Origin of the sequence: Pseudomonas sp. EA_65y_Pfl1_P113 (assembly GCF_963970525.1) — a bacterium.
Lineage (GTDB): Bacteria > Pseudomonadota > Gammaproteobacteria > Pseudomonadales > Pseudomonadaceae > Aquipseudomonas > Aquipseudomonas tritici.
On sequence record NZ_CAXAQM010000020.1, the window covers coordinates 56,445 to 106,998 of the forward strand.

Here is a 50,554-nt window from a genome sequence, read left to right on the forward strand (position 1 = left end):
GCGAATGCGTCGAACCAGTACGGCGGCGTGTTTATCGGCAGCGGTACCACCCTGGCTGACGTGCGCCGGGTGTACAACGAATACCTGGACACGGCGTACCAGAACAGCACCTCGCTCAACAGCGATGCCAAGGCTTACCTGGATCAAGTGAGCGCCGTGGACAAGACGTTGTCGGACAAGACTACGGGCATGTCGTCCGTGCTCAGTTCGTTCTTTGCCGCTGTTCAGACCGCCTCGGCTAACCCGAGTGATACCTCGGCTCGCCAGATACTGCTGACCAGCGCCCAGACATTGAGCAACCGCTTCAACTCGATCTCCAGCCAATTGAGCCAGCAGAAAGAAACCATTAACAGCCAGCTGACCTCCTTGACCGATCAGGTCAACCAGCTGACCTCGTCGATTGCTTCGCTCAACAAACAGATTACTCAGGTGCAGGGGTCTTCGAACACCACCCCGGCCAACCTGCTGGACGCGCGCGCCGAAGCCGTACGTTCGCTCAATGAGTTGATCGGCGTGAACGCCAGCGAGAAGAACGGTGTGTTCAGCGTCAGTACCGGTACCGGCCAGTCCCTGGTGCTGGGCGATCGGTCCAACACCCTTTCTGCCGTACCGAGCAAGAGCGACACCAGCCAGTACACGATTCAGATGAATGCGGCTGGCGGGACGACGATGGACCTGGGCAACGTGATCAGTGGTGGCAGCATCGGTGGCTTGCTGCGCTATCGCAGCGATGTGTTGATGCCGGCCATCAATGACCTGGGTCGCATTGCTATCGTCACTGCCGATACGATCAACAGTCAACTGGGCCAGGGTATCGACCTGAACGGCGAATTCGGCTCGTCGATGTTCAAAGACATCAACAGCGCTGCGTCTGTCGCGCTGCGTAGCCTTTCCGCTCAAGGTAATCAGGGCGTTGGTAGCCTGGGTGTTACGATCAAGGACACCAGCAAGCTGACCAACTTCGATTACAAGGTCACCTTCAGCGACCCTGTCGATCTCAACAAAGTCACCGTCGAGCGCTCTGATGGCAAAGCCATGGGCACGTTTGATATCACGGCTACACCGCCCTCGGTGATCGATGGTTTCACCTTGGAACTCAAGAACGGACCGATGCAGGCGGGTGACAGCTTTAAAGTCAGCCCGACCGCCAGTGGCGCCCAGAATATCGGTACTGTCCTCAACGACCCGAGCAAGATTGCGTTTGCCGCGCCGCTGAACGGGGAGGCCAGCAAAACCAACCAGGGTACCGGTAGCTTCACACCGCCGACCCTGACCCTGCCCCTGGATATCCAGGGTGGCGCGACTACCGCGCAACTGCGCGTTGGCATTGAAAATTCGATGCCAGTGAAGATGGTGTTCGGCAAGCCGGCGGCTGATGGCACTCAGAGCTATACCCTTAACGACGCCAAGGGCGATCCTATCGGCTCGGGGACCATCATTCCGGGGCAGGCCAATAAAATCACCGTCAACGTGCCGATGCGTGATGCCAGCGGTGCCCTGGTAGTGCCGGCCAAGAGCTTTGGCTTTGACACCACGGTTGCGGGCTCGCCGACCGAGGGGGACAGCACCACCTTTTCGTTTAACGCCACGGGCGTATCCGACAACCGCAATGCCCAGCAACTGCTGAATCTGCAAACCAAGGCCACCGTGGGCGTGGCGACAGATGGCACCGGCGGCACGAGCCTGGTCGGGGCCAACAGTAAGTTGGTGTCTACTGTAGGCGCCAAGGCCGCTGCGGCCACCACTGACACCACGGCCACCAATGCGTTGCTGGCGGCTAACAAAAATGCGCGCAACTCCGTGTCCCAGGTCAACCTGGACGAAGAGGCGGGCGACATGATCAAGTTCCAGCAGTACTACACAGCGTCGTCGCAGATCATCAAGGCTGCGCAAGAAACCTTCAGCACGCTGATTAATAGTCTTTAAGGGAGTCTGGGACGATGCGCATTTCTACACAGCAGTATTTCGACACCAGTGCGAGCAAGTATCAGAACAATTATTCCAGCGTGGTTAAGGCCCAGGAACAGGCGAGTTCCGGCGTGCGTGTACAGACCGCTGGGGATGATCCGGTGGCCGCGCAGCGTTTGCTGATGTTGCAGCAGCAGAAAGATATGCTGGCGCAGTCCAGCGGCAATATCAGCTCCCTGAAAAGTTCGCTGACCAACGAGCAGAGCATCCTGGATGCGCTCGACAAGGCGATGCAGGCTGGCAAGCAGCTGGCCCTGCGGGCTGGCGGTGTGACCAGCGATGCTGATCGCAAGTCAATCTCGGTCGAAGTGGGGGCCCTGGAAGAGCAGGTGCTGGGTTTGCTCAATAGCAAGGATGCGGCAGGCAACTACTTGTTCTCCGGCTCCAAGACCCAAACCCCCCCGTATTCGCGCAACAGCGATGGCACCTACAGCTACCAGGGTGACGAAAACGAACTGAGCCTGCAGGTTTCCGAGACGCTCACGGTGCGCACTGGCGATACCGGCAAAACCATTCTGGGAGGGGCGGCCAACAGCAGTCGCACCCAGTCCACCTACATTGCACCTGCGACCGCGCCGCTGCCGCCAGCGATTTCTCCGCCTTTGGTCGATGATAAAAAGGTTGCGATTTCGGCCGGCCTGGTGACTTCGGGTATCGACTACACCAAGCAATTTGCCGACGGCCAACCTTACAAGCTGACCTTCACCAGTAGTACCCAGTACAAGGTGACGGACAAGGACAACAATGACATTACCTCAGAGATTGCGGGTAATGGCACGTTCGATTCCACCAAAGAGGGCAGCGCCAGTGTCAATCTGCGCGGGGTCAAGTTCGATATCACCGTCGACATGACTGACCTCGCCACCGGGCCGAATGCCGATGCGCTCGTTCAGGGGCGTGAGTTCAACCTGGCTGCCAAGCCGGATGCGTTCAATGTCTCGCGTACCGCGAGCAATCAGTCGACCGCACAACTGACCAACGGCAACGTCAGCAGCGCGGCGGACTATTCCAGCACCTTTCCCGGCAATAGCGGGGTGCTGATCAAGTTCAGTGATACCGACCCGACGGCCTTCAAGGTATTTGCCCAGCCGTATACCGCCGACAGCAAAGAGATCGATTCGGGCGTTATCGACACAGCCACGACGCCGAATACCATCACTGCGGCCGGTGTGACCTTTGGGTTGAGCGGTACGCCGCAGATCGGCGACCAGTTTGCCGTCGGTGCGAGCACCCAGAAAACCCAGAACGCCCTCGACACCCTAAGCCAGCTGCGCCAAGCCCTGGAAAAGCCGGCCGATGGCATCCCGGGCGCGCGCGTCAAGCTTCAGGATGCGTTGAACGCCGCAGTCAGTAACCTGAACAACTCGACCACCCAGCTGGGCAATGTGATCGGCTCCATTGGTGCGCGCGAAAACGCGCTCGATGTGCAATCCGACGCAAACGCCAGTATCGGCCTGGCCAATACCACCACCATGAGTGCACTGGCCAATATCGACATGGGCGAAGCCGCGATTAACCTGACCCTGCAGCAGACCATGCTGGAAGCCTCGCAACTGGCGTTTGTAAAAGTCTCGCAGTTGAGCCTCTTCAACAAGATGTAAGTGGCGTGACGTCAAGCGGCCCGCTCTGGAAACAGGGCGGGCCGTTGTCGTTTATGGGGTTTAATTGTTTGAAGGTTTTGCACAAAGCACACAAAATTGAGTGACCTGTGAGTCATAAAGCGCATCTTCACTGTATCGTGTGAAAAGGATAAGTCGTCACAGGGTCCTTGCGAGGCGGCTTTCAGCGAAATTTTTATGGGGTTATCCCCTTTATTGTCAGCACTCCGGGCGCAGTCCCAGGGGTGTTCTCCAGCTATTTAGTATTGGGAAGCCACAATGATTGGCATAAAAAGCATCGCCAGTTACGTGCCGGCAGACGGGATCGATAACTACGCCCAGGGTGCCAAATTCGCCAAGGATGAAGAGTTCATCATTGGCAAGATCGGTTCGGCGTTTTTGCCGCGCAAGGATGCCGCGCAGGAAACGTCTGACCTGTGTGTCGAAGCGGTCAACGCTTTGTTTGCCAACAACCCGGATTTGAAGCGCGAGTCCATCGACGCACTGATCGTCGTGACCCAGAACGGTGATGAAGAGGGCTTGCCCCACACCGCCGCCATCGTCCAGGACAAACTCGGCCTGCCGACTCACGTTGCGGCGTTCGATATTTCCCTGGGCTGCTCGGGCTACGTCTACGGCATCTATGCGATGAAGGGCTTCATGGAAGCCGCCGGCCTGAAAAACGGCCTGCTGGTCACCGCCGACCCGTACTCGAAGATCGTCGACCCGGAAGACCGCAACACCACCATGCTGTTCGGCGACGCCGCCACCGCCACCTGGATGGGTGAAGACGCACCGTGGCTGCTGGGCAAGGCCAAGTTCGGCACCGACGGTTCCGGCGCACCGCACCTTAAGGTCAGCGACGGCGTGTTCTTTATGAATGGCCGCCAGGTGTTCAACTTCGCGCTGCTTAAAGTGCCGGCGCATTTGCACGAGCTGCTCAACGAGTCGGACCTCAAGGCTGACGAGATTGATGCCTTCTGCATTCACCAGGGCAGTGCGGCCATTGTCGACGCCGTGGCGCGTCGATTTGAAGACGCTCCGGTGGACAAGTTCATCAAGGACATGGTCGAAACCGGCAACACCGTTTCATCGAGCATTCCATTGCTGCTGGAAAAACACGTGATGGACGCCACCTGGAAGCGCGTGGCAATCAGTGGTTTTGGTGTGGGCCTGTCGTGGGGTTCGGCGATTCTCTATCGCCCTTGATGCTTTAATCGCCTCAATAAAAAAACGCCGATGATCGAAAGATCATCGGCGTTTTTTATTTGGCGCCAGAAAACCTAATGAAATCGGGGTTTCGAGCCTGCGTAAACCCTTGAATTACAAGGGGTGGCACGACGCCAGTAAATAATTTCAAAAAAATCCTCAAGCATCCGGCTACCACGACGATAACTATTACGTAGGTTCTCAGGCCACACCCGGCGGTTGCCAGGGCCGGAAGCCGCAGTATCCATCCAACGAGGATTTCGTCATGGCTTTAACAGTAAACACCAACATTGCTTCGATCACTACTCAGGGTAACCTGAACAAAGCTGGCGGCGCCCTGGCCACTTCCATGCAGCGCCTGTCTTCCGGCCTGCGTATCAACAGCGCTAAAGACGACGCTGCCGGCCTGCAGATCGCTAACCGCCTGACCAGCCAAATCAATGGCCTGGGCCAAGCAGTCAAGAACGTGAACGACGGTATCTCGATCGCTCAGACCGCTGAAGGCGCGATGCAGGCTTCGACCGACATCCTGCAAAAAATGCGTACCCTGGCTCTGTCCTCGGCAACTGGTTCCCTCAGCCCTGACGACCGTAAGTCGAACAACGACGAATACCAGGCTCTGACTTCGGAACTGACCCGAATTTCCGCCACCACCACTTTCGGCGGCCAGAAGTTGCTGGACGGTTCGTACGGTACCAAGGCCATTCAGGTTGGCGCAAACGCTAACGAAACCATCAACCTGAGCTTGGAAAACGTTTCGGCCAGCACTATTGGTTCGCAACAGATCAAAAGTAAGGCAATCGTGCCAAGTGCCGGTGGCTTGGTTGGCGGTGACATCACTGTTACCGGCAATGGTCAAACCAAGACGGTTACTTACGGCCCAGCCGCTTCGGCAAAAGACATTGCTGCAGGTCTGAACGGTTCGATTGGTGGCCTGAGTGCTAGCGCGAGCACTGAAGTTCAGCTGGAAGTGGGCGCTTCAACACCGTCTAACTTCTCACTGGCTGTGGGTAACAGCGGGGCTGTCAAGTTCGTAGGCGTCACCGATCTGGCTGGTCTGGCTGACCAACTGAAGTCTAACTCCGCCAAGCTGGGCATCAGCGTTAACTACGATGAAACTAACAAAACCCTGTCGGTTAAGTCTGATACCGGTGATAACCTGTCGTTCTCAGCCGCTGATGGCAACGCACAGACCAACATTTTGGTTGGCGCGAAAGATGGCGCCGGTGCCTTCGCCACCCCTGCTGCGCTGACTACTGCCACGCTCGTTGTTAACGGTCAAGTCTCCCTCGATTCGGCGAAAGGCTACTCGTTGAGCGATGCCGCTGCTGGTGTTTCGGACTTGTTCTCCGGCGCTACCGTTTCGTCGACCAAAACCAAAATCGCTGATACCGACGTCACCAACGCTACCAACGCTCAAAACGCCCTGGCGGTAATCGACAAAGCCATCGGCACCATCGACGGCGTTCGTTCGGGCCTGGGTGCTACCCAGAACCGTCTGACTACCACTGCAGACAACCTGCAGAACATTCAGAAGAACTCCACCGCTGCACGCTCCACCGTTCAGGACGTCGACTTCGCTTCCGAAACCGCCGAACTGACCAAGCAACAAACCCTGCAATCGGCTTCCACCGCGATCCTGTCGCAGGCTAACCAACTGCCATCCGCTGTACTGAAGCTGCTTCAGTAATCCCAGCGCTTGGTCACTAACGGAAGGGCGCGTCTACGTGCCCTTCCGTTTTTCGGTTTAGAGGAGATTGGACATGGACATGAGTGTAAAGCTGAGCCCGTCTTATCCGCTGGTTGCACCTCAAAGCGCACCTGCTCAGGTGGCAGCCGACAAAAGCATCAGTAAAGTCCAGGAAGCACCGACCATAGGCAAAGAGCCTGAGCGTGCGGACCTGGAAAAAGCGGTCACCGATATTCGAGAATTCGTTCAGGCTGCCCAGCGCAGCCTGGATTTTTCCATTGATGACTCCACCCACCGTGTGGTGGTCAAAGTCATCAATACCGACAATGGCGAAGTCATTCGCCAGATTCCGTCGGAAACGGCGCTGAAGCTGGCACAGAACCTTTCCAGCGCAAGCCACCTGTTGTTTGACGACAAGGTCTGAGCTGGCATGAAACTTGTTGCTGTCCTGTCTTGAAGCGTAATAAGTCAAGATAACGGCAGCCACCGAACAGGAGATAGATGATGGCGGGTTCAACGGTAAGTGGTATCGGTTCGAACATCGATACGCAAGCGATCGTGAAGTCTTTGGTCGATGCCGAAAAGGTGCCCAAGCAGTCGCAGATCAATACCGCGTCCCAGAAAGCGACCACCACGCTGTCTTCGATCGGCAAGATTCAGGCTGCGTTGGATGCGTTTCGTGGTGCACTGGACACGATGTCCAAGGACAGCAGCTTTACCGGTTTGACGGGTTCGTCCTCGGATGAGAAGACGGCGACCATGACGGCCAGTAATACGGCCTCAAACGGCAGTTTCCGGTTGATCGTCGACCAACTGGCCCAGGCGTCGAAGTTGTCGAGCAAGAACTTCGCCGGTGGTACATCGTCTGTTGTTAACGCTACGGATAAGCCGACTACCTTGACCATCACTCAGTCAGGTAAGCCTTACGATGTCAGCGTTCCGGCCGGTGCGACCTTGCAACAGGTGCGGGATTCGATCAATACCCAGTTTGGTACTTCGGGGCTGAGCGCGAACATCCAGACCGACTCCAATGGTTCGCGGTTGATCCTGACCTCTACCACCATGGGGACCGGTTCAGATCTCACTCTTTCTGGCACCTCGGGGCTAGATGTAGGGGCCACCGTTGTCGAGTATCCCAAGGATGCGCAGTACAGCATCGATGGTGTTGCGTCTGTGTCCAAGACCAACAATATCGAGGGTGCTCTCAGTGGTGTAAACATCAAGTTGGTGGCGCCTTCCACCTTCAAGACGAATTCGGATGTCGAAAAAAACGCTACGCTCATCACCGTCAGTACAAACAATACGGCGCTCAAGTCTGGGGTCAAGGGTTTCCTCGATACCTACAATGCCTTGATCACCGCCATGAACGCCGAGACCAGGGTCACGACGAATCTGGATGGCAGCACCACAGCTGCGGCGCTGACGGGTGACTCGACCATGCGCTCGTTGCAGAGCGCAATCCGCAATGAGTTCAACGCGTTGTCGGGCACCGGTACCTTCAAGTCCTTGGCCCAATTCGGCGTAGTTACAAGTTCGGGTACGGGGCTGCTGACGATCGATGACAAGCGTTGGGATGCTGCCGTCAAAACCAACTCGGCCGATATCAACAGCATGTTCACCGGCAAAGACGGCATGCTGGCGCGCATGAAAAACGCCACGGAGGATTTTGCCAAAGCGAGCACAGGTGTGCTGGCGACGCGTTCTTCTTCGCTGACTGATAGCCTCAAGGATTTGACCAAGCAGCAGAACACGCTCGATGAGCGCATGGCCCTGCTCACCAGCAGCCTCTCCGCCAAATACAACGCCATGGACACCCTGGTCGCCCAATTGCGCCAGCAAAGCACCAGCGTCATGACCACGCTCAATGCATTGAACAACCCAAAAACCAATAATTGATCCCTTCAGTGGATACGGGCCAGACACTTGTCTGGCCTTTTTTTATCATTGACGACTGGCCTAAAGCTTTTTGCGGCCCAGTCGACATATTGGTTACTGAATTCCTTTTCGCTGTCGCCTGTCACGAGGTAGAAACATGAATCCCATGAGAGCCCTTCGCCAATACCAGAAGGTCAATTCCCATGCTCAGATCTCCGAAGCCAGCCCGCATCGCCTGGTGCAGATGCTGATGGAAGGCGGCCTTGACCGCATGGCCCAAGCCAAAGGTGCGCTGGCGCGTGGTGACATCGCGGCCAAGGGTCTGATGCTCGGCAAGGCGATTGATATCGTGATCGGCCTGCGTGACGGCCTGGATGCGCAAAAAAGTGATAACCCGGCTTACGTCCAGCAGTTGGAAAGTTTGTATGCATATATGACCAACCGACTGATGGAAGCGAACCTGCATAACGACGCCGACATGATCGACGAAGTGGCGCGTTTGCTGATCACCGTAAAAGAAGGCTGGGACGCTATTGCGGCGCCACAGGCAGCAGCAGAATAAGGCCACCGGCCTTGAGGTACACGTTATGAGCCAAGCACTGCAACGCATTGATGAAACCCGTGAGGCGCTGATGGGCGCGCTGGCGGACCGTAACTGGGACGCCATCGGCGAACTGGACCTGGGCTGCCGTCACGTGATCGATGAGGTGCTCAGTGAAGCGCCAGTGGACGAGGATGCGTTGCGTGAGAAGCTTGAGAGCCTGTTGGCGGTTTACCAGCAATTGCTTGAGGTGACGACTGGCGAGCGCCAGGCGATTTTCGAAGAGATGTCGCAGATCAACCAAGCGAAAAATGCGTCGAAGGTCTACCATCTGTTCGGGTGAATGCGCTTAGTTAATCCGGGCGGCGCGTCATATATTTGACTGTGCCAGCATTTTTGACTTAACTAGTGCTGTTTTCAGATTTCAGACGTCTATAGAGTAAGAAGTCCTACAGCCGTCTTGATTGCCCTCACACCGGGCAGGAAGTTTTACTAGGGAAGTTGCTATTGCATGTGGCGTGAAACCAAAATTCTGCTGATCGATGACGATAGCGTCCGCCGCCGCGACCTGGCGGTGATTTTAAATTTTCTCGGTGAAGAAAATTTGCCCTGCGGCAGCCATGACTGGCAGCAGGTGGTCAGCTCATTGTCGTCGAGCCGTGAAGTCATATGCGTGCTGATCGGGACGGTAAACGCTCCTGGCGCTGTTTTGGGCTTGTTAAAGACACTGTCCACCTGGGATGAGTTCCTGCCTGTGTTGCTAATAGGCGATATTTCTTCTGTCGATCTGCCAGAAGACCAACGCCGCCGCGTGCTTTCCACCCTGGAAATGCCGCCCAGCTACAGCAAACTGCTGGATTCCCTACACCGTGCCCAGGTCTATCGCGAGATGTACGATCAGGCGCGCGAGCGCGGTCGCCATCGCGAACCCAACCTGTTCCGCAGCCTGGTCGGCACCAGCCGTGCCATCCAGCATGTGCGCCAGATGATGCAGCAAGTGGCCGACACCGACGCCAGCGTACTGATTCTCGGCGAGTCGGGCACCGGCAAGGAAGTGGTCGCGCGCAACCTGCACTATCACTCCAAGCGCCGCGACGGGCCTTTTGTGCCGGTCAACTGCGGGGCGATCCCGGCAGAGTTGCTCGAAAGCGAACTGTTCGGCCACGAGAAGGGCGCCTTTACCGGGGCGATCACTAGCCGTGCCGGGCGTTTCGAGCTGGCCAACGGCGGCACCTTGTTCCTTGATGAAATCGGCGATATGCCGCTGCCGATGCAGGTCAAGCTGCTGCGCGTGTTGCAGGAGCGCACCTTCGAGCGTGTGGGCAGCAACAAGACCCAGAGCGTCGACGTGCGCATCATCGCGGCCACCCACAAGAACCTCGAAAGCATGATCGAGGTCGGCAGCTTCCGCGAAGACCTGTACTACCGGCTCAACGTCTTCCCGATCGAGATGGCCCCGCTGCGTGAGCGCGTGGAAGACATCCCGCTGCTGATGAACGAACTGATCTCGCGCATGGAGCACGAAAAGCGCGGCTCGATCCGGTTCAACTCCGCTGCAATCATGTCCCTGTGCCGCCACGGCTGGCCGGGTAACGTGCGCGAGCTGGCCAACTTGGTGGAGCGCATGGCGATCATGCACCCCTACGGCGTGATCGGTGTGGTCGAGTTGCCGAAGAAATTCCGCTACGTCGACGACGAAGACGAGCAACTGGTCGACAGCCTGCGTAGTGACTTGGAAGAGCGCGTAGCCATCAACGGCCATACCCCGGACTTCGGTTCCACCGCCATGTTGCCGCCTGAAGGTCTGGACCTGAAGGACTACCTCGGCAACCTGGAACAAGGCTTGATTCAACAAGCCCTGGACGACGCCAACGGCATCGTCGCCCGTGCCGCCGAGCGCCTGCGCATCCGTCGAACCACCCTGGTGGAGAAAATGCGTAAGTACGGTATGAGCCGCAAAGAAGGTGATGAACAGGCAGATGATTGACGCCTGTTTTTCAAGCCGCTGATTTTGGGTGTCCGGCCTCGCCAATACTGTTCCGTTTTTGACGGCGTCTGTTGCCGTCATACTGCGTTGCAGCTCCTCCCCATAGCCAGCTATGAGTCGTCGCTGCGCCTTGTCTGACGGCAACAGCCACTCGTCAAAACGAAACTGTATTGGCGAGGCCGGGCACCTTGGTTTTTTTTCGGCACAAGTATTGCAAAAGCCCTCGCAACGTTCCGTTTAACTGACGGTCAGCCAAGCGAGAGAGCATGATGCCCCACGCCGCCCAACTATCTTCGGCCCCTGTTACCCAGGGGTTGATCCCGCCTGTAGAACCGCTGTCCCGTCAGGGGCTTGAGCACGCGTTCTCGCAGTTCAACCAGATGTCGAGCCAGCTGACCGATTCCTACAGCCTGCTCGAAGCCCGGGTGTCCGAGCTAAAAGGCGAGCTGGCCGTGGTCAGTGCCCAGCGCATGGAAGAGCTGGCCGAGAAAGAACGCCTGGCCAACCGCCTGCAAAACTTGCTGTCGCTGTTGCCAGGTGGCGTGATCGTCATCGATGAAGACGGCCGCGTGCGCGAAGCCAACCCGGCCGCCTGCGACATGCTTGGCCTGCCGCTGGAAGGTGAATTGTGGCGCCACGTCATCACCCGCTGCTTTGCGCCGCGTGAAGACGATGGCCACGAAATCTCCCTCAAAGACGGCCGTCGCCTGTCCATTGCTACCCGATCTCTTGACGCGGAGCCGGGCCAACTCGTGCTGCTCAACGACCTGACCGAAACCCGTCACCTGCAAGATCAGCTGGCGCGCCACGAGCGTTTGTCCTCGCTGGGGCGCATGGTCGCGTCTCTGGCGCACCAGATCCGCACGCCGCTGTCGGCAGCGTTGATCTACGCCAGTCATTTGACTGATGAGCAATTGCCCGCTGCCACCCATCAGCGCTTTGCAGGGCGCCTTAAAGAGCGTCTGCATGAGTTGGAGCATCAGGTGCGTGACATGCTGGTGTTTGCCCGCGGTGAATTGCCGCTGACCGATCGCATTACGCCGGCCGAGTTGATGCAGGCTCTGCAAGCGGCGGCCGCCACCCATATTCAAGACGTCCAGGTGCGCTGGCAATGCGACAGCCACCTCGGTGAGCTGCTGTGCAACCGCGACACGCTTGTAGGTTCGCTGCTTAACCTGATCGAAAACGCCACCCAGGCCAGCGGTCCAGGTGCGCGGTTCAAGGTGCACCTGTACAGCCGTGGGCAAACCCTGCGCCTGTGCATCAGTGACAGCGGTAGCGGCATCGAGCCCGCCGTTTTGCAGCGTTTGGGCGAACCCTTTTTCACCACCAAGACCAACGGTACGGGCCTGGGCCTGACCGTGGTCAAGGCAGTGGCGCGTGCTCATCAGGGGGAATTGCAGCTGCATTCCCGTCTGGGGCGTGGCACTTGTGCATTGATGACCTTGCCGCTGTTTTCATGCGCGGCAAGCGCGGAGTAGAGAGGATATGGCTATCAAGGTTCTGTTGGTGGAAGACGATCGCGCCCTGCGTGAAGCATTGGCTGACACGCTGCTGCTGGCGGGTCACGACTACCGAGCGGTCGGTTCTGCCGAGGACGCCTTGGAGGCGGTGGAGCAGGAGTCCTTCAGCCTGGTGGTCAGTGATGTGAACATGCCCGGTATGGACGGCCACCAGTTGCTCGGCCTGCTGCGTGCACGTCAACCGCAGTTGCCGGTGTTGCTGATGACCGCCCATGGCGCCGTGGAGCGCGCGGTCGACGCGATGCGCCAGGGCGCGGCGGATTACCTGGTCAAGCCATTCGAGCCTAAAGCACTGATCGAATTGGTCGCTCGGCATGCCCTCGGCGTGGTCTCGGCCAGCGAAGGCGAGGGCCCGATTGCCTTCGAGCCGGCCAGTGCTCAGTTGCTGGAACTGGCGGCCCGCGTGGCGCGCAGTGATTCCACTGTGTTGATCTCCGGCGAGTCCGGCACCGGCAAAGAAGTGCTGGCACGTTACATCCATCAGCAATCGACCCGCGCCAAGCAACCGTTTATCGCGATCAACTGCGCGGCAATTCCCGACAACATGCTCGAAGCCACGTTGTTCGGTCACGAAAAAGGCTCGTTCACCGGCGCCATCGCGGCCCAGGCTGGCAAGTTCGAACAGGCCGACGGCGGCACCATCCTGCTCGATGAGATTTCGGAAATGCCTCTGGGCCTGCAAGCCAAGTTGCTGCGGGTCCTGCAGGAACGTGAAGTAGAGCGTGTCGGCGCACGCAAGCCGATCCAGCTGGATATCCGCGTGGTCGCTACCACCAACCGCGACCTGGCGGGCGAAGTGGCGGCGGGGCGCTTCCGTGAAGACCTGTTCTACCGTCTGTCGGTATTTCCCCTGGCCTGGCGCCCGTTGCGCGAGCGCCCGGCGGACATCATCCCGCTGGCCGAACGCCTGCTGAACAACCACGTCAAAAAAATGAAGCACGCTCAGGCACGCCTGTCCGCTGAGGCCCAGGCTTGCCTGATCAGCTATCCGTGGCCGGGCAACGTGCGGGAATTGGACAATGCCATCCAGCGCGCGCTGATTCTGCAGCAGGGCGGGCTGATCCAGCCCCAGGATTTCTGTTTGGCCATGGGCAGCGGTGTGGCGCCGCTCCCGACCTTGGCGCCCGCGCCCGTGGTGGCTGAAATCGAAACTGCCGGTGCCCTGGGCGACGACCTGCGTCGCCGCGAATTCCAGATGATCATCGACACCCTGCGTTCTGAACGCGGCCGCCGCAAAGAGGCCGCCGAACGCCTGGGCATCAGCCCGCGCACCCTGCGTTACAAGCTGGCGCAGATGCGCGACGCCGGCATGGACGTGGACGCGTACCTATTCGCCACCTGATCTGTATCGAGGCCGACAAGCTTTGTCGCCTTTTCTTACGACTTGATACAGAGCTGGCACCCTTGTTGCTACTTCCCCTAGTAATTGCGGCGTAGCGTCAAAAAACTGCGGGTTGTCGGAGAGAGAAGTTCATGAGCCAAGGTATTGAGTTCAATCGGTTGATGTTGGATATGCGCTCCATGCAAATGGACGCCATGGCTCAACCGAAATCCGTCGCGCCAGCGCCGGAATTGGGCCAAAGCAGTTTCGCCGACATGCTGGGTTCGGCGATTAACAAAGTCAGTAGCACCCAGCAAGCCTCCAGCCAGTTGGCCAATGCGTTCGAGATCGGCAAAAGCGGCGTGGACCTCACCGACGTGATGGTCGCTTCGCAAAAGGCCAGCGTTTCGTTCCAGGCGCTGACCCAAGTGCGTAACAAGCTGGTTCAGGCTTACCAAGACATCATGCAGATGCCGGTTTAAGGACGAGATTTAAGTCATGGCAGAAGCAGTCGTGGACAACGCACCCGCCAAGGCAGACGGCAAGCCGCCCCTGTTTGGCCTGTCGTTCCTGGAAAACCTCTCTGAAATGACCATGCTGCGTCAGGTGGGCCTGATGGTCGGCCTGGCTGCCAGCGTGGCAATTGGTTTTGCCGTGGTGCTGTGGTCGCAGCAACCTGATTACCGGCCGCTGTATGGCAGCCTGGCGGGCATGGATTCCAAGCAGATCATGGAAACCCTGGCCGCCGCCGACATCGCCTACACCGTTGAGCCCAACTCCGGGGCGCTGCTGGTCAAGGCCGACGATGTGGCCCGTGCGCGCATGAAGCTCGCGGCGGCCGGCGTGACCCCGTCCGACAGCAATATCGGTTTTGAAATCCTCGACAAGGACCAGGGCCTGGGGACCAGCCAGTTCATGGAAGCCACTCGCTACCGTCGTGGCCTGGAAGGCGAACTGGCGCGCACCATCTCCAGCCTGAATAACGTCAAGGGTGCACGCGTGCACCTGGCCATTCCGAAGAGCTCGGTGTTTGTGCGCGATGAGCGCAAACCCAGTGCTTCGGTATTGGTTGAGCTGTTTTCTGGCCGCTCCCTTGAGCCTGGCCAGGTCCTGGCGATCATTAACCTGGTAGCCACCAGTGTTCCTGAGCTGAACAAGTCGCAGATCACCGTCGTTGACCAGAAGGGCAACCTGCTGTCCGACATGGCCGAAAACTCCGCGCTGACCCAGGCCGGCAAGCAGTTCGACTACAGCCGTCGCATGGAAAGCATGCTCACCCAGCGTGTGCACAACATCCTGCAACCGGTGCTGGGCAATGATCGCTACAAGGCTGAAGTGTCCGCCGACATCGACTTCAGCGCCGTCGAGTCGACCTCCGAGCAGTTCAACCCGGACCAACCGGCGTTGCGCAGCGAGCAGTCGACCAGTGAACAACGCACCGCCGCCAATGGCCCGCCGCAAGGCGTGCCGGGTGCCCTGAGCAACCAGCCACCGGCCCCGGCCTCGGCCCCGCAAACCACGGGTGGCGCTGCCGCTACTGCGGGTGCGATTCAGCCTGGCCAGCCATTGCTGGATGCCAACGGCCAGCAGATCATGGACCCGGCCACCGGCCAGCCGATGCTCGCACCGTACCCGGCGGACAAGCGTAACCAGTCCACCAAGAACTTCGAGCTTGACCGTTCCATCAGCCACACCAAGCAACAACAGGGTCGCGTCAATCGCCTGTCGGTGTCGGTGGTGGTCGATGATCAAGTCAAGGTCAACGCTGCTGACGGTGCGGTAACCCGCACCCCATGGAGCGCCGACGAATTGGCGCGCTTCACTCGCCTGGTTCAGGACGCGGTCGGTTTCGACGCCAGCCGTGGTGACAGCGTCAGCGTCATCAATATGCCGTTCTCCGCCGAACGTGGCGAAGTCATCGCCGAGGCCGCGTTCTACACACAGCCGTGGTTCTGGGACATCGTCAAGCAAGTGCTGGGTGTGTTGTTTATCCTGGTACTGGTGTTTGGCGTGCTGCGCCCGGTGCTCAACAACATCACCGGCAACGGCAAGAAACAACTGGCTCCCTTCGGTGGCAGCGATGTCGAGTTGGGTGGCATGGGCGGCCTGGACGGCGAACTGGCCAACGACCGCGTCAGCCTGGGCGGCCCGCAAAGCATTCTGTTGCCAAGCCCGAGCGAAGGCTATGACGCTCAGTTGAACGCAATCAAGAGTCTGGTAGCAGAAGACCCGGGCCGTGTGGCCCAAGTCGTGAAAGAGTGGATTAACGCAGATGAGTGATCGAGCCGCTGTTGCCAAGCTCACCAAGGTCGATAAAGCCGCAGTCTTGCTGCTGTCCCTCGGTGAAACCGACGCCGCCCAAGTGCTGCGCCACATGGGCCCCAAAGAGGTTCAACGGGTCGGCGTGGCCATGGCGCAAATGCGCAATGTGCACCGCGAGCAAGTCGAGCAGGTGATGAGCGAGTTCGTCGAGATCGTCGGCGACCAGACCAGCCTGGGCGTCGGCTCCGACAGTTACATCCGCAAGATGCTCACTTCGGCCCTGGGCGAAGACAAAGCCAACGGCCTGATCGACCGCATCCTGCTGGGTGGCAACACCAGCGGCCTCGACAGCCTGAAATGGATGGAGCCGCGCGCCGTTGCCGACGTGATCCGCTTCGAGCACCCGCAGATCCAGGCGATCGTAGTGGCGTACCTCGACCCCGACCAGGCCGGTGAAGTCCTCGGCCACTTCGACCATAAAGTGCGCCTGGACATCATCCTGCGCGTGTCGTCGCTGAACACCGTGCAGCCGGCGGCCCTGAAAGAACTCAACACGATTCTCGAGAAGCAGTTCTCGGGCAACTCGAATGCCTCGCGTACCACCCTGGGTGGTATCAAGCGCGCGGCCGACATCATGAACTTCCTCGACAGCTCGGTCGAAGGCCAGTTGATGGACTCGATCCGCGAGATCGACGACACCCTGTCCGGCCAGATCGAAGACCTCATGTTCGTGTTCAACAACCTCTCCGATGTCGACGATCGTGGCATCCAGGCGTTGCTGCGCGAAGTCTCCTCCGACGTGCTGGTACTCGCACTCAAGGGCTCGGACGAGGGCGTCAAGGAAAAGATTTTCAAGAACATGTCCAAGCGCGCCTCGGAACTGTTGCGCGACGACCTGGAAGCCAAAGGCCCGGTGCGCGTCAGCGACGTGGAAACCGCGCAGAAAGAAATCCTCACCATTGCCCGCCGTATGGCCGAAGCCGGAGAAATCGTTCTCGGCGGGAAGGGCGGCGAAGAAATGATTTAAGGCGCTTTCCATGTCGAACAAAGATGAGGCACCCAGCGATCTGATTCGCGCACGGGATGTCGGCGGGTTCGACATCTGGTCGTTGCCCAGCTTCGATCCGCACGTGCCGGAGCCTGAGCCGGAGCCGGTTGTAGAAGCTCCGGTGGAAATGGAAGAAGTGCCGCTGGATGAAGTCCAGCCACTGACCCTGGAAGAGTTGGAAGGCATCCGCCAGGAGGCCTACAACGAAGGCTTCGCCGTCGGTGAAAAAGACGGTTTTCGCAGCACCACGCTCAAGGTGCGCCAGGAAGCCGAGGTAGCGCTGAGCGTTAAGCTGGCCAGCCTGGAGCGCTTGATGGGCTGCCTGTTCGAGCCTATCGCCGAGCAGGATTCGCAGATCGAAAAGTCCATGGTCGACCTGGTGCAGCACATTGCCCGCCAGGTGATCCAGCGTGAGCTGGTGCTGGACTCCAGCCATATCGAAAGCGTGATGCGCGAAGCGCTTAAGCTGCTGCCCCTGGGCGTCGGCAATGTGCGGCTGTACATTAACCCGCAGGATTTCGAACAGGTCAAAGCCCTGCGCGAGCGCCATGAAGAAACCTGGCGCATCGTCGAAGATGCGGCGCTGCAACCCGGTGGCTGCCGTGTCGAAACCGAACACAGCCGGATCGACGCCACGGTGGAAACCCGCATCAGCCAGATCACGGCCAAGCTGCTGGACCAGGCCCACGAGCAGGTGTTGAACCCGGCAGAGCCTGACCTGAGCGTGGACCTGGACGCACCCGATGCGCCTTGATCGCACCAGCTTCGCCAAGCGCTTGAGCGGTTACGCCGAAGCCACAGAGTTGCCCGGCCAGCCAATCCTTGAAGGGCGCCTGCTACGCATGGTCGGCCTGACCCTCGAGGCCGAAGGCCTGCGCGCCGCCATGGGCAGCCGCTGTATGGTGATCAACGACGACAGCTACCACCCGGTGCAGGTCGAAGCCGAAGTGATGGGCTTTTCCGGCAACAAGATTTTCCTGATGCCCGTCGGCAGCCTGGCAGGCATTGCCCCCGGCGCTCGCGTGGTGCCATTGGCCGATACCGGCCGTCTGCCCATGGGCATGAGCATGCTCGGCCGCGTACTCGACGGCGCCGGTCGTGCGTTGGATGGCAAAGGCGGCATGAAGGCCGAAGACTGGGTGCCAATGGACGGCCCTACCATCAACCCGCTTAACCGTAACCCCATCAGCGTGCCGCTGGATGTGGGCATTCGCTGCATCAACGGATTATTGACGGTCGGTCGCGGCCAGCGTCTGGGCCTGTTCGCCGGTACCGGCGTGGGTAAGTCGGTGTTGCTGGGCATGATGACGCGCTTCACCGAAGCCGACATCATTGTGGTGGGGCTGATCGGCGAGCGGGGCCGCGAGGTGAAGGAATTCATCGAGCACAGCCTCGGCGAAGAAGGCCTCAAGCGCTCGGTTGTGGTCGCGTCGCCGGCGGATGACGCGCCGCTGATGCGTCTGCGCGCCGCCATGTACTGCACGCGCATCGCCGAATATTTTCGCGACAAGGGCAAGAACGTCCTGTTGCTGATGGATTCGCTCACACGTTTCGCCCAGGCCCAGCGGGAAATTGCCCTGGCCATTGGTGAACCGCCGGCCACCAAGGGCTATCCGCCGTCGGTGTTCGCCAAGCTGCCCAAGCTGGTTGAGCGCGCCGGTAACGCCGAGGCCGGCGGTGGCTCGATCACCGCGTTCTACACCGTATTGTCTGAAGGCGATGACCAGCAGGACCCGATTGCCGACTCGGCGCGGGGCGTGCTCGATGGCCACATCGTGCTGTCGCGGCGCCTGGCAGAAGAGGGGCACTACCCGGCCATCGACATCGAAGCGTCCATCAGCCGGGTGATGCCGGCGGTGGTTACGCCGGAACACATGGCCCGCGCGCAACAGTTCAAACAGCTGTGGTCGCGCTACCAACAGAGCCGCGATTTGATCAGCGTCGGCGCCTACGTGGCCGGCGGCGATCGCGAGACTGACCTGGCTATCGCCCTGCAACCGCAGTTGGTGACCTACTTGCGCCAGGGCCTCAACGACAAGATCAGCATGGGCGAAAGCGAAGCGCACCTGCAGACGATCTTCGCTCCTGCGCCGGGCGGCTAAGCCATGGCCAACAGCCGTGCTGCGCGCCTGGCTCCGGTGGTGGACATGGCCGAAAAAGCCGAAAAAACCGCCGTTCAGCGCCTGGGGTATTTCCAGGGCCAAGTCCGCCTGGCGGAAAGCAAACTGGGTGACCTGGAGCGCTTTCGCGGTGAGTACCAGCAGCAATGGATCGAGCGCGGCACCCAAGGTGTCTCGGGCCAATGGTTGATGGGCTACCAGGGCTTTCTCAACCAGCTGGAAACTGCCGTCGGCCAGCAACGCCAGAGCCTGGCGTGGCACCAGAACAACCTCGACAAGGCCCGCGAAAGCTGGCAGCAGGCGTTTGCCCGCGTCGAGGGCTTGCGCAAACTGGTGCAACGCTACATTGACGAGGCGCGGGCGCTGGAAGACAAGCGCGAGCAGAAGCTGCTGGACGAACTGTCACAGCGCCTTCCACGCCAAGAACAGTATTAAGGAGTGGGCTTACCTGCGATGGCCACGGGCATTTACACACACAAATATTGCATAGCCCACACACATTTGATTTGTTGTGTTGCCCATAGCCGGTTCACCTGCTAAACCTTGTGTCATTGCCAATGACAAGGAAGCAGTCGCATGTCAGTTGAGTCAGAAGTATCCCTGGATGGGAAGAAATTGACGATCGTGATCAAAGGTCGGTTCGATTACGGCAGCCATCAAACCTTTCGCGAGGCCTATGAGCCGTTCAACAAAGTGCCTGAGTTGTACGTCGTCGACTTGAAGGACACCCTCTACATGGACAGCTCGGCCTTGGGCATGCTCTTGCTGTTGCGTGATCACGCGGGGGGCGACGACTCGGAAGTCCGGGTAATCAACAGCAACTCCGATGTGCGCAAGATCCTCGCTATCTCCAACTTCGACAAACTGTTCGACATCAGTTGAGCGCCCTGGCCCCCGTCCTTGAACCGCTGACGATCCTGATCGCCGAAGACAGCGCCGCCGACCTGCTGTTGCTGGCGACCATCGTACGGCGCCAGGGCCACCAAGTGCTGACGGCCACCAACGGTGCAGAGGCGGTCGAGGTGTTTATCCGTGAGCGCCCGCAGTTGGTGTTGATGGATGCGCTGATGCCGGTGATGGATGGCTTTGAGGCGGCGCGCCGGATCAAGCAGTTGGCGGGTGAAGAGCTGGTGCCGCTGATTTTCCTCACCTCCCTGCGTGAGAGCGAGGCCCTGGCCCAATGCCTGGATGCCGGCGGCGATGATTTCCTGCCCAAACCCTACAACCAACTTATTCTCGCGGCGAAGATCAATGCGATGGACCGTCTGCGGCGGTTGCAGGCCACGGTCCTGCAGCAGCGAGACCTGATCGCCAAGCATCATGACTATCTCCTGCATGAGCAGCGGGTGGCCAAGGCGGTGTTCGACAAGGTTGCGCATTCGGGCTGTATCAACGCCGCGCCGAATATTCGCTACCTGCAATCGCCCTACGCGTTGTTCAACGGCGACTTGCTATTGGCCGCCTACACGCCCTCCGGCGACATGCATGTGTTGCTCGGCGATTTCACCGGCCACGGCCTGCCGGCGGCGGTGGGCGCCATGCCCCTGGCAGAAGTGTTCTACGGCATGACCGCCAAGGGTTACGGCCTGGCGCAAGTTTTGAGCGAGATGAACGCCAAGCTCAAGCGCATCCTGCCGGTGGACATGTTCTGCTGCGCCACGCTGTTGTGCCTGAGCACGCAGCGGCGGGTGGTGGAGGTGTGGAACGGCGGCATGCCCGAAGGGTATGTGCATGAAGTCGCCACCGGCAGACGCACGCCACTGGCATCCCGACATTTGCCGTTAGGGGTGCTGTCGGCGGAGGCCTTTGATGATCGCACTGAAGTCTGGCCCATGGCCCTGGGCGACCGGGTGTTCTTGCTGTCCGATGGCGTGTTGGACACTGCTGGCGCCAATGACCAGCTGTTTGGCGCAGAGCGTTTGCAGCAGGTGTTCGCTGCCAATCGCGAGCCTGACCGTTTATTTGAAGATATCGAACAGGCCCTGGCGGCGTTTCGAGGTGAAGCGCGGGATGACGTGAGCATGGTGGAAATCACCCTGCAAGCCGGCCAGCAGCCGCGTGCCACCGGGCAGTTATACGCCGACAGCGGGCAGGCATGCCCGCTGGATTGGTCGGTGAGTTTTGAATTCCGCGCCGAAACGTTAAAACGTTACAACCCTTTGCCGTACCTGTTGCAACTGTTGCTGGAAATCCATGGCCTTCGCGAGCAGAGCGGGGCGCTTTACAGCGTGATGGCCGAGCTGTATTCCAACGCGCTGGAGCATGGCGTGCTGGGCCTGGACTCCCGGCTCAAGCGCGATGCCCAAGGGTTTGCCGAGTATTACCACCTGCGCAATGACCGCCTGAACCTGCTGACCAGCGGTTATGTGCGGGTGCATGTGCAGGTGGTGCCGACGCAGGGGGGCGGTCGCCTGAGCCTGTGTATTGAAGACAGCGGCGCGGGCTTTGACGTGGAACAGGTGCTGGCGCGGCCGCGGGACATCGACCGTCTGTCTGGCCGGGGGTTGAGCTTGGTACGGCAGTTGAGCAGCGATGTACGCTGGTCCGATGGCGGGCGCAGTGTCTGCGTGGAGTTTTGCTGGGAGGCTCTGGCATAATCTGCCGATTCTTGATCAAGGAGCGAGCAAGTGATTGATCTACATCTGGACCCAGATGTGTTGTCGGGTTTGCAGGAAGTCATGGAAGGCGAGTATCCCAAGTTGCTTGATACCTTTCTCGACGATTCCCAGAAGCGTGTCGAGGCGCTGCGCAAGGCGCGGGATGATGCGAAGGCGTTGGGGCGGATTGCGCATAGCTTCAAGGGGAGCAGTGGGAACCTTGGGGCGGTGCGGTTGGCGCAGTTGTGTCAGCGGTTGGAAATTGAGTCGGTTCAATCCACCACGGATCTGGGGGCGCTCGTGGATCAGATTGATTATGAGTTTGCTTTGGTTAAGCCGCTGTACGAGTCGGAGCGGCAGCGGTTTGGGGTTTGAGTTGCGGTTGTGTGCATATCCGTTATTTAGGTAACGGCCCCTTATGGTTCCGCTCTTACAGCGGGTCACTTTTTGAAGAGCGCAAAAAGTAACCAAAAACGCTTCGCCCCAACACTCGGCACCTCGCCTAGGCTCGGTGTGCCCGAACGAAGGCTTTGGAGCGTGGGCCGCCGCGATGGGCCATCCTTGGCCCAGCGCGGCTAACCCGGCGTCCTGCCGGGTTACCCACGCTCCAAAGCCTGCGTTCGGCCAGCGTGTTTAACGGGGCGCCCCAGATCAAAAGCAAAGCGCGGCGGCCTTAGGGCCGACCGGTTTTCTAACTGCCAATCTCGGTCCAAATGTGGGAGCTGGCTTGCCTGCGATAGCATCACCCTGGTTTATCTGATGTACCGAGTTGCCTGCATCGCAGGCAAGCCAGCTCCCACAATTTAAATCTCCATTCATCAGGCAGATATCAACCCGCTCTTGATCTGCTCTTGATCTGGCTTGTGATCTTGATCTGAGGCGCCCCGTTAAACACGCTGGCCGGAATTCGACATGGATTTGGGGGGTAAACCGGCAGGGATGCCGGTTTAGCCGCCCCGCGCCATGGATGGCGCGTGGCGGCGGCCCCCCAAATCCATGTCGGATTACGGGCACACCGAGCCTAGGCGAGGTGCCGAGTGTTGGGGCAAGAGCCCTTTGCTTACTTTGGGGCTCTTTTCCAAAGTGAGCCGCCGTAAGGGCGGAACCAATAGCAGCCGTAACCGCAGAAACGGATATGTACACAATAAAACCAGTCCAACAAGAAACCTGGCCCAACTCTTGCTATACCTCCTGATACTGCATCCCCGATCCCCATGCAGTGGAGACCTTTACCTATGCCAGTCGCCCCGAATTCGCTCCTTCAGGCTGCCCCCGCGGCCAAGCCTCAAGCACCCGTCGCCAACCCACCGGCAGCGGTTGCGACCCCACGGGACACGGGCCCTGGCTTCGCTCAAGTGTTCGCCAGCCAAGGCGCCAAACCCACGGTCAAGGCCGACGATAACTCGCCCAAACCCACTGCCGGCAAGTCTTCGGATGCAAGTGCCAAACCTGCAGCGGGCAACGACAAACCTGCCGCCAGCACGCCAGCGGTTGCCGATAGCGGCAAACCCTTGCCTGCCACCCCGCCGGCCAAGACCGACGACTCTGCCAGCAAAGACGACGACGCATCGTCCGACCCGACCCTCGTGCAGCAGCCTCCGGCTGATCCGGTGGTCGATCCGGCATTGATTGCCACCGTCACCCCGGTGGCTGTGACGGTAATACCGGTAGAAACCCCCGCGCCCCTGACCGCCGCCAAGGATGACAAGGCTCAGCCGGTAGTCGCGGCACCGATCGCAGCAACCGAGGAGGCCAAGCCGGCCTTCGACCCGGAAGCTGATCCCCTGGATGCCATGCCGGCCGTGCGCCTGGCGATGGAGCAGGGCGGTCATGTCTCTGCCAGCAGCCAGGCGCAGGCGAAAGCGGCCCCGGCCCCGGCCCCGACTCAAGATCAGCCGACCGCCGCGCAGAATTTTGCTGCTGGCCTGGCCACTATGGTCGACCAGCAAGCCTCCAAGGACAGCACTGACCAAGGCGGCGACAAAGCGTTCAGTGGGCTGATCGAGGACGGGCTCAAGGACCTGAAGAACGCCAGCAGCGACACCCGTGTCGATGACTTCGCCAACCGCTTGGCCGCGTTGACTCAAGCCGCCACGCCGAAAACCGCCAATGCCTTGCCGCCGGTGACTAATGCGCCATTGGCCATGCACCAGAGCGGCTGGACCGACGAAATCGTCAACCGCGTGATGTACCTGTCCAGCGCCAACCTCAAGTCGGCGGAGATCCAGTTACAGCCGGCTGAACTCGGTCGCCTGGATATCAAGGTCAACATGACCGCCGACCAGCAGGCCCAGGTCAACTTCATGAGCGCCCACCCGGTGGTGCGTGAGGCGCTGGAAAGCCAGTCGGGGCGTTTGCGCGAGATGTTTGCCCAGCAGGGGATGGGGCAGGTGGATGTGAACGTGTCTGACCAGTCTCGTGGTCAGGAACAACAACAGCCGCAGGCCCAGACCCGTGGAGTGGGCGGCGGCAGCGGGCGTGGTGACAGCGGCGACAACGGCGCTCACGTTGACGTGGCTGAAGCTGTCGCGCCTGTGACCTCTACGGTGATCGGCTCCAGCGCTGTCGATTACTACGCCTGACTCGAACCCTGCACAGGCCTAAATGTAGGAGCGGGCTTGCTCGCGAATGCGGTGGATCAGTGACAGATGGATTAACTGACACACCGCATTCGTGAGCAAGCCCGCTGCCACATGGGATATCCAGCGTGACATCTGCCCCTGTCTACCAGACAACTCTGGCATAACACTTGCTCTTGCCTTTCCGTAGATCTATGAATCCCCGAATAGTGACGGATTATTGGCATGGCGAAGAGCGACGACGCAGTAAAAGCACCCGCAGGCAAAGGTAAGCTCAAGCTTATCCTGTTGATAGTCGTGGGCCTGCTCCTGGCCATCGGCGCCTCGGTGGGTGGCACCTGGTACATCATGCACAGCAGCGCCGCCAAACCGGCAGCCGCCGCTGAAACTGCCAGTAACGTCAAGCAACCGGCAATCTTCGAGCCGATGCTTCCGGCCTTTGTCGCCAACTTCAATCAGAACGGTCGTCAACGCTACCTGCAGGTGAGCATCACCTTGCTGGCGCGTAACCAGTCGGACCTGGATGCCCTCAAGGTGCATATGCCAGTGATCCGCAACAACTTGGTGATGCTGTTCTCCGGCCAGAGCTTCGACACACTTGCCACCCCGGTAGGCCAGGAAATGCTGCGCCAGAAGGTCACTGCCAGTGTGCAGGAAGTGGCCCAGAAGGAACTCGGCAAAGTCGTGATCGAACAGGCGCTCTTCACTAACTTCGTATTGCAGTAGGATCACGACATGGCCGTGCAAGACCTGCTGTCCCAGGATGAAATCGACGCGCTGCTGCATGGTGTCGACGATGGTCTGGTACAGACCGAAATGGCTGCCGAGCCCGGCAGCGTCAAAAGTTATGACCTCACCAGCCAGGATCGCATCGTCCGTGGGCGCATGCCGACCCTGGAGATGATCAACGAACGTTTCGCCCGTTACACCCGCATCAGCATGTTCAACATGTTGCGCCGTTCGGCGGACGTGGCGGTGGGCGGTGTGCAGGTGATGAAGTTCGGTGAGTACGTGCATTCGCTGTACGTGCCCACCAGCCTCAACCTGGTCAAGATCAAGCCGCTACGCGGCACTGCGCTGTTCATCCTTGACGCCAAGCTGGTGTTCAAGCTGGTGGACAACTTCTTCGGTGGCGACGGCCGTCACGCCAAGATCGAAGGCCGTGAATTCACCCCCACCGAACTGCGGGTGGTGCGCATGGTGCTGGAGCAAGCCTTCATCGACTTGAAGGAAGCCTGGCAGGCGGTCATGGAAGTCAATTTCGAGTACATCAACTCGGAAGTGAACCCGGCCATGGCCAACATCGTCGGCCCCAGTGAAGCGATTGTGGTGTCGACGTTCCACATCGAACTCGATGGCGGCGGCGGCGACCTGCACGTGACCATGCCTTACTCGATGATCGAGCCGGTGCGCGAAATGCTCGACGCTGGCTTCCAGTCCGACCTGGACGACCAGGACGAACGTTGGGTCAAGGCCCTGCGCGAAGACCTGCTGGATGTCGACGTACCGCTGAGCGCCACCGTGGCCCGTCGCCAGTTGCGTCTGCGCGATATTTTGCACATGCAGCCGGGGGACATCATCCCTGTCGAATTGCCGGAAGAAATGATCATGCGCGCCAGCGGCGTGCCGTCGTTCAAGGTCAAGCTCGGCTCCCACAAGGGCAACCTGGCACTGCAAGTGGTCGAGCCGATCAACCGTCGCTGATTCGCCCTAATTAATTTATGAATGTTTGCTCCGCCGAGGACATGTAATGGCTACCGAACACGAAAACACTTCCGCCGAAGACCAGGCCCTGGCTGACGAATGGGCGGCTGCCCTGGAAGAAACCGGCGATGTTGGCCAAGACGATATCGATGCGCTGCTGGCCGCTGACGCTGCCACTGCACCGGCCGGCAATCGCCTGCAAATGGAAGAATTCGGCAGCATGCCGAAGAACAACGACCCGGTGACCCTCGACGGCCCGAACCTGGATGTGATTCTCGACATTCCGGTGTCGATCTCCATGGAAGTCGGCAGCACCGAAATCAACATCCGCAACCTGCTGCAACTCAACCAGGGCTCGGTCATCGAGCTCGACCGCCTGGCCGGCGAGCCGTTGGACGTGCTGGTGAACGGCACCCTGATTGCTCACGGCGAAGTGGTCGTGGTCAACGAAAAGTTCGGCATCCGCCTGACGGACGTGATCAGCCCGAGCGAACGCATCAAGAAGTTGCGCTGATATGAAACGGCTGATCGTGGGACTGTTAGTCGCATTGCCCCTGGACGCCTGGGCCGCTGAACCGGTGGCCCAGGCCGCCGCTGCGCCCGTGGGCAGTGTCGGCGGGCAGCTCACTCAGCTGGTGCTGGGCCTGTTGCTGGTGGTCGGCTTGATTTTTGCGCTGGCCTGGCTGATGCGCCGCGTACAGCGCGTGGGCCCGGGCAACGGCCAGGTGATCGAAATGATCGGCTCCCGTGCCCTCGGCCCGCGTGATCGGCTGGTGTTGGTGCAAGTGGGTGAGGAACAGATCCTGCTGGGCATTACCCCCGGACGCATCACTCCGCTGCACGTGCTCAAGACGCCGGTAAACGTGGACCCGTCCAAGCCCGCCACGCCAGAATTCGCTCAGCGCCTGATGGAGTTGCTGGGCAAGGATCAGAAGGATAAGAAGTAATGCGCGTTTTATTGACGCTCATGCTGTTGCTGGCGGCGCCATTGGCGCTTGGCGCCGACCCGCTGTCGATCCCGGCCATTACGCTGGGCACCAATGCGGCCGGGGCGCAGGAGTATTCGGTCAGCCTGCAGATCCTGCTGATCATGACCGCGCTGAGCTTTATCCCGGCGTTTGTCATGCTGATGACCAGCTTCACGCGGATCATCATCGTGTTCTCCATCTTGCGCCAGGCCCTGGGCCTGCAGCAGACGCCGTCGAACCAGATCCTCACCGGCATGGCGTTGTTCTTGACGATGTTCATCATGGCGCCGGTGTTCGACAAGGTGAACCAACAAGCGCTGCAACCGTACCTGGCGGAGAAAATGACGGCCCAGGATGCGATCGACAAAGCCCAGGTCCCGATCAAGGATTTCATGCTGTCGCAGACCCGCTCCAGCGACCTTGAGCTGTTCATGCGCCTGTCCAAGCGCACCGACATCGCCACCCCCGACCAGGCGCCGCTGACCATCCTGGTGCCGGCGTTTGTCACGTCCGAGTTGAAGACCGCGTTCCAGATCGGCTTCATGATCTTTATTCCGTTCCTGATCATCGACTTGGTGGTGGCGAGCGTGCTGATGGCGATGGGTATGATGATGCTGTCGCCGCTGATCATCTCGTTGCCGTTCAAGATCATGCTGTTTGTGTTGGTGGACGGCTGGGCGCTGATTATCGGCACCCTGGCCGGCAGTTTCGGCGGGGTATAGCGCGATGACACCTGAAGTTGCCGTCGACCTGTTTCGTGAAGCGCTGTGGCTGACCACCTTGATGGTCGCCGTGCTGGTCGTCCCGAGCCTGTTGGTGGGCTTGCTGGTGGCGATGTTCCAGGCCGCGACCCAGATCAACGAACAGACCTTGAGTTTCCTGCCGCGCCTGCTGGTGATGCTGGTCACGCTGATCGTTGCCGGTCCGTGGCTGGTACAGACCTTCATGGAATATATCCTGCAGTTGTACGGCAGTATTCCGCAGTTGATCGGCTGACCCGATGCAGTCTTTGCTGGCATTGACCGACACTCAGATCAGCACCTGGGTGGCGTCCTTCATCCTGCCGCTGTTTCGCGTAACGGCGATGTTGATGGCCATGCCGGTGTTCGGCACGACCCTGGTGCCACGGCGCGTGCGCCTGTACTTTGCGGTGGCGATTACCGTAGTGATCGTGCCGGGTTTGCCACCGATGCCGCCGGTGAATGCCATCGACCTCAGCGCACTGCTGCTGATTGCCGAGGAGGTCCTGATCGGCGCTATGTTGGGGTTCTCCCTCTCGCTGTTTTTCCAGGCCTTTGTCATCGCCGGGCAAATCATCTCGATCCAGATGGGCATGGGCTTCGCGTCCATGGTCGACCCTACCAACGGTGTGTCGGCGGCGGTGATTGGGCAGTTCCTGACCATGCTGGTGACCCTGCTGTTCCTGGCGATGAATGGGCACTTGGTGGCGTTCGAGGTGTTGACCGAGAGCTTCACCACCTTACCGGTCGGCTCGGGGCTGGTGGTCAATCACTTCTGGGAAATCGTGGGGCGCTTGGGTTGGGTGTTGGGCGCCTCGCTATTGCTGGTGTTGCCGGCGATCACTGCGCTGCTGGTGGTCAACATCGCGTTTGGTGTGATGACCCGCGCGGCGCCACAGCTGAACATTTTTTCGATTGGTTTCCCGTTGACCCTGGTGTTGGGCATGGGGATTTTCTGGCTCGGCCTGGCTGACATTCTCAATCAGTATCAACCGCTGGCGACCGACGCCCTGCAGTTCTTACGTGATCTGGCACGGGCGCGCTGAGCCATGGCCGAGAGCGAGAGTGGTCAGGACAAAACAGAAGACCCCACGGAGAAACGTAAAAAGGACTCGAGGGAAAAGGGCGAGATTGCGCGCTCCAAAGAGCTCAACACAGTTGCGACCATGATGGCCGGCGCCGGCGCCTTGCTGATCTACGGCGGTGGCCTGGCGCTGGACTTGATGGAGTTGATGAAGCACAACTTCGCCTTGCCCCGCGAGGTGCTGCTCAATCCTGGCGCCATGGGCCAGTACCTGCTGCACTCGGGGAAAATCGCGCTCCTGGCGGTGCAGCCGATCCTGATCACCTTGCTGCTGGCCGCGTTGATCGGCCCGGTCGCCCTCGGCGGCTGGCTGTTCGCCGCCGGCAGCATGGCCCCCAAATTCAGCCGCATGAACCCCGGTGCCGGGCTCAAGCGCATGTTTTCCGCCAAGGCTCTGGTGGAGTTGCTCAAGGCCCTGGCCAAATTCATTCTGATCTTGTTTGTGGCGCTGATGGTGCTCTCGTCGGATATCGACGATCTGCTGCGCATCGCCCATGAACCGCTGGAGTCGGCGATCATTCACAGCGTGCAGGTGGTGGGCTGGAGCGCGCTGTGGATGGCCGCCGGGCTGATCATCATTGCCGCCGTGGATGCGCCGATCCAGCTGTGGGAAAGCCATAAGAAACTGCTGATGACCAAGCAGGAAGTGCGCGACGAGCACAAGGATTCGGAAGGCCGCCCCGAGGTGAAACAGCGTATTCGCCAACTGCAACGGGAAATGTCCCAGCGCAAGATGATGGCCGCGGTGCCCGACGCCGACGTGGTCATCACCAACCCGACGCACTATGCCGTGGCCCTCAAGTACGACCCGGAGAAGGGGGGGGCGCCGATGTTGTTGGCCAAGGGCAGTGACTTTACGGCCCTTAAGATTCGTGAGATTGCGGTGGCCAACAACATCCTGTTGCTGGAGTCGCCGGAGTTGGCGCGGTCGATCTTCTACTCCACCGACCTCGACCAGGAAATTCCCGCCGGGTTGTACCTCGCCGTGGCTCAGGTGTTGGCCTATGTCTATCAGATCCGCCAATACCGTGCGGGCAAGGGCAAGCGCCCGGACCCGCTGAAAGACTTGCCAATCCCGCCTGAATTACGCCGCGACTCCTGATCATCTCCGCCTATCACGCCTCATGATCTTCCGTCTACCTGTCATATTTGACAGTAGCCATCTTGTGCTTCCCGCAGTTCTACTACAGCCAGCACTGCGCGCAGGCTGTAAACGAGATGCAGGGAGAGAGGGGAAGATGTTCAGAGGCACGGTCAAATCTTATGACCGCAAGACTGGGAAAGGTTGGATTGCCCTGGAAGGTGGGGACGACGTGCAAGTGGATCTCTTGGGTTCTCGCTGCATCTGGCTTGCGGTGGGCCAGCGAGTGGAATTTTGCATGATTCACCGGCCCGATGGCGTCTTTGCGTGCGAAGCCAGAGTTATCCCTAATGTCCTTGAGCGAGATGTCAGGGGAACGGCAATGGCAACCGGTACGGTGAAATGGTTTAACGCGCAGAAGGGGTTTGGGGTTATCACTCGGGACGAAGGTGAAGCTGATCAATAGCGTCGGTTGTTCGGCGCCATCGAGCACTCGCTCCGCCAGCCCAATCAGCTGTGCGACGCCCCGTGCGCCCCCTCATTTGAATCGATTCACACTTGGGAGTTCGGTTGCTTGTGAGGTCATCACAGCTCAAGCCAGAAGCGATCTAAGCGGCAAAGCAAAAGTTGGAAGGCTTCTTGCAATAACGCCTTCAGGACGCCTCCCGGCGTCAAAACTTTGCTTCAAGGGATACGAGGAATACCGGTGGTTGATCGCTCTCAAATGCTCGGCACGGCACGTTCCACCCTGACTGACCTCTCGCGGGGCAATCTGGGTGTGCCGTTGTTGTTGCTGGTGATGCTGGCAATGATGATGTTGCCAATGCCGCCGTTCCTGCTGGACGTGTTCTTCACCTTCAACATTGCCCTGTCGGTCGTCGTGCTGCTGGTTTGCGTATACGCCTTGCGGCCGCTGGATTTCGCGGTATTCCCGACCATTCTGCTGATCGCGACGCTGCTGCGGCTGGCGCTGAACGTGGCGTCCACCCGCGTGGTGATGCTCAACGGCCAAGACGGCCACGCGGCGGCCGGTAAGGTGATCCAGGCCTTCGGTGAGGTGGTGATCGGCGGTAACTACGTGGTCGGTATCGTGGTGTTTGCGATCCTGATGATCATCAACTTCGTAGTGGTGACCAAGGGTGCCGGGCGGATTTCCGAGGTGAGCGCGCGTTTTACCCTCGACGCGATGCCCGGCAAACAGATGGCCATCGACGCCGACCTCAACGCCGGCCTGATCGACCAGAACCAAGCCAAGTCACGCCGCCTGGAAGTGGCCCAGGAGGCCGAGTTCTACGGTTCCATGGACGGTGCCAGCAAATTTGTGCGCGGTGACGCCATCGCTGGCTTGCTGATCCTGTTCATCAACCTCATCGGCGGCGTCGCGGTCGGCATCTTCCAGCACGGCATGACCTTTGGCGAGGCGGGCAAGGTTTATGCCTTGCTGACCATCGGTGACGGTTTAGTGGCGCAATTGCCATCACTGTTGTTATCCACAGCTGCAGCGATCATGGTGACCCGTGCTTCGGGCTCCGAAGACATGGGCAAGCAGATCAGCCGGCAGATGTTTGCATCGCCCAAGGCGTTGGCCGTGGCGGCAGGCATCATGGCGATCATGGGTATCGTGCCGGGCATGCCTCATGTCTCGTTCCTGAGCATGGCCGCCCTTGCCGGTGGCGCTGCGTACCTGTTCTGGAAAAAGCAAAACGCCGTCAAGGTGCAGGCCTTGCAGGATGTTGCGCGTCAGCAGGAGCTGCTGCCATCCCCGGCCCGCGCCCAGGAAACCAAGGAGTTGGGCTGGGATGACGTGACGCCGATCGACATGATCGGCCTGGAAGTGGGCTACCGCCTGATTCCGCTGGTAGACCGCAACCAGGGCGGCCAATTGCTCGCGCGGATCAAGGGCGTGCGCAAGAAGCTGTCCCAGGACCTGGGCTTCTTGATGCCCACCGTGCATATCCGCGACAACCTCGACCTGGCCCCAAGCGCCTACCGCCTGACCTTGATGGGCGTGATCCTGGCGGAAGCCGAGATTTACCCGGACCGCGAGTTGGCGATCAACCCAGGGCAGGTATTCGGCAGTCTCAACGGCATCACCGCCAAAGATCCGGCTTTTGGCCTGGACGCGGTGTGGATCGAAATCAGCCAGCGCAGCCAGGCGCAGTCCCTCGGTTACACCGTGGTCGACGCCAGCACCGTGGTCGCCACCCACCTCAATCAGATCCTCTACAAGCACTCCCACGAGCTGATCGGCCACGAAGAAGTCCAGCAATTGATGGGTTTGCTCGGCAAAGCCTCGCCAAAACTCGCCGAAGAGCTGGTGCCGGGCATCCTCTCGCTGTCGCAATTGCTCAAGGTGCTGCAGGCGCTGCTGGCCGAACAAGTACCGGTGCGCGACATTCGCAGCATCGCCGAGGCCATCGCCAATAATGCCGCCAAGAGTCAAGATACTGCCGCTCTGGTGGCTGCGGTGCGCGTCGGATTGTCCCGCGCAATCGTGCAAAGCATTGTAGGGCTTGACTCCGAGCTGCCTGTGATCACCTTGGAACCAAGGTTGGAACAGATTTTGCTCAATAGTATTCAGAAGGCCGGGCTTGGTCAGGAAGAGGGCGTCCTGCTGGAGCCAAGCATGGCTGAGAAGCTGCAGCGTTCGTTGATCGACGCCGCACAGCGCCAGGAGATGCAAGGCCAACCAGTGATCCTGCTGGTGGCAGGCCCCGTCCGGGCGATGTTGTCGCGGTTTGGACGCCTGGCAGTACCGAATTTGCACGTTTTGGCTTATCAGGAAATTCCTGACAATAAGCAAGTGACTATCGTCGCGACAGTAGGGCCGAACGGCTGAGGGTAGTGGGTTATGCAAGTTAAGCGTTTTTTCGCCGCCGATATGCGTCAGGCCATGAAACTGGTTCGTGATGAGCTGGGCGCCGACGCCGCGATTATCGGAAATCGTCGTATTGCCGGCGGTGTCGAGCTGACGGCTGCCCTGGACTACACCCCCTCGGCACTGGCGCCGCGCGTGCCGAACATGGAGCTCGAAGACGAGCTGCGCAAGACGGCGTCGCGCATTGTCTCGGCCCAGGCTGAACTGAGCATGCGTGGCGACAGCGATGCCACCACCAATCGCCAATTGTTCGCCGGCTTGCCGCTGACGGCTTCCGAACCGTTGGTTGAGCCGACCTTCAAAGAACCGCAGCGCCCTGCCGCGCCAGCCCCGGCTGCTGGCGTCGACCAGCGTGTGTTCGACTCGATGCGTTTTGAACTCAACGGCCTGCGCGAACTGCTCGAAGTGCAGCTAGGCTCGCTGGCCTGGACGCAGTTGCAAGGCAGCAAGCCGCAACAGGCCAACCTGTGGCGCCGCCTGCAACGCATCGGCCTGTCCGGCCCGCTGTCGCGTGACCTGCTGGCCCTGACCACCGAAATCGAAGAACCCCGCCAGGCCTGGCGCATGTTGCTGGCCCACTTGGCGCGGATGATCACCACGCCGGAAATCGAACCTCTGGAAGAGGGCGGTGTGATTGCCATGGTCGGCCCTGCCGGCATGGGCAAAACCACCACCCTCGCCAAGCTGGCGGCGCGTTATGTGCTCAAGTACGGCGCGCAGAACATCGCGCTGGTGAGCATGGACAGCTACCGTATTGGCGCCCAGGAACAGCTCAAGACCCTGGGCCGAATCCTCAATGTGCCGGTGACCCACGTTGACCCGGGCCAGTCCCTGGCCAACGCTCTCGACCCGTTGCTGCGCAAGCGCGTGGTGCTGATCGATACCGCCGGCCTGCAAGCCAGCGACCCGGCCTTGCGCATGCAGCTTGAAAGCCTCGCCGGGCGTGGCATCAAGTCGAAGAATTACCTGGTGCTTGCAACCACCAGCCAGAAACAGGTTCTTACCGCTGCGTATCATAGTTACAAGCGTTGTGGCCTGTCCGGTTGCATCCTCACCAAGCTCGATGAAACCGCGAGCCTGGGTGAAGTGCTGAGCCTGGCCATCAGTCATGAATTGCCGGTCGCCTACCTGACCGACGGGCCGCGGATTCCGGATGATCTGCACCTGCCGCGCCGTCATCAGTTGGTCAGCCGTGCTGTCAGCGTGCAAATGCAAGAAGAGCCTAGCGAGGAAGCGATGGCCGATATGTTCGCCGACCTTTACCACAGCCCCGCAAAACGGGTGGGTTGAGGTCAGGATGAACACCATGAAATGTATCTACATCGATGGTCTGCAAGCGATTCACGCGGCCAAGCCATGTAGCCTGCGTCTAAGCAAGACAAGGTAAAGAAATAAAATGGGCAGCATGCATCCCGTACAGGTGATCGCGGTGACCGGCGGCAAAGGTGGCGTCGGCAAAACTAACGTGTCAGTGAATTTGTCCCTGGCCCTGGCAGAGCTTGGCCGTCGCGTCATGCTGCTGGATGCTGACCTGGGGCTGGCGAACGTTGACGTTCTGCTGGGGTTGACGCCCAAACACACCCTTGCCGATGTGATCGAGGGCCGCTGTGAGCTGCGCGATGTGCTGCTGCAGGGCCCCGGTGGCATCCGCATCGTGCCGGCGGCCTCTGGCACCCAGAGCATGGTGCACCTGAGCCCGGCGCAGCATGCCGGCCTGATCCAGGCGTTCAGTGATATCGGCGACAACCTCGACGTGCTGGTGATCGACACCGCCGCCGGGATCGGCGAGTCAGTGGTCAGCTTCGTGCGCGCTGCGCAGGAAGTCTTGCTGGTGGTCTGCGATGAACCCACCTCGATTACCGACGCCTACGCCCTGATCAAACTGCTTAACCGCGACCACGGCATGAACCGCTTCCGCGTCCTGGCCAACATGGCCCAGAGCCCGCAGGAAGGGCGCAATCTGTTCGCCAAGTTGACCAAGGTCACGGACCGCTTCCTCGATGTCGCCTTACAATACGTTGGCGCAGTTCCCTACGACGAGTGTGTGCGCAAGGCTGTGCAAAAGCAGCGTGCAGTCTACGAAGCGTTTCCTCGTTCCAAATGCGCATTGGCGTTCAAGGCTATTGCCCAAAAGGTCGATACTTGGCCGTTGCCCGCCAACCCTCGGGGGCATCTGGAGTTTTTCGTCGAGCGATTGGTTCATCAGACGAGCGCAGGACCGGTGCTATGACAGCGAACGGCTACAACGCTTACAAGAAGTCTGCCCGTGACAGCCAGGGCGAGTTGATCGAGCGCTACGCGCCCTTGGTCAAGCGCATTGCCTATCACTTGCTGGCACGCCTGCCCGCCAGCGTCCAGGTCGAAGACCTGATCCAGGCTGGCATGATCGGCTTGCTCGAAGTGTCGACCAAATACGACGCGAGCAAGGGGGCGAGTTTCGAGACGTATGCGGGTATCCGTATCCGTGGCGCGATGCTCGATGAAGTGCGTAAAGGCGACTGGGCGCCGCGTTCGGTACACCGCAATACGCGCATGGTCAGTGACGCAATTCGCGCAATTGAAGCAAAAACCGGTCGCGACGCTAAAGATCACGAAGTTGCGGCCGAACTCCAATTGAGTCTCGACGATTACTACGGGATTTTGAACGATACCTTGGGCAGCCGCTTGTTCAGTTTCGACGACCTGTTGCAGGACGGCGAACACGAAGGGCTGCACGAGGACGGCGCGAGCGCTCATATGGAGCCATCGCGCGACCTGGAAGATGAACGCTTCCAGGGGGCGCTGGCGGAAGCGATTGCCAATTTGCCGGAGCGGGAGCGGCTGGTGTTGGCGCTGTACTACGACGAAGAGCTGAACCTCAAGGAAATCGGTGAGGTCCTGGGGGTCAGTGAATCGCGGGTCAGCCAGTTGCATAGCCAGTGCGCAGCCCGCTTGCGGGGGCGTTTGGGAGAGTGGCGAGCGCGCTGACAGGCAGTGTGGGGACACTGCAGACGATACCGCGACGGTGATTGACCTTCGCGGGTTCGACCCGTGGTGGCCCCGGCAGTCCTTTTTGTGTAATGCCTGTTGAATGATATGGCGCGTCCAGGTGCTGGGCGCGTTTAAGACTGCTTGGAGGTCGAATTGGACAAGAACATGAAAATCCTCATCGTTGATGACTTCTCAACGATGCGGCGGATCATAAAAAACCTGTTGCGTGACCTTGGGTTCACTAACACGGTCGAGGCGGATGACGGCATCACAGCCATTCCGATCCTCAACAGCGGCAGCATCGACTTTCTGGTAACAGACTGGAACATGCCGGGCATGACCGGTATCGACTTGCTGCGCCACGTGCGTGCTGACGAAAAGCTGCGCAGCCTTCCTGTGCTGATGGTGACCGCCGAAGCCAAGCGTGAGCAGATCATCGAAGCCGCCCAAGCCGGGGTTAACGGTTACGTGGTCAAGCCATTCACTGCATTGGCCTTGAAAGAGAAGATCGAAAAAATCTTCGAACGCATCCACGGCTAATGCCATCGCGGGGGAGCTATGGAGCATAAAGAAACGTCACAGGGAGACTTTGAGTCAACCCTGAAAAAGCATGCTCACCAGTTGGTCGACAGCCTTGAAAAAGGCCATTTCGGCGACGCGGTGCAGTTGATCCATGAGCTCAACCAGACCCGTGACCGCGGCCTGTACCAGGAAGTGGGCAAGCTCACGCGCGAGCTGCACAGTGCGATCGTCAATTTCCAGATTGACCCGCATATGCCCCAGGCCGAAGAAATTTCGCAAATCACCGATGCCACCGAACGCCTGTCCTACGTGGTCAGGCTGACTGAGGCGGCGGCCAACCGCACCATGGACCTGGTGGAAAATGCCACGCCCCTGGTCAATGGCATGGCCACCGAAGCCCAGGCCCTCAGCGTTGACTGGGGCCGCTTCATGCGTCGCGAAGTCGGGGCTGAAGAGTTCCGTGAGCTGGCGCGTCGGGTCGAAGGGTTCTTGTCACGCAGCGAGCAGGAAAACCGCACGGTTTCCAGCAACCTCAACGACATTCTGCTCGCCCAGGATTACCAGGACCTCACCGGCCAGGTGATCAAGCGTGTGACTCAGTTGGTCACCGAAGTAGAAAGCAACTTGCTCAAATTAGTGCTTATGGCAGGCCAGGTAGACCGTTTTGCCGGTATCGAACATGACCGCGAAGCGATCCTCTCGGAAAAAGATCCACAAAAACATCTCGCCAAGGGTGAAGGTCCGCAGATTCATGCCGATAAACGTGAAGACGTTGTATCGGGTCAGGATGATGTTGATGACCTGTTATCCAGTTTAGGCTTCTAAGGAGCACCCACATGAGCTTCGGCGCCGATGAAGAAATCCTTCAGGATTTCCTTGTAGAGGCCGGCGAAATTTTAGAGCAACTGTCCGAACAGCTGGTCGAGCTGGAAAGCCGACCAGATGATGCGAACCTGCTCAATGCAATTTTTCGCGGTTTTCACACTGTAAAAGGGGGCGCCGGCTTCCTCCAGCTCCATGAGCTGGTGGAGTGCTGCCACATCGCCGAGAACGTGTTCGACATCCTTCGCAAGGGGGAGCGTCACGTTGATTCGGAGTTGATGGACGTGATTCTCGAAGCACTGGATGCGGTCAACGGGATGTTCAGCGAAGTCCGCGAACGTGCCCCGATCACCGCGGCCACGCCGGAACTGTTGGCTGCGCTGGCACGTTATGCGGAGCCCGCCGACCTGTCGGCTGCGCCGGTAGCAGAAGCGGCGCCCGAGCCAGTGGCTGAGGCCGAGCCGGACGTGACGGACAGCGAGTTCGAGCAGTTGCTCAACTCCCTCAGTGCCGTGAAGGCCGAGGCAGAAGCACCGCCTGCGCCTGTTGCCGCGCCAACCAGCGAAGACATCACTGACGCTGAGTTCGAATCCCTGCTCGACCAGTTGCATGGCAAAGGCCAGTTCGCGGCCGACGCCGTGCCGCCTGCTGCTGCGCCGCAAGCGCCTGCCGCTACCGCCAGCACCGACATCACGGACGATGAGTTCGAAGCGTTGCTGGACCAACTGCATGGCAAGGGCACCTTTGCGGCCGACGCCTTGCCGGCGGTCGCTGCGCCGGCTGCAACACCGGCTGCCAGCGCCGCCCCCGGCGCTGATGGCCTGATTTCGGATCACGAATTCGAGTCGCTGCTTGACGAATTGCACGGCAAGGGCAAGTTCACCGAAGTTGCCCCGGCCGCTGCAGTCGCCACGGCTGCACCGGTGGCTGCCAAAGCCGCTGCGCCAGCACCGGCGGCCAAGCCTGCTTCAGCACCGACCGCAGCGCCGGCGCCAGCGCGTGCCGCCGCCGCACCGGTTGCGGAAAAACCTGCCAGTGAAGCCGAAACCACCGTGCGCGTTGATACCGCGCGCCTGGACGACATCATGAACATGGTCGGCGAACTGGTACTGGTGCGTAACCGCCTGGTGCGCCTGGGCCTGAGCAGCGGCGATGAAGCCATGCAAAAGGCCGTGTCGAACCTGGATGTGGTGACTGCCGACCTGCAAACCGCGGTGATGAAAACGCGGATGCAACCGATCAAGAAAGTCTTTGGCCGCTTCCCACGTTTGGTTCGCGACTTGGCGCGCCAGTTAAAGAAAGAGATCAACCTGGAACTGGTGGGTGAAGAAACCGACCTCGACAAGAACCTTGTCGAGGCCCTGGCCGACCCGCTGGTCCACTTGGTGCGCAACGCCGTCGACCACGGCGTGGAAACCCCGGAAGAGCGCGAAGCCTCGGGCAAGTCCCGTGGCGGCAAGGTGATCCTGGCGGCGGAGCAAGAGGGCGACCACATCCTGCTGTCGATCACCGATGACGGCAAAGGCATGGACCCGGCCATATTGCGCAATATCGCGGTCAAGCGTGGCGTGATGGACAAGGACGCCGCCGACCGCCTGACCGATAGCGAATGCTACAACCTGATCTTTGCCCCGGGCTTCTCGACCAAGACCGAGATTTCCGATGTGTCTGGCCGCGGTGTGGGCATGGACGTGGTGAAGACCAAGATCAGCCAGCTCAACGGCTCAATCAACATCTACTCGACCAAGGGCCAGGGCTCGAAGATCGTCATCAAGGTGCCGTTGACCCTGGCGATCATGCCGACCCTGATGGTGATGCTGGGCAACCAGGCCTTCGCCTTCCCGTTGGTCAACGTCAACGAGATCTTCCACCTCGACCTGTCGCGCACCAACGTGGTGGACGGCCAGGAAGTGGTGATCGTGCGCGATAAGGCGTTGCCACTGTTCTACCTCAAGCGCTGGCTGGTCGCTTCGGCTGCCCATGAAGAGCAGCGCGAAGGCCATGTGGTGATTCTCTCCGTGGGCACCCAGCGTATCGGCTTTGTCGTCGATCAGTTGGTTGGCCAGGAAGAGGTGGTCATCAAGCCTTTGGGCAAAATGCTGCAGGGAACCCCGGGCATGTCGGGTGCGACCATCACCGGTGACGGTCGGATCGCGCTGATTCTCGATGTTCCGAGCATGCTCAAGCGTTACGCCGCTCGGCGTATTTGATTCTGGTGGGGCAGGGCGGTTAGCCCGCCCCGCCTAACGGAGTGTTTATGGCAGTCAAGGTCCTGGTGGTGGACGATTCGGGTTTCTTCCGTCGCCGCGTCTCGGAAATTCTTTCCGCCGATCCAACGATCCAGGTGGTTGGCACGGCCACCAACGGTAAAGAGGCGATTGATCAAGCCATTGCGTTGAAACCGGACGTGATCACCATGGACTACGAGATGCCGATGATGGATGGCATCACGGCAGTTCGGCACATCATGCAACGCTGCCCGACCCCGGTATTGATGTTCTCCTCGCTCACCCACGAAGGCGCCCGAGTGACCCTCGACGCGTTGGACGCTGGCGCGGTGGACTTCCTGCCGAAGAATTTCGAAGACATCTCGCGCAACCCCGAGAAGGTCAAGCAGATGCTGTGCGAGAAGGTGCACAGCATTTCGCGCAGTAACCGTCGCAGCTTGTTCAGTGCGCCAGCGCCTGCACCGGTGGTGGCCCCAGCTGCACCCGCTAGTTCCTCATTCAGTCGCCCAGCCCCAGCCTCGACCTCCGTTGCACGGCCTGCCGTGGTGCCGACACGTGCGTCTGCGCCAAGTGCGCATTCGCCTGCACCCAAGCGTAAAGCCTACAAGCTGGTTGCTATCGGTACGTCCACGGGCGGCCCGGTTGCCCTTCAACGCGTATTGACCCAACTGCCGGCCAACTTCCCGGCGCCGATCCTGTTGATCCAGCACATGCCTGCCGCCTTCACCAAGGCCTTTGCAGAGCGCCTGGACAAGTTGTGCCGCATCAGCGTCAAGGAAGCCGAGGATGGCGACATCCTGCGTCCTGGCCTGGCGCTGCTGGCCCCGGGTGGCAAGCAGATGATGGTGGATGGCCGTGGTGCGATCAAAATCCTGCCGGGCGATGAGCGCCTGAACTACAAGCCGTGCGTGGATATCACCTTTGGTTCGGCCGCCAAGTCCTACGGCGACAAAGTTCTGGCGGTGGTGCTCACCGGCATGGGCGCCGACGGCCGTGAAGGCGCGCGCCTGCTCAAGCAGGGCGGCAGCGCCATCTGGGCGCAGGACGAAGCCAGCTGTGTGATCTATGGCATGCCCATGGCCATCGTCAAAGCGGACCTGGCCGACGCCGTTTACAGCCTGGACGATATTGGCAAGCATCTGGTGGAGGCCTGCCTCTGATGGATGTCTTGAGCCTGATCGGCATCATCATGGCGTTTGTCGCAATCATCGGCGGCAACTACCTTGAGGGCGGCCACCTCGGCGCCTTGGCCAACGGCCCGGCGGCGCTCATCGTGATCGGCGGCACTGTGGGCGCGGCGTTGCTGCAGTCGCCCATGAGCTCGTTCAAGCGCGCCATGCAAATTCTGATATGGATCATTTTCCCACCTCGCGTGGACCTGCCAGGCGGCATCGACCGCGTGGTCAACTGGAGCCTCACCGCACGCAAGGAAGGCCTGCTGGGCCTGGAAGGCGTGGCCGATGCCGAGCCCGACAGTTACGCGCGCAAAGGCTTGCAGTTGCTGGTGGACGGCGCCGAGCCGGAAGCGATCCGCAGCATCCTGGAAGTGGATTTCTACACCCAGGAAAGCCGTGACATCAACGCCGCCAAAGTCTATGAAAGCATGGGCGGTTACGCGCCGACCATCGGCATCATCGGTGCGGTGATGGGCTTGATCCACGTGATGGGCAATCTCGCCGATCCATCGCAACTGGGCAGCGGCATTGCCGTGGCATTTGTCGCCACCATCTACGGCGTGGCGAGTGCCAACCTGGTGCTGTTGCCGGTGGCCAGCAAGCTCAAGTCGATTGCCATGCGCCAGTCGCGTTACCGCGAAATGTTGCTCGAAGGCATTCTGTCGATTGCCGAGGGCGAGAACCCGCGCTCCATCGAATTGAAGCTCCAGGGCTTCATGGATTGATGGGAGATATCGATTATGAGCCGTCGCCGTCGCGAGCCTGAAGAACACGTCAACCATGAACGGTGGCTGGTGTCCTACGCGGACTTCATCACCTTGCTGTTCGCGTTTTTCGTGGTGATGTACTCGATCTCGTCGATTAACGAAGGCAAGTACAAAGTCATTTCCCAGGCGCTGATTGGCGTGTTCAACGACGCCGACCGCGCCCTCAAGCCGATCCCGATCGGCGAAGAACGGCCCAAGACCGTGACCCCGGCCAAGCCGCTGGTCAACGACAGCGATGAAACCGCTGCTGGCGTGGGTGGCACCAGCGATCCGCTGAAAAGCATCGCCGACGACATCAGTGCTGCGTTTGGCGACTTGATCCGTTCCAATCAGATGACCGTGCGTGGCAATGAGTTGTGGGTGGAGATCGAGCTTAATTCCAGCCTGCTGTTCGCCAGCGCCGATGCGATGCCCAGCGACCAGGCATTCACCATCATTGATAAGGTAGCGGCGATTCTGAAGCCGTTCGAAAATCCGATCCACGTTGAAGGCTTTACCGACAATTTTCCGATCGCCACCGCGCAGTACCCGACCAACTGGGAGCTTTCGGCAGCACGGGCGTCGAGCATCGTGCGCATGCTCGCGATGCAGGGCGTGAACCCCGGGCGCTTGGCGTCGGTAGGGTACGGCGAGTTCCAGCCGGTGGCCAATAACGCCACGGTAGAAGGCCGCGCACGCAATCGTCGGGTGGTGCTGGTGGTGTCGCGCAACTTGGATGTGCGCCGCAGCCTGACCGGTACCGGCACCGCCAATGCAACTCCGGATGCCGCGTTGAGGCGGGCTGGCACACAAACTGCACCGGCACTTGCAAAGCCGCCGGTTCGTCAGAGTGCCGTCAATTCTCCGTCGCCGGCTCAATAACCCAATGCAATGTCTCGGTCGCGCCTGTGCCCGCCGGGAGGAACCAACCGAATGAGAGTCTGGGCAGTTGCCAATCAAAAAGGTGGAGTCGGCAAGACCACCACCTCCATCGCCTTAGCCGGTTTGCTCGCTGAGGCGGGTAAGCGTGTGGTCGTGGTGGACCTGGACCCTCACGGCTCCATGACCAGCTATTTCGGCTACGACCCGGATGCGCTGGAACACAGCAACTACGACCTGTTCCTGCACAAAGGCAGCGTGCCGGCCGATTTGCCGGGCCAACTGCTGCTGCCTACCAGCAACGAAAGCATTTCCTTGTTGCCCTCCAGCACCGCCCTGGCCACCCTGGAGCGCCAGTCGCCGGGGCAGAGTGGGCTGGGCCTGGTGATTGCCAAGACCCTGGCGCAACTGTGGCAGGACTTCGATTACGCGATCATCGACAGCCCGCCGTTGCTTGGCGTGTTGATGGTCAACGCCCTGGCAGCCAGCCAACAACTGGTGATCCCGGTGCAGACCGAACACCTGGCGGTTAAAGGCCTGGAGCGCATGGTCAGCACCCTGGCGATGATCAACCGCTCGCGCAAGCAGGCGCTGCCGTACAGCATCGTGCCGACCTTGTTCGACCGTCGTACCCAGGCGTCCCTCGGCACCCTGCGCGTATTGCGCGATGCCTACCCGGACACCATCTGGAACGGCTACATCCCGGTGGACACGCGCCTGCGTGACGCCAGCCGTGCAGGCCTCACACCGTCGCAGTTCGACGGCAAGAGCCGTGGCGTACTTGCCTACCGCGCATTGCTCAAGCACCTGCTGTCCCAGCAGCTTGTGGCGCAGGTGGCGTGATGAACCGGCCCACCAAACTCAAGACCCGGCCGCAACTGGCACTGGAATCCTACCTGGATGCCTTGCTGCAGGATGCGACCGCGGAAGAACTGCCGGAACCTATCCTGGTGCTGGAGCCGGCTGTTGAACCATTAGCCGTGCTGGATGAATTCCAGTTGGCGGTACTGGAAGAGCAAGCCCGAGATGCGCAGGTCGTGGTGCCGATTACGTCGCTTGTGGTCGCGCCTGTGGTGGTCGCACCCGTCGTGGTCGAGCCGGTGGTGGACGTGCACCTGCCGCCGAGCATCACGCCGCCGCCGGTGACCGGTGATGGCCGCCCGAGCTGGGCTGCAGAGCCGTTTGAATGCCTGCTGTTCGACGTCGCCGGGTTGACCCTGGCGGTGCCGCTGGTGTGCCTGGGCTCGATTTATTCACTGGAAGGCCAGGAACTGACGCCACTGTTCGGGCAACCGGAGTGGTTCCTCGGCATCCTGCCCAGCCAGGCTGGCAACTTGAAAGTCCTCGATACCGCGCGCTGGGTCATGCCTGACCGCTACCGTGATGACTTCCGCCAAGGCTTGCAATACGTGATCTCGGTGCAGGGCTACGAGTGGGGGCTGGCCGTGCATCAAGTCAGCCGCTCGTTGCGCCTGGACCCGAACGAAATCAAATGGCGCAGCCATCGGGGTCAACGGCCTTGGCTGGCGGGCACCGTGATTGAACACATGTGCGCGTTGCTTGATGTTTCCGAACTGGCCGAGTTGATCGCCAGTGGCGCCGCCAAGTCGATGCCAATAACTAAACGTAGTTGATTGAACAATAAGGGCCGCATGTGAATGTGGTCAGCGAAGCACACACGCCGTGTAAAACGGCATTTGAAGGGGTCAGTGGTATGAACAAGTCAGCGTCCGCACAAGGTTTGGATGATCCGATCCTGCAATGGGTTACCTTCAAACTGGACAACGAGTCCTATGGCATTAACGTGATGCGCGTGCAGGAAGTGCTGCGCTACACCGAGATCGCCCCGGTACCGGGTGCACCGAGCTACGTGCTGGGCATCATCAACCTGCGCGGCAACGTGGTGACGGTGATCGACACCCGCCAGCGTTTCGGCTTGGTGTCCACCGAAGTCAATGACAATACGCGTATCGTCATCATCGAGGCCGACAAGCAAGTGGTCGGGATCATGGTCGATAGCGTGGCCGAAGTGGTCTACCTGCGCCAATCCGAAGTTGAAACCGCGCCGAACGTGGGTAACGAAGAGTCCGCCAAGTTCATCCAGGGCGTGTGCAACAAGAACGGCGAGCTGCTGATTCTGGTTGAGCTGGACAAGATGATGAGCGAAGAAGAATGGTCGGATCTGGAGAACATCTGATTGTTTCTTGAAGCAGCGGTAGTTGTCCTGGCCCTGTTGTGGGCCGGGACGTTGGCATTTCTGCTGCGCTATGTGCGCCAGCAACGCGAGTTGTTATTGCAGCAGGCCGAGCGCGATGCTGTGCGTGACCGGCGCGTGCTTGAGTTGGTAAAGCGGGTCGATCATTTCCAGCAGAGTGCGGTGAAGGTTGGGAATGAGGTGCATGAACTGCGCGCGATTCTTGCGCCGTTGCCGGATAAGCTGGCGCAGATTGAGCAGCGGGATCCATCGAGTCTGTCGTTTGCCCAGGCCGCCAAGTTGGTGGGGATGGGGGCTACGGTGGATGAGCTGACGCAGTCGTGTGGGTTGACTCAGGCTGAGGCGCAGTTGATGAGTAAGCTGCATAAGAGCTGATTGGGTTTTGAGTGCATATCCGTTTTTTAGGTAACGGATATGTACTCAGTCATCCAATTATTTTCCCATTCCATGGCTTTTTTCTCCGCGCCAAAGGTCCACATCCTTCAAGCACCTTTGAAGCCAGGAGTAACTCACCCATGACCACCCCCAAGGCACTGTTGATCCTCCACGGCAAGCAAGCCCTCAACGAGGATGTGCGCGACGCGGTGAAGGCCCGGCGCGAGCAGGGCGGCGAGCTCGCCGTGCGGGTGACGTGGGAGGGCGGTGACGCCCAGCGCCTGGTCAAGGAAGCCCTCACAGACGGCTACACCCATATCATCGCTGGCGGCGGCGACGGTACCTTGCGTGATGTGGCCGAAGCCATGGCCCAGGCCAAAACCGACGCCAGCCTGGTGCTGATGCCCTTGGGCACCGCCAACGATTTCGCCAAGGCTGCCGGTGTGCCGCTGGAACCCGCCCAGGCCCTGGCGCTGCTGGACGTGCCGCCACGGGCCATCGACCTCGGTCAGGTGGGCGAGCAAATTTTCCTCAATATGGCCACCGGCGGTTTTGGCAGCCAGGTCACTGCCAATACTTCCGACGATTTGAAGAAGGTGCTCGGCGGTGCCGCTTACCTGTTCACCGGCCTGTCGCGTTTCAGCGAGTTGAAGGCCGCCTACGCCGAGCTGGATGGTCCCGATTTTCACTGGAAGGGCGAGTTGCTCGCTTTGGGTATCGGCAACGGTCGCCAGGCGGGTGGTGGGCATGAGCTATGCCCCGGTGCAATGGCGGATGATGGCCTGCTGGACGTCAGTATCCTGCCCGCGCCGCAGGAAGTGGTCGGCACGCTTCGCGAGCTGATGAACAATGGTTGGGGCTTGGACACTATGTTTGTTCGGGCACGCCTGCCATGGGTCGAAATCAGACGGGCTGAAGGCCTGTACATCAACCTTGACGGCGAACCGCTCAAGGGCGACGACCTGCACTTCGAGGCCTTGCCCAAGGCCTTGCGCGTGCACCTGCCGGTGGATTCGCCGTTAGTCGTCCAGGCTGATGATCTGCTCGCGCACGGCAAATAACACCAGGCCGGCCACGTCGAAAATCTGCAGGCGTTTCATGATTTGCGAGCGGTGCGCTTCCACGGTCTTGATGCTCAAGCCCAAGCCGTGGGCGATTTCCCGGGTGGACTTGCCGCGCACGATCAAGCGCAGGATTTCCAGCTGCCGCGCCGTGAGGTTATGGCTGTGCGCGGCGGGCGTGGCGGGCCCCTGGCTACGCACCAGCGCTTGGTTGATCACCGTGTGGGCAATCGCCGGGCTCAGGTAACGTTCGTTGTTGCGCAAGGCCAGCAGCGCGTGTTCCAGCTCGTTGGCGGTGGTGTCCTTGAGCAGGTAGCCATGGGCGCCGGATTCCAGCGCGCACATGATCAATTCCGGGTCGGTGTGCATCGACAGGATCAGCACGCGGCTCTTGGGGTAGGCCCGCCTGAGTTGCTGCAAGGCATCCAGGCCGCCGGTGTGCTTCATCGACAGGTCCAATAACACGATATCGGGTAGCAAGGCGCTGAACTGCTCAAGTAGCTGTGCACCGTCGCTGGCTTCGCCGATGACGGTGTAGCCCGGAATGTCCTGGACCAGCGCGCGTACGCCGGCCCGGATCAAAGCGTGGTCATCCACCAGGAGTAATTTGCAGGTCACTCGATAACCTTAGGGGAACTGGCCCGATCGAGGGCGCGGGGCGCCCAGGGGAAAAGCGCGTTGATCCGTGTCCCTTTGCCTGGCTGGCTGCTGACGGATAATGAACCGCCAAGCTGATCAACCCGCTCGGACATGCCGGCCATGCCCCGTTGGCCTTCCAAGGCAGGGTTGATGGCCGGCGAAAAACCCTGGCCGTCATCGCAGATACTCAGCGAGAGGCCCTCGGGCAGGCGTTGCAGGTGGACCAGCAGGTTACCCGCCTGGGCGTGGCGTAGCATGTTGGTCACCGCTTCCTGGGTGATTCGAAAGGCCGCCAGCGCCATTTCTTCCGGGATACCGGTCAGCCGTTGCTGGCATTCCAGGCTCCAGCACACCTGGGTATTTTCCAGGGTCTTGAGCAGGTGCGCGCGCAGGCTGGCTTCCAGGCCCAGGTTGGCCAGCTGGCGAGGGTTGAGAATGGCAGACACGTCGCGCACCTTGGCCAGGGTTTCATTCAGCGTGTTGCACAGCACCGTGCACTGGCTTTGCAGGTCGTCCGGCAGGCGGCGCTTGAGCCATTCGCTTTGCAGCTTGGCGGCGGTGAGCAGTTGGCCGATATCGTCATGCAGCTCGCGGCTGAGGCGGTGGCGTTCGTTTTCCTGGACTTGCAGCAGGCGGTCGGCCAGTTCCTGGGGCTGGAACTTGATGGATTTGCGCGAATGCCACTGTTGCAGGCCCACCACGAGCAGGATGGCCAGGTTGAGCACAATCACCAGCAGCGGCAGTGGCGCGGAACGGGTATAGGTCCAGAGGCTCAGCAACAGCGAGCCAAGGCACAGGGCGAGGATCAAATGGCGTGCATTGCTGCGGGACGCGGACCTTGCGATGAGTGTCTTGAGGCTGGCGTACATAGCGGATGGAGCCAATGAGGGTTCGCTGCGGGAAGACCGGTCATGGCGGCTGACAGGGCTCTGTTTGGAATGCGTTATCGAATCATTTTCAAGCATGATGAAGGGGGCGCACTTCGAGCGGGGCATAATACCACCACTATTGCCGTTGGTCGCCTGGATGGGTTGTTAAACGTGCAAATGTTCCAGGCGGTATTCCCGGAGTTTATGAAGTGAGGGGTTATATTGTTTCCGTGAATTTGTATCGTTATTACCGTTACTGGCTAATTGATATTGCGTGAGTGGGATTCAATTCCATTTGATGGGTGGGGGGGCGTTTTTAGATAACTTCCGGTTCATACACGACCTGATATCCGCTCAAGACATGTTGTGCATTCGCTGCTGAGGTTTAAAGCTGAAATCCTTTTGTGGAATATGCAGAGTTACCGTAGCAATCAGCGTCGTTTGCTCCGCTTCATCCAATGCCAGTTGGCCGGTTCTTACATCAATCAGCTCCAGCTGCCAGGCGAGCAATGTCAAGCACTCTTCCAAGGCGTCCAAGGCTTGATCATGCAACTGCAAGGGGCTCTCGGCGTTGGCGATCAGGTACTGGATATGCCGCGAGAACTCGCTGATCGCCTGCAGTGCAAGGTCATCGGCGCTCTCGGCGAGCTTGATCAGGCTGACCTTTATGCAGTCGATGGCGTCACTGTCGTTTCGGATCAAATGCAGGTGGCTCAGGCATTCCTCCGATTTGGCCAGCAGCTTTTCCGCCTCGTGCAGGAATTCGGGAAGTGCAAGTTGCCACTCTCTACCGTCGTTCATCATGCAAGTCTCCACAACATAAGGTCGGGTGATGAGATGTCGCACCGGGTGAATGGCTTAAAAGTAGCGCTGAAATATGACTGAAATCTGTAGGTTGGTTCTGAGATTTTAGTAGGACGTTTATTAGAGTGACAGCGACGGCTGTGCGCGGCCCTGGTGAACGGGGTCAATTGCACACCTTCAAGTGCCGACATCTGAGTGTCTGAAAGACCCGCGTGCTGAGGGCTTGGGATGGCAAACAAAAGCCTGACTCCATTCATGCATTGAGAATGGCGTCACATTAATGGCTATTAGATATTGCGAATATCAGGTTGGGCCTGATTGTGCATAGGGGAATCCCTTACATGGCGGAACCTTGCGTCGAACTTAATGTCGCGCAACGTCGCTGCACCGCTATTTGTAGAGCCCGAGCAGTAAACCATGATGTCAGTGTGACATCAATGCATTTACGTGGCATTTTACAGGGGTCAAGGTCTGGCGCTCGCCGCCGATAACAACCGTTATGTGAACTGCACAATCCCCTAGCGCATCAGGAGCTTTTAATGGCCGGCATTCTCGACACGGTAGATCAACGCACGCAACTGGTGGGTGAGAATCGCCTTGAGATCCTTATGTTCCGCCTGGCCGGGCGGCAGCTGTTCGCGATCAACGTGTTCAAGGTGCAGGAAGTCCTGCAACTGCCCAAGCTGACGTTGATGCCGCAACGCCACCCGTTCGTATGCGGCGTGGTCAACCTGCGGGGCCAGACGCTGCCGGTGATCGACCTGTCCCAGGCCATCGGCATGCGCCCGCTTGTGCCGGGGCCCAACAGCACTATTATTGTCACCGAGTACAACCGTTCGGTGCAGGCGTTCCTGGTGGGCGGCGTGGAACGCATCGTCAATATGAACTGGGAAGCCATCCTGCCGCCGCCAGCCAGCGCCGGGCGCCAGCATTACCTCACCGCCATCAGCAAGGTCGACGACCAGTTGGTGGAAATCATCGACGTGGAAAAAGTCCTGGCTGAGATCGTGCCGTACAACGCCAAGGTCTCCCGTGAAAAACTCGAAGACCCCGTGCTGGAACGCGCCCGTGGCCGTGAAGTGCTGCTGGTGGATGACTCCAACGTGGCCCTCTCGCAACTGCGCGACACCCTCGGCCAACTGGGCGTAAAGATGCACATCGCCAGCGATGGTCTCAAGGCATTGAACATGCTCAAGGCCTGGGCCGACAACGGCCAGGTGATGACCGACAAGCTGTTGATGATCTTCACCGACGCCGAAATGCCCGAGATGGACGGCTACCGCCTCACCACCGAGATCCGCAATGACCCACGCCTGCGCAGCCTCTACGTGGTGCTGCACACCTCGTTGTCGGGCAGCTTCAACGAGTCGATGGTGAAGAAGGTCGGCTGTGACAACTTCCTGTCCAAGTTCCAGCCTGACAAGCTGGTGGATGTGGTGCGCCAACGTCTGATGCTGGACGAAGTGCCCGCCGTGTAGTGAGCGGTTATAGTATGGTCTTTGCTCGTCAAGGAATGCAGGCCCATGCTTCGTCTCAGCGCGTTGTACCGTTACCCTTTGAAGTCTGGCAAGGCCGAAATACTGCAACAGGTCGGCCTGGATAAACTCGGTGTGGACGGGGATCGACGCTGGATGCTGGTGGATGAAGCCAGTGGGCGTTTCCTCACACAGCGCGCCGTGGCTAAGATGAGCCAACTGTCGGCGCTCTGGAACAGCCGCGGTGGCCTCACCCTGAGTTCGCCTGGCTACACGCCGCTGGACGTGGCGCTGCCGGCCAGCGACGACGAGTTGCGTGGTGTGACCATCTGGCGGGACACCCTGCGTGTGCCGGACGCAGGCGACGCTGCGGCTGCCTGGGTCAGTGACTTTATCGGCAAACCGACGCGACTGGTACACATCCCCCTGGAACGCGCCCGTACCACCCAGGCCGGTTACGGCAAGGACGATGACCAGGTCGCGTTTGCCGACGGTTACCCCTTGCTCGTGATCAGCCAGGCCTCCCTGGACGACCTCTCGCAACGCATCGGCCGCCCCATGGAAATGCTGCGCTTTCGTCCCAACCTCGTGATCGAAGGCAGCGAAGCCTTCGCCGAAGACGGCTGGAAACGCCTGCGTATTGGCGATGTGGAGTTCCGTGCGGTCAAGCCGTGCTCGCGCTGCATTCTTACCACCATCGACCCGCACACCGGCGAACGCAGCGCCGACCGCGAGCCTTTTGCAACGCTGGAGACTTATCGCAAGACTGAGGATGGCGCGATTTTCGGCCAGAACCTAGTCAATGACGGCATTGGGCGACTCGAGATTGGAATGCCGGTGACCCTTCTCGAGTGATTCACCCGCCCATAAAAAATGGTTCTTCACGGATTGCCGGGAAAGACGCTCTTGATCTTCATGAAGAAGAACTCGCTGTCCCGGTAACCGTACGCCATTCGTTTGATGACCTTTATTCGATTGTTTATTCCTTCCAACTGACCGGT

At 59.9% G+C, this 50,554-nt stretch carries 52 protein-coding genes (1 of these 52 running past the window's edge); 48 read left to right on the forward strand and 4 right to left on the reverse strand.

What is annotated here, in order from left to right; translation table 11 throughout:
• From flgK to yegS, 45 genes are all read left to right on the forward strand, one after another.
• Positions 1–1,926, forward strand: partial view of a flagellar hook-associated protein FlgK gene (gene flgK, locus AACY52_RS18575; RefSeq protein WP_339493454.1) — the 3' portion only. Its footprint begins 123 nt before the window's first position; 1,926 of the gene's 2,049 nt are visible here — the last part of the coding sequence; its start codon lies beyond the left edge, outside the window; its stop codon occupies positions 1,924–1,926.
• Between the two features lie 14 nt (positions 1,927–1,940).
• A complete protein-coding gene (locus tag AACY52_RS18580) occupies positions 1,941–3,569 on the forward strand; it encodes a flagellar hook-associated protein 3 (RefSeq protein ID WP_339560691.1) in 1,629 nt (542 codons plus the stop codon).
• Positions 3,570–3,845: 276 nt separating this feature from the next.
• A complete protein-coding gene (locus tag AACY52_RS18585; RefSeq protein ID WP_339416633.1) occupies positions 3,846–4,775 on the forward strand; it encodes a ketoacyl-ACP synthase III in 930 nt (309 codons plus the stop codon).
• 265 nt (positions 4,776–5,040) lie between these two features.
• Complete coding sequence (locus tag AACY52_RS18590; protein WP_339560692.1) at positions 5,041–6,465, forward strand: flagellin; 1,425 nt, start codon at positions 5,041–5,043, stop codon at positions 6,463–6,465.
• Positions 6,466–6,538: 73 nt separating this feature from the next.
• Positions 6,539–6,889 carry a flagellar protein FlaG gene (locus AACY52_RS18595; protein WP_339560693.1) on the forward strand — a complete coding sequence of 117 codons (351 nt, stop codon included), beginning with the start codon at positions 6,539–6,541 and terminating at the stop codon, positions 6,887–6,889.
• An 80-nt stretch (positions 6,890–6,969) separates the two neighbouring features.
• A complete protein-coding gene (gene fliD, locus AACY52_RS18600) occupies positions 6,970–8,361 on the forward strand; it encodes a flagellar filament capping protein FliD (RefSeq protein ID WP_339560694.1) in 1,392 nt (463 codons plus the stop codon).
• Positions 8,362–8,497: 136 nt separating this feature from the next.
• Entirely contained in the window at positions 8,498–8,902 is a 405-nt protein-coding gene (gene fliS, locus AACY52_RS18605) for a flagellar export chaperone FliS (RefSeq protein WP_339416628.1), read from the forward strand.
• A 25-nt stretch (positions 8,903–8,927) separates the two neighbouring features.
• A complete protein-coding gene (locus AACY52_RS18610) occupies positions 8,928–9,224 on the forward strand; it encodes a flagellar assembly protein FliT (RefSeq protein WP_015885198.1) in 297 nt (98 codons plus the stop codon).
• Between the two features lie 168 nt (positions 9,225–9,392).
• Positions 9,393–10,868 carry a sigma-54 dependent transcriptional regulator gene (locus AACY52_RS18615; protein ID WP_339416625.1) on the forward strand — a complete coding sequence of 492 codons (1,476 nt, stop codon included), beginning with the start codon at positions 9,393–9,395 and terminating at the stop codon, positions 10,866–10,868.
• 269 nt (positions 10,869–11,137) lie between these two features.
• Positions 11,138–12,349, forward strand: a complete 1,212-nt coding sequence (locus tag AACY52_RS18620; protein ID WP_339560697.1) for an ATP-binding protein — start codon at positions 11,138–11,140, stop codon at positions 12,347–12,349.
• A gap of 7 nt (positions 12,350–12,356) precedes the next feature.
• Positions 12,357–13,733: a sigma-54 dependent transcriptional regulator gene (locus AACY52_RS18625; RefSeq protein WP_339436308.1), complete on the forward strand. Its 1,377-nt coding sequence runs from the start codon at positions 12,357–12,359 to the stop codon at positions 13,731–13,733.
• Between the two features lie 131 nt (positions 13,734–13,864).
• Positions 13,865–14,194, forward strand: a complete 330-nt coding sequence (fliE, locus tag AACY52_RS18630) for a flagellar hook-basal body complex protein FliE (RefSeq protein ID WP_049712148.1) — start codon at positions 13,865–13,867, stop codon at positions 14,192–14,194.
• 16 nt (positions 14,195–14,210) lie between these two features.
• Positions 14,211–15,992, forward strand: coding sequence for a flagellar basal-body MS-ring/collar protein FliF (gene fliF / locus AACY52_RS18635; protein ID WP_339416621.1), 1,782 nt, complete (start codon positions 14,211–14,213; stop codon positions 15,990–15,992).
• The gene (fliG, locus tag AACY52_RS18640) at positions 15,985–17,001 is read left to right on the forward strand and encodes a flagellar motor switch protein FliG (RefSeq protein WP_032887877.1); all 1,017 of its coding nucleotides are present in this window, start codon (positions 15,985–15,987) and stop codon (positions 16,999–17,001) included. Before fliF ends, fliG begins: the two co-directional genes overlap by 8 nt.
• A 10-nt stretch (positions 17,002–17,011) precedes the next feature.
• Complete coding sequence (gene fliH / locus AACY52_RS18645) at positions 17,012–17,776, forward strand: flagellar assembly protein FliH (RefSeq protein ID WP_339427404.1); 765 nt, start codon at positions 17,012–17,014, stop codon at positions 17,774–17,776.
• Positions 17,766–19,124 (forward strand): flagellar protein export ATPase FliI, encoded by a 1,359-nt coding sequence (fliI, locus tag AACY52_RS18650; RefSeq protein ID WP_339416618.1) that lies wholly within the window; start codon positions 17,766–17,768, stop codon positions 19,122–19,124. The genes fliH and fliI overlap by 11 nt, the downstream gene beginning before the upstream one ends.
• 3 nt (positions 19,125–19,127) lie before the next feature.
• Positions 19,128–19,577: a flagellar export protein FliJ gene (gene fliJ / locus AACY52_RS18655; protein ID WP_339416616.1), complete on the forward strand. Its 450-nt coding sequence runs from the start codon at positions 19,128–19,130 to the stop codon at positions 19,575–19,577.
• Positions 19,578–19,718: 141 nt separating this feature from the next.
• Positions 19,719–20,024: an STAS domain-containing protein gene (locus AACY52_RS18660; RefSeq protein ID WP_339416615.1), complete on the forward strand. Its 306-nt coding sequence runs from the start codon at positions 19,719–19,721 to the stop codon at positions 20,022–20,024.
• Entirely contained in the window at positions 20,021–21,739 is a 1,719-nt protein-coding gene (locus AACY52_RS18665; RefSeq protein ID WP_339416613.1) for a fused response regulator/phosphatase, read from the forward strand. Before AACY52_RS18660 ends, AACY52_RS18665 begins: the two co-directional genes overlap by 4 nt.
• 30 nt (positions 21,740–21,769) lie before the next feature.
• Positions 21,770–22,114: an Hpt domain-containing protein gene (locus tag AACY52_RS18670; RefSeq protein ID WP_339416611.1), complete on the forward strand. Its 345-nt coding sequence runs from the start codon at positions 21,770–21,772 to the stop codon at positions 22,112–22,114.
• An 860-nt stretch (positions 22,115–22,974) separates the two neighbouring features.
• The gene (locus AACY52_RS18675; RefSeq protein WP_339560695.1) at positions 22,975–24,321 is read left to right on the forward strand and encodes a flagellar hook-length control protein FliK; all 1,347 of its coding nucleotides are present in this window, start codon (positions 22,975–22,977) and stop codon (positions 24,319–24,321) included.
• A gap of 222 nt (positions 24,322–24,543) precedes the next feature.
• On the forward strand, positions 24,544–25,044 hold the full coding sequence (fliL, locus tag AACY52_RS18680) for a flagellar basal body-associated protein FliL (protein WP_339416608.1): 501 nt from the start codon (positions 24,544–24,546) through the stop codon (positions 25,042–25,044).
• A 9-nt stretch (positions 25,045–25,053) separates the two neighbouring features.
• Positions 25,054–26,022, forward strand: a complete 969-nt coding sequence (fliM, locus tag AACY52_RS18685) for a flagellar motor switch protein FliM (protein ID WP_339416607.1) — start codon at positions 25,054–25,056, stop codon at positions 26,020–26,022.
• A gap of 46 nt (positions 26,023–26,068) precedes the next feature.
• Positions 26,069–26,536, forward strand: coding sequence for a flagellar motor switch protein FliN (gene fliN, locus AACY52_RS18690; RefSeq protein WP_339416606.1), 468 nt, complete (start codon positions 26,069–26,071; stop codon positions 26,534–26,536).
• Between the two features lies 1 nt (position 26,537).
• The gene (fliO, locus tag AACY52_RS18695) at positions 26,538–26,969 is read left to right on the forward strand and encodes a flagellar biosynthetic protein FliO (protein ID WP_314568761.1); all 432 of its coding nucleotides are present in this window, start codon (positions 26,538–26,540) and stop codon (positions 26,967–26,969) included.
• Entirely contained in the window at positions 26,969–27,712 is a 744-nt protein-coding gene (gene fliP, locus AACY52_RS18700) for a flagellar type III secretion system pore protein FliP (protein ID WP_339416603.1), read from the forward strand. The genes fliO and fliP overlap by 1 nt, the downstream gene beginning before the upstream one ends.
• A 4-nt stretch (positions 27,713–27,716) precedes the next feature.
• The gene (fliQ, locus tag AACY52_RS18705) at positions 27,717–27,986 is read left to right on the forward strand and encodes a flagellar biosynthesis protein FliQ (RefSeq protein WP_003192936.1); all 270 of its coding nucleotides are present in this window, start codon (positions 27,717–27,719) and stop codon (positions 27,984–27,986) included.
• A 4-nt stretch (positions 27,987–27,990) separates the two neighbouring features.
• The gene (fliR, locus tag AACY52_RS18710) at positions 27,991–28,776 is read left to right on the forward strand and encodes a flagellar biosynthetic protein FliR (RefSeq protein WP_339416602.1); all 786 of its coding nucleotides are present in this window, start codon (positions 27,991–27,993) and stop codon (positions 28,774–28,776) included.
• A gap of 3 nt (positions 28,777–28,779) precedes the next feature.
• Entirely contained in the window at positions 28,780–29,916 is a 1,137-nt protein-coding gene (flhB, locus tag AACY52_RS18715; RefSeq protein WP_339416600.1) for a flagellar biosynthesis protein FlhB, read from the forward strand.
• A 361-nt stretch (positions 29,917–30,277) separates the two neighbouring features.
• Positions 30,278–30,361, forward strand: a complete 84-nt coding sequence (locus AACY52_RS18720; protein ID WP_339427463.1) for a cold shock domain-containing protein — start codon at positions 30,278–30,280, stop codon at positions 30,359–30,361.
• A gap of 258 nt (positions 30,362–30,619) precedes the next feature.
• Positions 30,620–32,734 carry a flagellar biosynthesis protein FlhA gene (flhA, locus tag AACY52_RS18725; protein WP_339416761.1) on the forward strand — a complete coding sequence of 705 codons (2,115 nt, stop codon included), beginning with the start codon at positions 30,620–30,622 and terminating at the stop codon, positions 32,732–32,734.
• Between the two features lie 12 nt (positions 32,735–32,746).
• Positions 32,747–34,063, forward strand: coding sequence for a flagellar biosynthesis protein FlhF (gene flhF / locus AACY52_RS18730; protein ID WP_339416598.1), 1,317 nt, complete (start codon positions 32,747–32,749; stop codon positions 34,061–34,063).
• A gap of 106 nt (positions 34,064–34,169) precedes the next feature.
• Positions 34,170–35,003: a flagellar synthesis regulator FleN gene (gene fleN, locus AACY52_RS18735; protein WP_339416596.1), complete on the forward strand. Its 834-nt coding sequence runs from the start codon at positions 34,170–34,172 to the stop codon at positions 35,001–35,003.
• Positions 35,000–35,740 (forward strand): RNA polymerase sigma factor FliA, encoded by a 741-nt coding sequence (gene fliA / locus AACY52_RS18740; protein WP_049712165.1) that lies wholly within the window; start codon positions 35,000–35,002, stop codon positions 35,738–35,740. Before fleN ends, fliA begins: the two co-directional genes overlap by 4 nt.
• A 168-nt stretch (positions 35,741–35,908) precedes the next feature.
• Complete coding sequence (locus tag AACY52_RS18745) at positions 35,909–36,283, forward strand: chemotaxis response regulator CheY (protein WP_015885173.1); 375 nt, start codon at positions 35,909–35,911, stop codon at positions 36,281–36,283.
• 18 nt (positions 36,284–36,301) lie between these two features.
• Complete coding sequence (locus tag AACY52_RS18750; protein ID WP_090399987.1) at positions 36,302–37,090, forward strand: protein phosphatase CheZ; 789 nt, start codon at positions 36,302–36,304, stop codon at positions 37,088–37,090.
• Between the two features lie 11 nt (positions 37,091–37,101).
• Positions 37,102–39,297, forward strand: coding sequence for a chemotaxis protein CheA (locus tag AACY52_RS18755; protein ID WP_339427406.1), 2,196 nt, complete (start codon positions 37,102–37,104; stop codon positions 39,295–39,297).
• 47 nt (positions 39,298–39,344) lie between these two features.
• Entirely contained in the window at positions 39,345–40,475 is a 1,131-nt protein-coding gene (locus tag AACY52_RS18760) for a chemotaxis response regulator protein-glutamate methylesterase (RefSeq protein ID WP_339416593.1), read from the forward strand.
• Positions 40,475–41,215, forward strand: a complete 741-nt coding sequence (locus AACY52_RS18765) for a flagellar motor protein (protein ID WP_033900785.1) — start codon at positions 40,475–40,477, stop codon at positions 41,213–41,215. The genes AACY52_RS18760 and AACY52_RS18765 overlap by 1 nt, the downstream gene beginning before the upstream one ends.
• 15 nt (positions 41,216–41,230) lie before the next feature.
• Positions 41,231–42,118: a flagellar motor protein MotD gene (motD, locus tag AACY52_RS18770; RefSeq protein ID WP_339416591.1), complete on the forward strand. Its 888-nt coding sequence runs from the start codon at positions 41,231–41,233 to the stop codon at positions 42,116–42,118.
• 51 nt (positions 42,119–42,169) lie between these two features.
• Positions 42,170–42,958, forward strand: coding sequence for a ParA family protein (locus AACY52_RS18775; RefSeq protein ID WP_015885168.1), 789 nt, complete (start codon positions 42,170–42,172; stop codon positions 42,956–42,958).
• Positions 42,958–43,749 carry a CheW domain-containing protein gene (locus AACY52_RS18780; RefSeq protein ID WP_339416589.1) on the forward strand — a complete coding sequence of 264 codons (792 nt, stop codon included), beginning with the start codon at positions 42,958–42,960 and terminating at the stop codon, positions 43,747–43,749. Before AACY52_RS18775 ends, AACY52_RS18780 begins: the two co-directional genes overlap by 1 nt.
• Before the next feature lie 80 nt (positions 43,750–43,829).
• Positions 43,830–44,312, forward strand: coding sequence for a chemotaxis protein CheW (locus AACY52_RS18785; protein ID WP_339416588.1), 483 nt, complete (start codon positions 43,830–43,832; stop codon positions 44,310–44,312).
• On the forward strand, positions 44,313–44,705 hold the full coding sequence (locus AACY52_RS18790) for a DUF2802 domain-containing protein (RefSeq protein ID WP_339416587.1): 393 nt from the start codon (positions 44,313–44,315) through the stop codon (positions 44,703–44,705).
• 140 nt (positions 44,706–44,845) lie between these two features.
• The gene (yegS, locus tag AACY52_RS18795; protein WP_339438368.1) at positions 44,846–45,766 is read left to right on the forward strand and encodes a lipid kinase YegS; all 921 of its coding nucleotides are present in this window, start codon (positions 44,846–44,848) and stop codon (positions 45,764–45,766) included.
• On the opposite strand, the gene AACY52_RS18800 is transcribed toward yegS, so the two are convergent.
• A complete protein-coding gene (locus tag AACY52_RS18800; RefSeq protein WP_339416585.1) occupies positions 45,725–46,384 on the reverse strand; it encodes a response regulator transcription factor in 660 nt (219 codons plus the stop codon). The genes yegS and AACY52_RS18800 overlap by 42 nt on opposite strands.
• Positions 46,381–47,274 (reverse strand): sensor histidine kinase, encoded by an 894-nt coding sequence (locus AACY52_RS18805; RefSeq protein WP_339416759.1) that lies wholly within the window; start codon positions 47,272–47,274, stop codon positions 46,381–46,383. Before AACY52_RS18805 ends, AACY52_RS18800 begins: the two co-directional genes overlap by 4 nt.
• A gap of 42 nt (positions 47,275–47,316) precedes the next feature.
• On the opposite strand from AACY52_RS18805, the gene AACY52_RS18810 reads away from it, so the two are divergent.
• Complete coding sequence (locus tag AACY52_RS18810) at positions 47,317–47,487, forward strand: hypothetical protein (RefSeq protein WP_339560696.1); 171 nt, start codon at positions 47,317–47,319, stop codon at positions 47,485–47,487.
• Between the two features lie 141 nt (positions 47,488–47,628).
• On the opposite strand, the gene AACY52_RS18815 is transcribed toward AACY52_RS18810, so the two are convergent.
• On the reverse strand, positions 47,629–48,078 hold the full coding sequence (locus tag AACY52_RS18815; protein ID WP_339427408.1) for a hypothetical protein: 450 nt from the start codon (positions 48,076–48,078) through the stop codon (positions 47,629–47,631).
• A gap of 539 nt (positions 48,079–48,617) precedes the next feature.
• On the opposite strand from AACY52_RS18815, the gene AACY52_RS18820 reads away from it, so the two are divergent.
• Both AACY52_RS18820 and AACY52_RS18825 read left to right on the forward strand, forming a co-directional pair.
• Complete coding sequence (locus tag AACY52_RS18820) at positions 48,618–49,556, forward strand: chemotaxis protein CheV (RefSeq protein WP_339416582.1); 939 nt, start codon at positions 48,618–48,620, stop codon at positions 49,554–49,556.
• A 45-nt stretch (positions 49,557–49,601) separates the two neighbouring features.
• On the forward strand, positions 49,602–50,408 hold the full coding sequence (locus AACY52_RS18825; protein WP_339427409.1) for an MOSC domain-containing protein: 807 nt from the start codon (positions 49,602–49,604) through the stop codon (positions 50,406–50,408).
• A 26-nt stretch (positions 50,409–50,434) separates the two neighbouring features.
• On the opposite strand, the gene AACY52_RS18830 is transcribed toward AACY52_RS18825, so the two are convergent.
• Positions 50,435–50,554, reverse strand: a 120-nt coding sequence (locus AACY52_RS18830; RefSeq protein ID WP_141228961.1) for a transposase, incomplete at its 5' end; no start/stop codon positions are given.

Coding starts and splice junctions, on each gene's coding strand:
- AACY52_RS18580 (WP_339560691.1), top strand. CDS start 1,941: ATGCGCATTTCTACACAGCAGTATTTCGACACCAGTGCGAGCAAGTAT.
- AACY52_RS18585 (WP_339416633.1), top strand. CDS start 3,846: ATGATTGGCATAAAAAGCATCGCCAGTTACGTGCCGGCAGACGGGATC.
- AACY52_RS18590 (WP_339560692.1), top strand. CDS start 5,041: ATGGCTTTAACAGTAAACACCAACATTGCTTCGATCACTACTCAGGGT.
- AACY52_RS18595 (WP_339560693.1), top strand. CDS start 6,539: ATGGACATGAGTGTAAAGCTGAGCCCGTCTTATCCGCTGGTTGCACCT.
- fliD (WP_339560694.1), top strand. CDS start 6,970: ATGGCGGGTTCAACGGTAAGTGGTATCGGTTCGAACATCGATACGCAA.
- fliS (WP_339416628.1), top strand. CDS start 8,498: ATGAATCCCATGAGAGCCCTTCGCCAATACCAGAAGGTCAATTCCCAT.
- AACY52_RS18610 (WP_015885198.1), top strand. CDS start 8,928: ATGAGCCAAGCACTGCAACGCATTGATGAAACCCGTGAGGCGCTGATG.
- AACY52_RS18615 (WP_339416625.1), top strand. CDS start 9,393: ATGTGGCGTGAAACCAAAATTCTGCTGATCGATGACGATAGCGTCCGC.
- AACY52_RS18620 (WP_339560697.1), top strand. CDS start 11,138: ATGCCCCACGCCGCCCAACTATCTTCGGCCCCTGTTACCCAGGGGTTG.
- AACY52_RS18625 (WP_339436308.1), top strand. CDS start 12,357: ATGGCTATCAAGGTTCTGTTGGTGGAAGACGATCGCGCCCTGCGTGAA.
- fliE (WP_049712148.1), top strand. CDS start 13,865: ATGAGCCAAGGTATTGAGTTCAATCGGTTGATGTTGGATATGCGCTCC.
- fliF (WP_339416621.1), top strand. CDS start 14,211: ATGGCAGAAGCAGTCGTGGACAACGCACCCGCCAAGGCAGACGGCAAG.
- fliG (WP_032887877.1), top strand. CDS start 15,985: ATGAGTGATCGAGCCGCTGTTGCCAAGCTCACCAAGGTCGATAAAGCC.
- fliH (WP_339427404.1), top strand. CDS start 17,012: ATGTCGAACAAAGATGAGGCACCCAGCGATCTGATTCGCGCACGGGAT.
- fliI (WP_339416618.1), top strand. CDS start 17,766: ATGCGCCTTGATCGCACCAGCTTCGCCAAGCGCTTGAGCGGTTACGCC.
- fliJ (WP_339416616.1), top strand. CDS start 19,128: ATGGCCAACAGCCGTGCTGCGCGCCTGGCTCCGGTGGTGGACATGGCC.
- AACY52_RS18660 (WP_339416615.1), top strand. CDS start 19,719: ATGTCAGTTGAGTCAGAAGTATCCCTGGATGGGAAGAAATTGACGATC.
- AACY52_RS18675 (WP_339560695.1), top strand. CDS start 22,975: ATGCCAGTCGCCCCGAATTCGCTCCTTCAGGCTGCCCCCGCGGCCAAG.
- fliL (WP_339416608.1), top strand. CDS start 24,544: ATGGCGAAGAGCGACGACGCAGTAAAAGCACCCGCAGGCAAAGGTAAG.
- fliM (WP_339416607.1), top strand. CDS start 25,054: ATGGCCGTGCAAGACCTGCTGTCCCAGGATGAAATCGACGCGCTGCTG.
- fliN (WP_339416606.1), top strand. CDS start 26,069: ATGGCTACCGAACACGAAAACACTTCCGCCGAAGACCAGGCCCTGGCT.
- fliO (WP_314568761.1), top strand. CDS start 26,538: ATGAAACGGCTGATCGTGGGACTGTTAGTCGCATTGCCCCTGGACGCC.
- fliP (WP_339416603.1), top strand. CDS start 26,969: ATGCGCGTTTTATTGACGCTCATGCTGTTGCTGGCGGCGCCATTGGCG.
- fliQ (WP_003192936.1), top strand. CDS start 27,717: ATGACACCTGAAGTTGCCGTCGACCTGTTTCGTGAAGCGCTGTGGCTG.
- fliR (WP_339416602.1), top strand. CDS start 27,991: ATGCAGTCTTTGCTGGCATTGACCGACACTCAGATCAGCACCTGGGTG.
- flhB (WP_339416600.1), top strand. CDS start 28,780: ATGGCCGAGAGCGAGAGTGGTCAGGACAAAACAGAAGACCCCACGGAG.
- AACY52_RS18720 (WP_339427463.1), top strand. CDS start 30,278: ATGGCAACCGGTACGGTGAAATGGTTTAACGCGCAGAAGGGGTTTGGG.
- flhA (WP_339416761.1), top strand. CDS start 30,620: ATGCTCGGCACGGCACGTTCCACCCTGACTGACCTCTCGCGGGGCAAT.
- flhF (WP_339416598.1), top strand. CDS start 32,747: ATGCAAGTTAAGCGTTTTTTCGCCGCCGATATGCGTCAGGCCATGAAA.
- fleN (WP_339416596.1), top strand. CDS start 34,170: ATGGGCAGCATGCATCCCGTACAGGTGATCGCGGTGACCGGCGGCAAA.
- fliA (WP_049712165.1), top strand. CDS start 35,000: ATGACAGCGAACGGCTACAACGCTTACAAGAAGTCTGCCCGTGACAGC.
- AACY52_RS18745 (WP_015885173.1), top strand. CDS start 35,909: ATGAAAATCCTCATCGTTGATGACTTCTCAACGATGCGGCGGATCATA.
- AACY52_RS18750 (WP_090399987.1), top strand. CDS start 36,302: ATGGAGCATAAAGAAACGTCACAGGGAGACTTTGAGTCAACCCTGAAA.
- AACY52_RS18755 (WP_339427406.1), top strand. CDS start 37,102: ATGAGCTTCGGCGCCGATGAAGAAATCCTTCAGGATTTCCTTGTAGAG.
- AACY52_RS18760 (WP_339416593.1), top strand. CDS start 39,345: ATGGCAGTCAAGGTCCTGGTGGTGGACGATTCGGGTTTCTTCCGTCGC.
- AACY52_RS18765 (WP_033900785.1), top strand. CDS start 40,475: ATGGATGTCTTGAGCCTGATCGGCATCATCATGGCGTTTGTCGCAATC.
- motD (WP_339416591.1), top strand. CDS start 41,231: ATGAGCCGTCGCCGTCGCGAGCCTGAAGAACACGTCAACCATGAACGG.
- AACY52_RS18775 (WP_015885168.1), top strand. CDS start 42,170: ATGAGAGTCTGGGCAGTTGCCAATCAAAAAGGTGGAGTCGGCAAGACC.
- AACY52_RS18780 (WP_339416589.1), top strand. CDS start 42,958: ATGAACCGGCCCACCAAACTCAAGACCCGGCCGCAACTGGCACTGGAA.
- AACY52_RS18785 (WP_339416588.1), top strand. CDS start 43,830: ATGAACAAGTCAGCGTCCGCACAAGGTTTGGATGATCCGATCCTGCAA.
- yegS (WP_339438368.1), top strand. CDS start 44,846: ATGACCACCCCCAAGGCACTGTTGATCCTCCACGGCAAGCAAGCCCTC.
- AACY52_RS18805 (WP_339416759.1), bottom strand. CDS start 47,274: ATGTACGCCAGCCTCAAGACACTCATCGCAAGGTCCGCGTCCCGCAGC.
- AACY52_RS18810 (WP_339560696.1), top strand. CDS start 47,317: ATGGCGGCTGACAGGGCTCTGTTTGGAATGCGTTATCGAATCATTTTC.
- AACY52_RS18815 (WP_339427408.1), bottom strand. CDS start 48,078: ATGATGAACGACGGTAGAGAGTGGCAACTTGCACTTCCCGAATTCCTG.
- AACY52_RS18820 (WP_339416582.1), top strand. CDS start 48,618: ATGGCCGGCATTCTCGACACGGTAGATCAACGCACGCAACTGGTGGGT.
- AACY52_RS18825 (WP_339427409.1), top strand. CDS start 49,602: ATGCTTCGTCTCAGCGCGTTGTACCGTTACCCTTTGAAGTCTGGCAAG.